Genomic DNA, 56943 nt, shown 5'->3' with positions numbered 1-56943 from the left:
TTCAGCGGAAGAAACAGGCTCGCCCTGCTCCGCAGGTGCTTCAATAGGCATCTCGGCAGGCATCTCGGCTGCCGGCTGCTGGTCCGACGCGAGGGTTACAGTTTCAGAGCTTTGCCCTTGGTCACTCACCGTAGGCGGCACTGAATCGGTCGGCTCGTCGATAGCAAGCTCAACCGGATCCTCGGCTCGATCCAGCAAATGAATCTCAGTGGTACCGTCGGCCGCCTCGACCTCGATCCGCTCCAGTGCCGTGACCGATGGGCCGGACTCGTTACGAGCCGATCGGTCCTGCCACCAGAAAAAAGCGCCGGCGCCAATTACAAGCGTCAGAAGAAACGTGAAGAAGCGCACCATGCTGCGCGACAAGCGCACGGGCTGATCAATGTGACCCAGGCTGTTGACGCTGCTACCACTCGCATCCGTACCAGTATGCTGATCGAACTGCTGCACTAACAGAGCCTGATCCAGCCCCAGGAGCTTGGCATATGCCCGAACGTAGCCGCGCGCAAAAGTATGGCCAGGCAGCTGACTGAAATCACCGGCCTCGATCTGGATGAGCGAGCGCTCCGACAGATTGAGCTGCTTCGCCACCGAAGAAAGCGACCAGTCCTTGCTTTCCCGCGCGGCGCGGAGCGTCTCGCCTGGGTTGGCCAGTGTCGGGGCAGCGGCTTCTGAATGTGGCGCTATCATCGTTGCTCCGAAAGAAACTGTTGATATTCAGGCGTACCTGGGTACAGGCGCTTGAGTTGCAGGCCGAGGCTTGCTGCCTGATCCCGGTCCTGATGAATCCTTGCCAGACGAATACCCAGCAGCAAACTGCGGGCGTTTTGCTCGGAAAGACTACTGAATCCGTCGTAATAACGTTTTGCCGGCACGTACTGCTGGGCCTCGTAGGCCAATAGTGCAAGTTCGAGAAGAGCCCGTGGCTGACGGCTGTCGAGGCGAAGAGCGCGGGTGAAATAGGCTTCGGCCTGCTCGCGCTGGCCGAGCTTCAGCGCAGTCATGCCCATGTTCTGGAAGACATGCGAGCGCTCGGGGTAGAGGTTATCCTCGGACGCTTTCGCAAAACGCTCCATGGCTTCTTGATAACGCTTCTGCTCGAACAGGAAACTGCCGTAGTTGTTCAGGATACGTGCATCGTTGCGGCTGGATAGTGCCTTACGGTAATGCTCGTCGGCCAACTGGTATTCCATCTCGTTCTGAAATACGAGAGCCAGCGCCGCATGGGCGTCCGCACTACCTGGATCCAGCTCGAGCGCCTTACGCAGCGGCGTCTTGGCACGCGAGCCTTCACCTTGCTGCAAATAGCCGATGCCAAGCTGAATATAGGCATCTCGCGCTTCGTTGCGCCCTTCAGAGGTTTGCAACGGATTACCCGTCCCGGAAGATACACAGCCAGCCATGAAGCCGGCAAAGACAAACAGCAGCGCAACGCGCACGGTCATCAGCAATATCCCCTCCTCAGGAACGGTTGGAAGCAACGGACGCCGTCACTGGCTCGGATTGCAACTCGCGCACCGCGATATAGCGCTCGCTACGACGCGTCCGATCCATCACCTGACCCACCAGCTGGCCGCAGGCTGCATCGATATCTTCGCCGCGAGTGGTACGCACCGTTACATTGTGCCCAGCTTTATGCAGGATGTCCTGGAAACGGCGGATGGCGTTGTTGCTCGGCCTCTCATATCCGGAATGCGGGAAGGGGTTGAAAGGGATCAAATTGATCTTGCAGGGGATTTTCGCCAGCAACGCGATCATTTGCTCGGCATGCTCGGGCTGATCGTTGACACCTTGCAAAAGCGTGTACTCGATGGTGAGCACGCGCTTCTCACCCAGATTCGAGATATAGCGCTGGCAAGCAGCAAGCAGCATCTCCAATGGGTACTTCTTGTTGATAGGCACCAACTGGTCACGCAGCGCATCGTTCGGCGCATGCAGCGACAGCGCCAGCGACACGTCGATGACTTTGGAGAGTTCATCGATCATCGGTACGACACCAGATGTCGAGAGCGTCACCTTGCGCTTGGAAATGCCATATCCCAGATCATCCATCATGATCTGCATGGCGGCGACGACGTTGTCGAAGTTCAGCAAAGGCTCGCCCATGCCCATCATCACCACGTTAGTGATGGCGCGATCGACTTTCGCCGGTATGGTGCCGAACGACTTGTTAGCAATCCACACCTGACCGATCACCTCGGCGGCCGTGAGGTTGCTGTTGAAACCTTGTTTGCCGGTAGAGCAGAAACTGCAGTCCAGCGCGCAGCCAGCCTGCGAAGAGACGCACAGCGTGCCCCGCCCGTTCTGCGGAATGTATACGGTTTCGACACAACTGCCCGAGGCGACGCGAACCACCCACTTGCGGGTGCCATCGCTGGAAATGTCCTCGCTGACGATTTCCGGGCCGCGTATCTCGGCAGAGGCCTTGAGCTTTTCGCGCAGGGCCTTGCCGATATTGCTCATGGCGTCGAAATCATCGACGCCAAAGTGGTGAATCCACTTCATGACCTGACCGGCACGGAAGCGCTTCTCCCCAATTGAATCGAAGAAGCTTTCCAACTGAGGCTGGGTCAGCCCCAGCAGGTTTACTTTACCGGTCGTAACAGTCATTTGAATTCACCTTCGCCTGATCAGCGAATGCGGGCACACACTTCGGTGGCGGAGAAGAAATAGGCGATTTCGCGAGCAGCGGACGCTTCGGAGTCAGAACCGTGAACGGCGTTCTCGTCGATGGAGACAGCGAAATCTGCGCGGATAGTGCCCGGAGCGGCTTCCTTCGGGTTGGTGGCACCCATCAGCTCACGGTTCTTGGCGATGGCGTCTTCACCTTCCAGCACCTGAACGATGACAGGGCCGGAAACCATGAAAGCAACCAAATCCTTGAAGAAGCCACGCTCGCTGTGCTCGGCATAGAAACCGCCAGCTTCACGCTCGGACAGTTGGACCATCTTCGAAGCGACGACGCGCAGACCAGCCTTCTCAAAACGGGAGGTGATTTCACCGATTACGTTCTTGGCGACAGCGTCAGGCTTGATGATGGAAAAAGTGCGTTGCAGGGCCATTTGAAAACTCCAGAAATCGACAGGTTAAAGCAAACGAGTAAACCCGCGAATTATACGCGGGTCGGGAAGGAAAATATAAGAGCGCTGGAGGAGCGGAAGACGATAACAGCGCTGGAAGCTTGAATGCCAAACGGACGCCTCAAGCACCGTAGGTTGGGCTTCAGCCCACCAGAGCCCTGTCGGTGTGGCTGGAGCCTACCTTACCCAAAAGCTTGCAACTGCTGCTGATCTAGATTTCTTCGATCCAGGCAGCCTGTATGGCTTCGAGCACCTTCTCGCCACCGCGATTCGGATCGTCCGAGAAATCCGGCAGCTCAACCACCCAACGATGCAGCTCGACGAAATTCACATAGCGAGGATCCACATCCGGTTTGCATTCGGCCAGTTCGATTGCGATGTCCAGCACATCGGCCCATTTAAGCGCCATGGTTCACCTCGCCTTCAATGGCCTTCGGAAACTTGATTGATGGTGTACTTCGGAATCTCGACCACCAGATCGGCATCCGCAACGGCGGCCTGACAGGACAGCCGAGAGTTGGGCTCGAGTCCCCAGGCCTTGTCCAGCATGTCGTCTTCCAGCTCATCGGAAGCTTCCAGAGAGGCAAATCCTTCACGGATCACAACGTGGCAGGTGGTACATGCACAGGATTTTTCACAGGCATGCTCAATATCGATACCGTTTCGCAGCGCGGCATCGAGCACCGTTTCACCGGGCTGCGCATCCACCACAGCCCCTTCCGGACAATGATCGGCATGGGGCAGGAAAACAATCTGCGGCATCTGGGTCATTCCTCGATATCGTTAAGCCGCCGTCCAGCCAGTGCAGCCTTGACGGTGGAATCTAGCCTGCGCGCGGCAAAGGCATCGGTAATCTGGCTCAGGCGCTTGATTTGGCGCTCGATGGCAATGCCGTCGTGACTATCAAGCAGCTCACGCAGCGCCTGCATCTGCGATTCGATCGCGACGCGCTCCTCATCGCTGAGCAGACGGTCGCCATCTGCAGCCAAGGCAGCGTCGACCGCCTCGAGCAGCCGCTGCGCATCGACCAGCTGTTCACGTAGCGCCCGAGCGGCCTTGTCTTCGCCGGCCTTGTTAAAAGAATCTTCCAGCATGCGGGTGATTTCGCCATCGGTCAGCCCATACGAGGGCTTCACCTGAATGCTCGACTCGACACCGGATGCCAATTCACGAGCCGATACGCTGAGCAGCCCGTCGGCATCGACCTGAAAGGTCACGCGAATCTTCGCCGCGCCCGCCACCATCGAAGGTATGCCACGCAACTCGAAGCGAGCCAGCGAGCGGCAGTCGGCGATCAGCTCGCGCTCCCCCTGCAGGACGTGAATCATCATGGCCGACTGACCATCCTTGTAGGTGGTGAATTCCTGCGCACGCGCAACCGGGATCGTGGTGTTGCGCGGGATAATCTTCTCCATCAGACCACCCATGGTCTCCAGCCCCAGAGACAACGGGATCACGTCGAGCAGCAGAAGCTCCTCGCCATCACGATTGTTGCCTGCAAGGGTTTCGGCCTGGATCGCCGCGCCGATGGCAACGACCTGATCGGGATCGATATCGGTCAGCGGATCTCGACCGAACATCTCGCCAACCCGTTCACGGACTCTCGGCACCCGAGTGGAGCCGCCGACCATGACTACAGCATGAACATCTTCCAACTCGACAGCCGAATCCCGTAACGCGCGCCGGCAGGACTTAAGGCTGCGAGCAATCATCGGATCGATGAGCTCGTTGAAGGTCGCGCGCGTCAGAACGCCCTGCCAACCGCCATAACGCACCTCGACGGACTCGGCATCGCTGAGCCGCTCCTTGGTGTCACAGGCGACTTTTAATAATGCGCGCTGCGCGCCTGGATCTAGATCCGCGGATGCCCCCGCCTGGGCGAGAATCCAGCCGGCGACCGCATGGTCGAAGTCATCACCGCCAAGCGCGGTATCACCCCCGGTCGCCAGCACCTCGAACACACCTTTCGTCAGGCGCAGAATAGAGATATCGAAGGTCCCGCCACCCAGATCATAGATAGCCACGACGCCCTCGGCCTCGCGATCAAGACCATAAGCAACGGCAGCGGCGGTCGGCTCGTTGAGTAAACGCAGCACATTGAGATTGGCCAGCCGCGCGGCGTCTTTAGTGGCTTGCCGTTGCGCATCATCGAAATACGCCGGAACCGTGACCACAGCGCCAACCAGCTCGCCACCCAGCACGGCTTCAGCGCGCTCGCGCAAGGCGCGAAGAATTTCGGCAGATACCTCAACCGGACTCTTAGCGCCCTGAACCGTCTCGATAAACGGCATCTGCGATTGCCCTTCGCTGAACCGATAAGGCAACTGCTCACCGAGCTGTTTCACATCGCCTATACCGCGGCCCAACAGACGCTTGACCGACACAATGGTATTCAACGGGTCACTGGCGGCCGCCCCCTTAGCTGCGCGCCCCACCTCAACGCGATCAGCGTGATAACGCACCGCGGAAGGCAGAATCACCTCGCCGTCGGCGTCGGCCAGTGGCGAAGTAACGCCACTGCGCAGGGCCGCCACGAGAGAATTGGTGGTTCCGAGATCGATGCCAACTGCCAGGCGGCGCTGGTGAGGCTGCGGGCTTTGTCCGGGTTCAGCTATCTGAAGTAAGGCCATGTCTGTCTGATATCGGGCGCAGCGCCTGGCGCTACGCGGGGTTAATCGTCGAGGCGCTCTTCCAACTGGCGCACTTCCTGCGACAGCTTGTCGAGAAACTGCATTCGGCGCACCAGCCGTTCCGCCTCCTCGCGCTGCGATTCATCGCGCCATATGTGGGCGAACGAATCATTGAGATGCTGCTGAGCGGCTTTCAGGCGAGCCTTGAAGGACACGACGCCATCGAGATCCCCATCGTCATACAACTCTTCGAGCTCTTCTCGCCACTGCATCTGCTGCATCAGAAAGGCGGAATCTTGGACGGTAGCCTCAAGCGGCATATCTCGCCCCTCCAGCGTCAGCAGATAACGGGCCCGGCGCGACGGGCTTTTCAACGTCTGATAGGCCTCGTTCAGATTCGCCGAGCGCTCTATGGCGTAACGCTGCTCTTTCTCTCCAGCATCAGCGAACCGATCCGGATGAACCTTGCGTGCAAGCTCGCGATAACGGGACGAGAGCGCCTCGACATCAATATCGAAAGCCGGCTGCAACTCGAACAGCGCGTAGTGACAGAGAGTTCCCACAGCGTCCTCAGATGTTGAAGCTCTCGCCGCAGCCGCATTCGCCGCGCACGTTGGGATTATTGAACTTGAAGCCTTCGTTCAGCCCTTCCCGAACGAAGTCGAGCTCTGTGCCGTCGAGGTACACGAGACTTTTCGGATCGATGATGACCTTCACGCCGTGACTGTCGAACACCGAGTCCTCTACTGCCGCCTCGTCAACGAACTCGAGCACATAGGCCAGACCGGAACACCCGGTGGTGCGCACACCCAATCGGACGCCCAACCCTTTGCCGCGCCCTTCGAGGGAGCGACGTACGTGATTGGCAGCAGCGGCTGTCATGCTGATAGCCATCGATACCTCCTTAGACCTGTGGCAACCCTTTTTTCTCGCGATAGTCGCGAACGGCGGCCTTGATGGCATCTTCCGCCAGTACCGAGCAGTGAATCTTCACCGGCGGCAGCGCCAGCTCTTCGGCCAACTGAGTGTTCTTGATGGTTTCTGCTTCTTCCAGCGTCTTGCCCTTCATCCACTCGGTAGCCAGCGAGCTGGAAGCGATGGCCGAACCACAGCCATAGGTCTTGAACTTGGCATCCTCGATGACGCCCTGCTCGTTGACTTTGATCTGCAGGCGCATCACGTCGCCGCATGCCGGAGCACCGACCATGCCGGTGCCGATGGATGGGTCCTCAGCGTCGAATTTGCCGACATTGCGAGGGTTTTCGTAATGGTCGATGACCTTGTCACTGTATGCCATGGTGCAATCCTCTTTGAATCAGGCTATGCGGAGCTCGGTGGATCAGTGGGCAGCCCACTCGACTTTCGAGATATCGACGCCGTCTTTGAACATGTCCCACAGGGGCGATAGCTCACGCAACTTGATAACCGCCTCGCTGACTTTCTGCGCGGCGTAGTCGACTTCTTCTTCAGTAGTGAAGCGGCCGAAAGTAAAACGGATCGAGCTGTGCGCAAGTTCGTCGTTGCGGCCCAGCGCGCGGAGCACATAGGACGGCTCCAGTGAGGCAGAGGTACAGGCAGAGCCGGAGGAAACCGCCAGATCCTTGAGCGCCATGATCAGCGACTCGCCCTCGACGTAGTTGAAACTCAGATTCAGGTTGTGCGGAACCCGCGCCGTCATGCTGCCGTTTACATACAACTCTTCCAGGTGCTCGACCTGCTTGAAGAAGCGGTCACGCAGCTGAGTGATGCGCTCGTTCTCGGTAGCCATTTCCTCTCTGGCAATGCGGAACGCCTCGCCCATGCCCACCGACTGGTGTGCTGCCAGTGTGCCCGAGCGCATGCCGCGCTCATGGCCACCACCATGCATCTGCGCTTCGAGGCGCACACGTGGCTTGCGGCGAACATAGAGCGCACCGACCCCTTTGGGGCCATAGGTCTTGTGTGCGGAGAAGGACATCAGGTCGACCTTCATCTTCTCCAGGTCTATTTCCACCTTGCCGGTGGACTGAGCGGCGTCGACATGGAACAGCACACCGCGCGAGCGGGTGAGTTCACCGATCGCAGCAATATCGTTGATCGTTCCGATCTCGTTGTTCACGTGCATGATGGAAACCAGCACGGTGTCATCACGCAGGGCAGCCTCGACCATTGCGGGGGTGATCACACCGTCTTCGCCTGGCTCGATGTAGGTCACTTCGAAGCCTTCACGCTCAAGCTGGCGGGTCGTATCCAAAACGGCCTTGTGCTCGATCTTGCTGGTGATGATGTGCTTGCCTTTAGAGGCATAGAAATGCGCGACGCCTTTGATCGCTAGGTTGTCAGATTCGGTGGCACCCGAGGTCCAGACGATTTCGCGAGGGTCCGCATTGACTAGCTCGGCGACTTGGCGGCGAGCGTTCTCCACAGCCTCCTCGGCTTTCCAGCCAAAGGCATGGGAGCGTGACGCCGGGTTGCCGAAGTTACCTTCAGCAGTGAGGCACTCGACCATTTTCTCAGCAACGCGAGGGTCGACCGGTGTGGTAGCGGAATAATCAAGGTAAATCGGCAACTTCATCAGGTATCTCCTATCAGGCAGTCGTCCTGCTCACTCGACGGCGGACGCTTCAATCTTATCCAGTTGCGAAATCTGGCCTTTGGCTCGCCGCATATCCTGGCGCAGAGCCACTTCCTGAACCTCGCGACGCATTACCAGATCCGCCAGACTGATGCCGCTCAGAAACTCGTGGATCTGCTGACTCAAATCGCACCACAGATGGTGGGTCAGGCAGGTATCACCCGAATGACAGTCACCCAGCCCCTGGCAGCGCGTGGCATCGACCGACTCGTTGACTGCGTCGATGACTTGCGCAACCTGAATACCGGCCATTTCGCGGGAAAGTTGATAACCGCCACCCGGCCCCCGAACGCTGGTAACCAGACTGCCACGGCGCAGTTTGGCGAATAGCTGTTCAAGGTAAGAGAGCGAGATGCCCTGCCGCTCGGATATATCGGCAAGAGACACCGGCCCATGTTGCGCATGCAGCGCCAGATCGAGCATCGCAGTGACGGCGTAACGGCCTTTGGTAGTCAATCGCATCGGTTTGCACCAAGCATCATGGTTTGGCGCAAGTATGCAATACCCGACTATTTAGATCAACTATAAGACCTATCAAACCACTCGGACTTTAGCTGCTGAGCAAAGCGAAGGCCGGAACGGAGTCCGCATCCGCAAAAGGCGCCCATCATAACAGGCGCGCCCCGCCTATCGCACCCAGCCCTCAGGGGCGAGCCTCATCGCCAGGATCTTTAACCTCAGCGAAATCCTCTTCACGCAGCTCGGGCATCTGCTTGGCGCAATAGTCGCTGCCTAGCGCAGTCAGCGCCTGACACATACCCTCCATCCGCTCTTCGACAGCCTGGACGTGATCGAGCAATTGGCCAATGGCGCGCGCCACCGGGTCTGGCATATCTTCGGTCACCCCGTAAGCATCGAAGCCGATTTTCTCGGCAATCGCCTTGCGCTTGGCTTCTTGCTTCTCATCCGACTTGACGATTACGCGCCCCGGAATGCCGACCGCGGTAGCACCCGCCGGAACCGCGCGGGTGACCACCGCGTTGGAGCCGACCTTGGCGCCAGCACCCACTGTGAACGGGCCGAGTATCTTCGCGCCTGCTCCAACAATCACACCGTCTTCGAGCGTAGGGTGGCGCTTACCCTTGTTCCAGCTAGTCCCACCCAACGTGACACCATGATAGAGCGTCACGTCATCACCGATCTGCGCCGTCTCGCCAATCACGATACCCATCCCATGATCGATAAAAAAACGCCGACCGATATGCGCCCCCGGATGAATCTCGATACCCGTCAGCCACCGCGCCAGGTTTGAGTTCACTCGCGCCAGCCACTTGCAATCCTTCATCCACAACCAATGCGAAACCCGATGAAACCAGACGGCGTGCAGCCCCGGATAACAAGTGACGACCTCGAATGCGTTACGCGCCGCCGGATCGCGATGAAAAACGCTCTGGATATCTTCGCGCATGCGTTCGAACATCAATCAGATCTCCGCTTGTGGGGCTCGCCGCGGACGGCTTTCTGCGTCTCGGTCAGAATTCCACGCAGGATGTTCATTTCGAGCTTGTTGATGTCGCTACGCCCGTAAAGCCTGCGCAGACGCGGCATAAGGTGACGAGGCTTCTGCGGGTCGAGAAAGCCGATATCGATCAAGGTCTGCTCGAGATGCCCGTAATAGCGCTCAAGCTCGTCAGCGGTCACGGGCTGCGCATTGAGCATCGAAGTGGTTTCGAGCTTCTCCTGCTTGCTTGGCTGGCCGTTCGCCGCGAGCCAGGCCATGCGCACCTCATACGCGAGAACCTGCACCGCCGCGGCCAAGTTCAACGAACTGAAATCCGGATCGGACGGGATATGCACATGGTACTGACAGCGCTGAAGCTCTTCGTTGGTGAGGCCGGCATATTCGCGCCCGAATACCAATGCGACCTCACCGCCGCGCTCGATCTGCTCCAGGCAAACTGAACCGGTTTCGCGCGGATCCAACAGCGGCCAGGGTATGCGGCGATCACGCGCACTGGTCCCCATTACCAAGCTGCAGCCCACTAACGCCTCTTCGAGCGTTGTCACGACCTGCGCCGAATCGAGGATATCCGTTGCGCCCGACGCCCGGGCAATAGCGCTCGGACTAGGAAAATCCACCGGGTCCACCAGAACCAATCGGGACAAGCCCATATTTTTTATGGCCCTGGCCGCGCCACCAATATTGCCGGCATGACTCGTATTGACCAGCACCACACGAATGTTTTGAAGCGACACTGTCATTCTCGACCAAAAAGCGAACCGAAAGCTTACAGGAAGGGATTACGCCTTCGCTATTACCGTCCCGACGGCGTCCTTCCTCATACACCCGAGCCAGCTTTCTGATAGAATTGCCGGCTTTCTTTAAACGACCAGGTATTTGATCGATGCAGCCCATGCTGAATATCGCGCTGCGCGCCGCCCGTAGCGCCGGCGAAATGATTGTTCGTTCCACCGAGCGCCTGGACGTGATCTCGGTTAGCGAAAAGGATGCGCGCGATTACGTCTCGGAAATCGACCGAACAGCCGAACAGCTGATCATTGCCGCGCTGCGCAAGGCTTATCCGAATCATGGCATTCTGGGTGAAGAAGGCGGACTGCTGGAAGGCAGCGGTGACGGCAAGGATTATCTCTGGGTGATCGACCCGCTGGATGGCACGACAAACTTCCTGCGGGGCGTCCCACATTATGCTGTCAGCATCGCCTGCAAATACCGTGGCCGTCTTGAGCATGCCGTCGTTCTCGACCCGGTTCGCCAGGAAGAATTCACCGCGAGCCGTGGTCGTGGCGCCGCACTCAATGGGCGCCGCCTGCGCGTCAGTACGCGCAAGAGCCTAGACGGCGCCCTGCTGGGTACCGGATTTCCGTTCCGCGACGGACAAATGGACAACATGGACAGCTACCTGAACATGTTCCGCAGCCTAGTGGGACAAACCGCCGGGCTACGTCGCGCCGGCGCCGCCAGTCTGGACCTGGCCTATGTCGCCGCCGGCCGCTATGACGCCTTCTGGGAGTTCGGACTTTCCGAATGGGATATGGCCGCCGGCGCACTACTGATCCAGGAAGCTGGCGGCCTTGTCAGTGATTTCAACGGTAGTCACAATTTCCTCGAGAAGGGCCAGATCGTCGCGGGCAACACCAAATGCTTCAAAGCGGTACTGACTGCTATCCAGCCGCACCTCACGCCGTCACTGAAACGCTGAGCTAGCGGCAGCACAAAAAAACGCCCCGCGGGGCGTTTTTTTATTCAAGCCAAAAACCACTCACTGCTGCGTCAGCATCAGCTGACCGTCCTGCACGGGGATACGATTACCGGGATCGCGATCCATCCGCACCGTACCGACCTTGCCATCCAGATCGTACTTGACCTCATAGCCAACCACCTTGTCATGAGTGTCGGTGACCGTATTGCAGCGGGTCTCGGTGGTGGTGTAAGTATCGTTGGCCTGCATCCGCTCCTGCACCTGATTACCGGCATAGCCACCTCCCACCGCCCCGGCGACCGTCGCGATCTTCTTGCCAGTGCCGCCGCCGACCTGATTGCCGAGCAAGCCGCCGACCACAGCTCCTACCGCCGTGCCAGCGATGCGATGCTGGTCCTGTACCGGCTTCTGCCGCGTAACCGTCACTTCCTTGCAGACTTCCCGAGGCGTCTTGATGGTTTCCGTGACAGGCTCCACGTTTAGGACCTCAGCGAACTCCGGCCCGCGATCGACAAGCGTGTAAGTGGCAAATGCGCCACCCGCGGTTACCACTACCGCTCCTAGTACCGCACCCACCAGCATCGACTTATTCATTGCGTCTTCCTTCTTCCGACGGGCAAGACCCCGTTGCGGCGGCTTGGGCAGCCGAACCCGTCAGAAGTTCGCTTCAGGGACGCTCGTCGACCTCTTCCACGACCGGAGGAATCAGATCGTCACGAGTAAGCTTCAGCCACACCAGCAACATGCCAGCCACGTAGACGGACGAGTAGGTACCCGCACCGACCCCGATGAGCAGCGCCAGCGAGAAGCCCCAGAGGTTTTCCCCACCGAAGAACATCAACGCACCTACCGCAAGCAGGGTGGACACCGAGGTGGCCAAGGTCCGCAGCAGCGTTTGCGTAGTAGATATATTGATGTTCTCGAGCAGCTCCGCCTTGCGCAACATGCGAAAGTTCTCGCGGATCCTATCGAAGATCACGATCGTATCGTTGAGCGAATAGCCGATCACCGCGAGCACCGCAGCCAGCACGGTCAGGTCGAACGAGATCTGAAAGAATGAAAAGACGCCCAGCACCACAATCACGTCGTGGAAAAGTGACAGCACTGCACCCAAACCGAACTTCCATTGAAAGCGGAACGCGACGTAGATCAGGATGCCACCAAGGGCAAGCAGCATGCCCAACCCACCTTGGTCGCGCAGCTCCTCACCTACCGCCGGCCCAACGAACTCGACGCGTTTGACGGTGACGGCGCGGGCAGCCTCATGGCCACGCAGCGCCTCGGCGATACGCTCGCCCAGCATAGGATCGTCGCCCGGCATTCTCACCAGCACGTCGGTCGTGGCCCCAAAGCTCTGAACCACGGCCTCACCGAAATCGGAGCGGGAAAGCTGCGCCCGCACTTCATCCAGCGCGACCGGTTGCTCGTAGGACAACTCGATCAACGTGCCGCCAGTAAAGTCCAGGCCGAAATTCAGCCCCTTTACCGCCAGGCTACCGAGAGAAGCAAGCGTGAGTATTACCGTCAGGGCGAAAGCCACATGACGTACACCCATGAAATTGATTACGCGTTTCATCGTGCTAGCCCCTTAAATCCACAACTTCTTAAGATCGCGGCCGCCGTAGATCACGTTGACCATGGCGCGGGTCACGAGTATTGCCGTGAACATTGACGTCAGGATTCCGAGCGAGAGCGTGACGGCGAAGCCCTTGATCGGACCAGTCCCCATCGCAAACAGAATGCCGCCAACCAGCAACGTAGTCAGGTTGCCGTCGATGATCGCCGAGAAAGCCCGATCGAAACCTTCGTGGATGGCGCGCTGCACCGACATGCCGTTCTGAATCTCCTCGCGAATTCGCGAGAAAATCAGCACGTTGGCATCCACCGCCATACCCATGGTCAGCACGATACCGGCGATGCCCGGCAGTGTCAGGGTCGCACCCAGCATCGACATCAGCGCGGTCAGTACCACCATGTTGAACAGCAGCGCGACGGTCGCCAGCACACCGAAAAACTTGTAGATCAGCACCATGAAGATCGCGACGAACAGGAAGCCCCACAGAGCCGCCTCGACGCCCAGCTTGATATTCTCGGCTCCCAGGCTTGGGCCGATGGTACGTTCTTCGGCAAAGTACATCGGTGCCGCCAGACCACCTGCGCGCAGCAGCAGCGCCAGTTCCGAAGACTCACCCTGCCCATCGAGGCCGGTAATGCGGAACTGGCTACCCAGCGGCGACTGGATGGTTGCCAGGCTGATGATTCTTTTCTCTTCCTGGAAGGTTTCGACGCGCACTTCCTGCTCGACGCCATCGACCATCTGCTTCACATAACGGGTCTGCGGCCGTTGCTCGATGAAGATCACCGCCATGCTGCGCCCGACGTTGTTGCGCGTGGCCCGGTTCATCAACTCACCACCATGCCCGTCCAGACGGATGTTGACCTGCGGACGACCATTCTCGTCATAGCTGGCCTGGGCATCGGTCACCTGATCGCCGGTGATGATTAGCGTCCGCTCCAATTGCGCCGGTGGACGGCCCTCCTGGCGGAACTCGAAGGTCTCGGTGGTGGCGCGAGGGGCATCCATCTCGGCTGCCAGGCGGAATTCCAGATTGGCGGTCTTGCCGAGGATTCGCTTGGCTTCCGCGGTGTCCTGTACGCCCGGCAATTCGACCACGATGCGGTTGGCACCCTGGCGCTGTACCAGCGGCTCGGAAACGCCCAGTTCGTTGACCCGGTTGCGAACCGTGGTGAGGTTCTGCTTGATGGAGTACTCGCGGATCTCCGCCAGCTTCGCCTCGGTAAGAGCCAGGCGCAGCACCTGCTGGCCGTTGCGCTCACTGGAGGTAATGTCGAAATCGTTGAAATTCTTGCGAATCAGGGCTTGCGCCGCTGACAGCGTAGCCTCGTCGGCAAAGCCCAGCTGCACAGCATCGCCTTGGGTAGGCAGGCTGCGGTAGCGGACACGCTCCTTGCGTAGCAGGCTCTTGACCTCCCCTTCATAGACGTTCAACCGAGTCTCGATGGCCTTGTCCATATCCACTTCGAGCAGGAAGTGCACGCCACCGGACAGGTCCAGGCCGAGCTTCATCGGGCTTGCGCCGAGACTGCGCAACCAGTCGGGCGTGGTCGGTGCCAGGTTGAGAGCAACAACATAGGCATCACCTAGAGCGCGGCGGATCACGTCCTTGGCCGGCAGCTGATCGTCCTGGTGCAGCAGGCGCAGCAGACCGCCGCGACCCTGTTCGTCCAGCGAGACGTCCTTGACTTCAATTCCAGCCTCTTCGAGCGCTGTACTGGCTCGGCTAAGGTCAGCCTCGGTCACGTTCAGCGAAGTGGTTGCGCCAGTGATCTGCACAGCTGGGTCGTCGGGATAAAGATTGGGGGCCGAATAAATGCAAGCAACCGCCAGCACCACCAGTATCAGCAGGTATTTCCAGAGGGGGAATCTATTGAGCATGACGCAGCCCGTCTAATGACGCGGGGCGCCTTGCGCGCCCCGTCGTGGTATTGAATTGAACTCGGCTCAGATGGCTTTCAGAGTACCCTTGGGCAGCGTCGCGGCAATCGCGACCTTCTGGAACTTCAGCTCAACGTTGTCGGAAACTTCGATAACGACAAAATCGTCAGCTACCTTAGTGACCTTGCCGGCGATGCCACCGGAAGTAACCACTTCATCACCCTTCTGCAGGCCACCGATCAGGTTCTTGTGGTCCTTGGCGCGCTTGGCCTGGGGACGCCAGATCATCAGGTAGAAGATGACCAGGAAGCCGACCAGGAACAACCACTCGAAACCGCTACCAGCGGGACCAGCAGCAGCCTCTTGTGCGTAGGCGGCGGGAATCAGAAAGCTCATGTAGCACTCCTGTTGCAGAGATAAGTTGGTATGAATTCGTCACGCAAGCGGCGGGGTTGGCAGACCGCGCTTGGCATAGAAGGCGTCGACAAAGGTCGCCAATGTACCCTGCTGGATAGCATCGCGTAAACCGGCCATCAGACGCTGGTAGTGACGCAGGTTGTGGATTGTATTCAACATGCTGCCCAGCATTTCGCCGCACTTGTCCAAATGGTGCAGATAGGCGCGGGAGAAGTGTTTGCAGGTGTAACAATCGCAGCCGGCATCCAGCGGTGAATCATCGTGCCGATGCACCGCATTGCGAATCTTGATCACGCCAGTGTCGGTGAATAAATGGCCGTTGCGGGCATTTCGGGTCGGCATTACGCAGTCGAACATGTCCACGCCGCGCCGCACGCCCTCGACCAGATCCTCGGGCTTGCCTACCCCCATTAGATAGCGGGGCTTGTCGGCCGGCATCCGCGACGGCAGGAAATCCAGCACCCGGATCATCTCTTCCTTCGGCTCGCCCACCGACAGCCCGCCGATCGCCAGACCGTCGAAACCAATCTCGCAGAGCCCTTCCAGCGAGCGCATGCGCAGCGACTCGTGCATACCGCCCTGAACGATGCCGAACAGCGCCGCAACGCTGTCGCCGTGCGCCTCCTTGGAGCGCTTGGCCCAGCGCAGCGACAACTCCATGGAACGCCGCGCCACCTCCTCGTCGGCCGGATAGGGCGTGCATTCATCGAAGATCATCACGATATCGGAGCCCAGGTCGCGCTGGACCTGCATTGACTCCTCCGGGCCCATGAACACTTTTGCGCCATCTACCGGAGAAGCGAAGTAGACACCCTCCTCCTTGATCTTGCGCATCGCCCCCAGGCTGAACACCTGGAAGCCACCCGAATCGGTCAGGATCGGCCCCTTCCATTGCATGAAATCGTGCAGATCGCCGTGAGCCTTGATCACTTCGGTACCGGGACGCAGCCACAGGTGGAAGGTATTGCCGAGAATGATCTCGGCACCGATTTCCTCGATATCGCGCGGCAACATACCCTTGACCGTGCCGTAGGTACCCACCGGCATGAACGCCGGCGTCTCTACCGTGCCGCGCGGAAAGGTCAGGCGTCCGCGGCGCGCCCTGCCATCGGTGGCGAGCAGTTCGAAGGACATATGGCAGGTACGACTCATGGGGTTTCCTCGGGGCCGCGCGGGGCCGGGTTGCGCGTGATGAACATGGCATCGCCGTAACTGAAGAAGCGATAACCCTCGGAGACGGCTTCAGCGTAGGCAGCCATGGTTTCCGGGTAGCCGGCGAACGCCGAGACCAGCATCAGCAGGGTCGATTCAGGCAGATGGAAGTTGGTCACCAGGGCGTCCACCACATGAAAGGGCCGGCCTGGATAGATGAAGATGTCGGTATCGCCACTGAAAGCCTTAAGCGTGCCGTCGCGCGCCGCGCTCTCCAGCGAACGCACGCTGGTGGTACCCACCGCGATGACACGACCACCGCGCTGACGGCAGGCCGCGACGGCATCGACCACATCCTGGCCGACCTCGAGCCACTCGCGATGCATATGGTGCTCTTCAATGCGCTCGACACGCACCGGCTGAAAGGTCCCAGCACCCACATGCAGCGTGACGAAAGCACGCTCTACACCTTTCTCTTCCAGTGCCGCCAGTAGCGGCGCATCGAAGTGCAATCCCGCCGTTGGCGCAGCAACAGCGCCTGCCCGCTGCGCATAAACCGTCTGATAGCGCTCGCGATCAGCGGTTTCGTCCGGTCGATCTATATAAGGAGGCAGCGGCATGTGTCCGACGCGGTCGAGCAAGGGCAGCACGTCTTCCGCGAATTCCAACTCGAACAGGGCGTCATGGCGCGCCAGCATCAGCGCTTCACCACCGCCCTCGATATGAATTTTTGTTCCCGGCTTCGGTGACTTGCTGGAGCGGATATGTGCCAGTACGCGACGACCATCGAGCACGCGCTCGACAAGCACCTCGACTTTGCCGCCCGTTTCCTTCTGGCCGAACAGACGCGCCGGAATCACCCGCGTGTCGTTGAAAACCATCAGATCGCCAGGCAACAGGTAGTCGAGCAGCTCGGCGAACCCACGATGCTCCAGCCGCCCGGTCATTCCATCGAGCACCAGCAGCCGGCTGGCCCGGCGCTCGGCCAGCGGGTGGCGAGCAATCAGCGAATCGGGGAGCTGAAAGGAGAAATCGGAAACTTGCATTGAAAATGATCAGCACGAGGCTTTGGGGGCGCAAAGCTTAGCGGAAACGCCTCAATCTGACCACGCCAGACGATTGACCGACTCGCATTGCATCCCTATACTGCGCCGCCACTGTGCCTCGATGGCGGAATCGGTAGACGCAGCGGATTCAAAATCCGCCGTTGGTAACAACGTGAGAGTTCGAGTCTCTCTCGAGGCACCATGAATCAGAAGCCACAGGCAACCGATCGCCTTTGGAACAGGGGAACCGCGCAGCAGTAGCGGCATCGCCCCAGCAGTATCGATGCGCCACGCGCATCAGCAAGCGCGACATGCTTTATCGGGCTATATCGCAGCACGCTCTGAAGCGCTCATCGAGAGCTTCGTAACGGCGCAGCGCATCTCGCTCCATGGCGACAGCATAAGAACGCAAGCAACGCTAAAGCGCGCCGAAATGGCGCCGTCTGTAGTGGGCAAACTCTATGACTCCGAGGGCTTGGCATTGGCCGGCGAGTTATCGTAGAGTGTGCCCACTGTGTTTGCATGGGTCGCCGTTGAATCGTGACCTGGTGCAGTAGATCTTCAGATCCGCTACATCCCGTTCGACTCTTTACTCCTTGCAACCAGTCTCCGCTTCCTGCCCTACGCAGGGGCGCTTCTACTATTGAGTTTCAAGGATACAAAGACATGTCGAATCGTCAGAACGGTACCGTCAAGTGGTTTAACGACGAGAAAGGTTTTGGTTTCATCACTCCCGAGAGCGGTCCGGATCTGTTCGTGCACTTCCGCGCGATCGAAGGCAACGGCTTCAAGAGCCTGAAAGAAGGCCAGAAAGTCAGCTTCATCGCTGTGCAAGGTCAAAAGGGCATGCAGGCGGACCAGGTTCAAATCCAGGAATAAGCCCTCGCTCCGAAAAGCCCCTGATGGCAACATCAGGGGCTTTTTTATGCGCGCGATTCCGTAGAATGCGCACTGCCATTTTTAGCGAGACACCCATGCGCAACCATCTGCTTAGCCCGCAGGGCCAGTTTCCTGCAGCCGGCCTACTTCGCCGACTCGCCGCAATCTTCTACGATTCGTTTCTTTCCATCGCACTGATGATGGTGGTCACACTGCTCTACCAACAGGGCGTGCTTCGCCTGATTTACGGCAGCGAAGGCCTGCAAACATTAGCTGAAGCTGGCGGGTTGGACATTGATCCGATCCTGTCCACGTTGCTGCTGTTCAGCCTGTTCGGCTTTTTCGCCAAGTTCTGGACCCACAATGGCCAGACGCTTGGTATGCAGGTCTGGGGCGTGCGCATCCAGAACGCCGACGGCAGCGCCATCGACCTGTGGCAGGCGCTGCTGCGCTTTCTGATTGCAATCATGTCCTTGCTGGCGCTGGGCCTGGGCTACTGGTGGATGCTTTGGGACAAGCAGCACCGCACCTGGCATGACATCTATTCGGAAAGCCAGGTCGTTCAGCTACCAAAGAATATTCATAAGAAATAGCTGCAAGCTGATCAGCGTGCGGGCGGATGCTAAATATTTGTCATGCATTGATACTTATGGCTTGAAGCTTGCCGCCACCCTACCCCGCCCGACGCAACAACCAGACGCCCGCTAGCGCGCAGATGCCTGCGGGCACCGCCACCGCCAGCAGCGGCGAGAAGCCGAACACCTGGCTCGCCGGGCCTAGCAGATCTTGCAGAATGCGGAACACGAAGCCGACGATCACACCGGTGAAGATGCGTTGCCCGAGGGTCACCGAGCGCAACGGCCCGAAGATGAACGAGATGGCCAGCAGCACCAGCGCCACCGTCACCATCGGTTGCAACACCTTGGTCCAGAACGCCAACCAGTAGCGCCCGTTATTCAACCCTTGGTCGCCAAGGTAATGGATATAGCGCCACAAACCGGTGATGGACAAGGCATCAGGCTCCATGACCACCGTACCGACCAACTGCGGCGTCAAGAGCACGTCCCAACGCTCCTCGGCGACCTTGACCACTTCGGTATGGTCGCCGCGGAAATGCGTGGTAGCGACGCCGCTGAGTTGCCAGTGATCGCCATCGTAGCGTGCCCGGCGGGCAAAACTTGCCGAGAGAAGCTGCCGCTGCTCATCGAAGCGGTAGCGCGTGACACCCAGCAGCAGACCGCTTGGCTGCACCGCATTGATGTGTACGAATTCGTCGCCCTGACGATGCCAGAGGCCGCGCTTGCTGCTTTGCGCCTCACCTGCCCCCTGCGCCGCCGCCCGGTTGGCTTGAGCAATATTCTCGCTCCACGGCGCCAGATATTCGCCAATCAGAATACCTACTAGCATCAGCAGCAGCATCGGCTTCATCACGGCAACCACGATACGCCCGAGCGATACGCCAGCGGCACGCATAATGGTCAGCTCGCTGCTGCTGGCAAGCGTGCCGAGGCCGATGAGACAACCGATCAGTGCCGCCATCGGCAGCATTTCGTAGATTCGCGACGGCGTTGTGAGCAGGACGTAAACAGCGGCATTCAACGTGCCGTAACTCCCCTTTACGTCCCCCAGCTCGTCGATGAAAGCGAACAGCAACGCCAGCCCGACGATAATGCCGAGCACCGTAAGAATCGCCAGCAATACATGGCTGCCGATATACCGATCGAGTTTACGCATGAGCGACCCCCGACCTGCTCCGACGCTTGCTGATGGCGAGCCTCAGCGGTTCCCAGTAAAGCATCAACATTCCTATCGCAAAGAAGATTGCATGTACCCACCAGAGCCCCAATGCAACGGGGATCCGTCCCTTATCAAGGGAACCACGCGCAGCGATCAGCAGCGCCAGATAGGTCATGTACAGGAGAATTGCAGGCAGTAGCTTGAGAAAGCGCCCCTGACGCGGATTCACCTTCGACAGCGGCACCGCAAGCAGGGTTACGATGAAGACCAGCAACGGCAGCGACAGACGCCATTGCAGCTCGGACTGCAAGCGAATGTCGTCGCTGCCGAGCAATTCGCTGGTAGGCATTGCCTCGCGCTCACTCAGCTCGACGCTGACCTCCGGCTTGGGCAGCAGCACGCCGTAAATGTCGTACTGGATCGCGCGGTAATTGGCCTGCCCCGGATTGCCGTCATAGCGGTAACCGTTTTCCAGAATCAGGTAACGGCTTCCATCGGGCTGGATCTCCTGCCGACCACTTTCAGCAACCAGCACGGATAGGCCACGCTTCTCACCGGTTGCGCTGGAAAGATTGGTCTCTGAAATGAACACGCCGGCCAGCTCAGTGCGATCATCGGTCAGCTCGCGGGTATAGGTCACACGGGTTCCGTCGCGCAAGGTCTGAAAACGTCCAGGCACCAGCGTATCGAACTCGGTCAGCGAGTCCTGTTCATTGAGGATTCGATCAACCTCAGCCACCCCCTGCGGTGCCAGGCCGAGGCTCAGCCAGCCAACCAGCGCGGCGATCAGCGCGGCCGGCGCCAGACTATAAACCAGCAGGCGACGCTGGCTCATGCCGGTGGCGGAAAGAACGGTCATCTCGCTATCGAGATAGAGCCGGCCGTAGGCAAGCAAAATGCCGAGAAACAGGCCCAGCGGCAGAATCAGTTGTAGAAACCCGGGCAGGCGGAATCCCATGATCATCAGCAGCACGCCCGGATCGAGAAGCCCCTGCGCAGCCTGCGCAAGGTATTTGATGAAGCGTCCACTCATGATGATCACCAGCAGCACGGCACTGACGGCGCTCAAGGTGACCAGAAGCTCACGGGACAGGTAACGAAAGACGATCAAACCGGACACTCCAGGGTTGTCAGGCTCCGGCGGCTACGCTCAAACTAGCCGCCGACAGCCGGTCCGCCCGCAACAGGACGTTGGATTCACGCAGACTCAACGCCCAGGTGGACGAACCACCGGAAAATAGGCCCGGCATTATCCTGCAAACCCGACTCTTTGTCTTGGGGACTCGACGCCATGGAATTCGTTGTTAAAACAACCAAAGCCGCTGCGGCCAAAACAGCCACCCTGGTTCTGCCAGTTGCCGAGGGGCAACTGCTCGGGGCTACTGCGCAGAGCGTGGATCAGGCCAGCGGCGGAGCCATCAGCACGGTACTCAAGCGCGGTGATCTGCAGGGCAAGCCGGGCCAGACCCTGCTGTTGCACAGCGTCCCGGGCCTCAAGGCCGAACGCGTGTTGCTGGTTGGCATCGGCAAGGGGGACGAACTCGACGCTCGTCAGTGGCGAAAAGCCGCAGGCGCAGCCCTCGGGGTTCTCAAGGGCCTCGGTGGCAACGACGCGACCCTCGCCGTGCAAGACGTTCAGGTCAAAGATCGCAATCTATACGAACGCACTCGCATGCTGGTCGAAGTGCTGGCTGATGGTCAGTACCGGTTCGATCAATTCAAGAGCAAGAAGAGCGACGCATCGGCGCTCAGCAAAATCACTCTTCTCGCCGACAAAGCAAGCCAGACTCAGACTGAGCAAGCCGCACGCCACGCCACCGCAATCGCCGCTGGAATGAGCTTCGCCCGTGATCTGGGCAACCTGCCGCCGAACATATGCCACCCCAGCTATATGGCCGAACAGGCCAGGCAGCTCGGCAGGGCATTCAAGGGGCTTAAAGTCGAGGTGCTGGACGAGAAGAAGCTACGCGAACTTGGTGCCGGCGCCTTCCTCGCCGTCTCCCAGGGCAGCGACCAGCCAGGCTGTATCGTGGTCATGCAGTACAACGGCGGCAAGAAAGGCGAGCAGCCCTACGCGCTCGTCGGCAAGGGTATTACCTTCGACACCGGCGGCATCAGCCTCAAGCCCGGCCTCGGCATGGATGAAATGAAATACGACATGTGCGGCGCGGCCAGCGTGCTCGGCACCTTCCGCGCGGCATTGGAACTGCAGCTGCCGATCAACCTGGTCGGTTTGCTGGCCTGTGCGGAAAACATGCCCAGCGGAAAGGCCACGCGCCCGGGCGACATCGTCACCACCATGAGCGGTCAGACGGTCGAGATACTCAACACCGATGCCGAAGGCCGTCTGGTCCTTTGCGACACCCTGACGTATGCCGAGCGCTTCAAGCCGCGCGCCGTGATAGACGTCGCCACGCTGACCGGCGCATGCATCGTTGCCCTGGGCAGCAACACCTCGGGCCTGCTGGGCAATGACGACGCGCTGCTGCAGCAGGTGCTGGGCGCCGGCCAGAAAGCCGATGACCGCGCCTGGCAACTGCCGCTGTTCGACGAATACCAGGAGCAACTGGACAGCCCCTTCGCCGACATTGCCAACATTGGCGGTCCCAAGGCCGGCACGATTACCGCCGCCTGCTTCCTCTCGCGCTTCACCAAGGCTTACCCCTGGGCGCACCTGGACGTCGCCGGCACCGCCTGGATCAGTGGCGGCAAGGAAAAAGGCGCCAGCGGCCGTCCCGTCCCCCTACTGACCCAGTACCTGCTGGACCGAGCCGAGCAGGCATGAGACAGGCGAGCGGGAACAGGACATGACACGGGTCGAGTTCTACGTGTTGCCCGATAGCGAACCGGCAGGCCGTGCCAGGGCGGCCTGCCTGCTGGCGAGCAAGGGCTGGCAGCACGGAATGCCGGTGTTCATTCGTTGCGACGACAGCCAGCAGTGCGGCGAGCTGGACGAGTTGCTCTGGAGCTTTCGCGCCGAACGCTTCATACCGCACGAGCTGCATGAGGACGATCCGCATGCGCCGGTGGTGGTCGGTACGGAGCAACCACCCGCCACCGCGCAAGGTCTGCTGATCAATCTGGCACCGACGCTGTCGCCACATACTGATCAATTCAGCCGTGTGATCGAGATCGTCAACCAGCAACCGGAGCTACTAGAGCTTTGCCGGGACAATTTCCGCCTCTATCGGCAACGTGGCTATGAACCGAAGCGAGTCGAACTGTAGCGCCAGTGCCGCTGGGTTCGGCGAACTCATCGCCTTATCGACGAGTCAACAACGATAGGCATCGGGCTCATCCAGTTTAAGGAGCGCCACGATCACCTGGGCGCTTAATCTCCGGAAACCACCGTACATGACGCAAACGCCGAAACCCACCCATCTACTCGACGACCTGGAGTCCATCCGTGCGCTGCTAGGAGATCAGGACCCGCCCGTGTTGAGCGAGACACTGGATCCGGACAGCATCCCTGTGCTCTCGGAAATAGTCCAACCCGCAGCTTCCGCGACAAGCCAGCCAGAGCCGGAGCCCCGCGAACCCGCCGTCCGTACGGCGTTTCGTACCCTGGCCGAGCGCCATCTCGATCTCGAATTGCGCACCGCTGCACAATTGATCTTGCAAGAAGTGATCGACGACTTCGTTCCGCAGATCGAAGCCGAGCTGCGACATCGACTGGAAGCTCGAGCCGAGCAACTGATCAAGACCCACCGCTCCTGAGCTGCCGATACGACAACTCAGGTCGCCTTTCGATAGCACCCTTCCAACCCAGCCCAGACCAGCTGTCACCTCGATCGCGGCGCGATAAAAGTGCCATTGCGGTTCTGCCGCTCGCGTACTTACCTTTATACTCTCCGGTTTTTCCGACCAGCCGTTCTAAGGGTCCCGCCGAATGGACAAGACCTACCAGCCCCACGCCATCGAGACTTCCTGGTACCAGACCTGGGAATCGAACAACTATTTCGCACCCCAGGGTTCGGGCGAGCCCTACACCATCATGATCCCGCCGCCGAACGTCACCGGCAGCCTGCACATGGGCCATGGCTTCAACAACGCCATCATGGACGCGCTGATCCGCTTCCGCCGCATGCAGGGCCGCAATACCCTGTGGCAGCCGGGCACCGACCACGCGGGCATCGCTACGCAGATGGTGGTCGAACGCCAGCTGGGCGCCCAAGGCGTCAACCGCCACGACCTGGGCCGCGCCAAGTTTCTCGAGAAGGTCTGGGAGTGGAAGCACGAGTCCGGTGGCAACATCACCCGGCAGATTCGCCGCCTGGGCTCCTCGGTGGACTGGTCGCGCGAACGCTTCACCATGGACGAGGGCCTGTCCGAAGCGGTCAAGGAAGCCTTTGTGCGCCTGCACGAGGACGGCCTGATCTATCGCGGCAAGCGCCTGGTCAACTGGGACACCAAGCTGCACACCGCCATTTCCGACCTCGAAGTGGAGAACCACGACGAGAAAGGCCATCTCTGGCACATGCGCTATCCGCTGGCCGACGACGCGCGCACCGCCGACGGCAAGGACTATCTGGTGGTCGCCACCACTCGCCCGGAAACCATGCTCGGTGACGCCGCCGTCGCGGTACATCCCGAGGATGAGCGTTACAAGAACCTGATCGGTCGCCACATCATGCTGCCGCTGGTCAACCGCCTGATCCCCATCGTCGCCGACGAGTACGTCGATCTGGAGTTCGGCACCGGCTGCGTGAAGATCACCCCGGCCCACGACTTCAACGACTACGAAGTCGGCAAGCGCCACCACCTGCCGCTGATCAATATCTTCGACGAAAACGCCTGCGTTCTCGCACGCGCCCAGGTATTCAACCTCGACGGCACGCCGAACGACCGGGTCGACGCGATCCTGCCGGATGGCTACGCACACATGGATCGCTTCGACGCGCGCAAGGCCATCGTCGCAGCCTTCGAGGCCATGAGCCTGCTGGAAAAGATCGACGACCATGCCCTAAAGGTCCCACGCGGCGACCGTTCCGGCACCGTGATCGAGCCCTGGCTGACAGACCAGTGGTACGTATCCACCAAGCCGCTGGCCGAAAAAGCCATCGCCGCGGTGGAAAGCGGCGAGATCCAGTTCGTGCCCAAGCAGTACGAGAACATGTACTTCAGCTGGATGCGTGACATCCAGGACTGGTGCATCAGCCGTCAGCTCTGGTGGGGCCACCGCATTCCGGCCTGGTACGACGAAGCCGGCAACGTCTACGTTGGGCGCGACGAAGCGGAGGTGCGCAACAAGTACAACCTCTGCAACAACGTCGAACTGCGTCAGGACGAGGACGTGCTGGACACCTGGTTCAGCTCCGGCCTGTGGACCTTCTCCACTCTCGGCTGGCCCGAGCAGACCGACTTCCTCAAGACCTTCCACCCCACCGACGTGCTCGTCACCGGCTTCGACATCATCTTCTTCTGGGTCGCGCGGATGATCATGCTGTCGACCCACCTGACCGGGCAGATCCCGTTCAAGACCGTCTACGTGCACGGCCTGGTCCGCGATGGCCAAGGCCAGAAGATGTCCAAGTCCAAGGGCAACGTGCTCGACCCGCTGGACATCGTCGACGGCATCACCCTGGACGAGCTGCTGCAAAAGCGCACCAGCGGCATGATGCAGCCCAAGCTGGCCGAGAAGATCGCCAAGCAGACGAAAGCGGAATTCCCCGAAGGCATCGCCAGCTACGGTACCGACGCCCTGCGCTTCACCTTCTGCTCGCTGGCCTCCACCGGCCGCGACGTGAAGTTCGACATGGGCCGCGTCGAGGGCTACCGCAACTTCTGCAATAAGCTGTGGAACGCTGCCAACTTCGTCTTCGAGAATACCGAGGGCAAGGACACCGGCGTCAATGGCGAGGCTGTCGAGCTGTCCTCCGTGGACCGCTGGATCATCTCCGCACTGCAGCGCACCGAAGCCGAAGTGACCCGCCAGCTGGAAAACTTCCGTTTCGACCTGGCTGCGCAAGCCCTGTACGAATTCGTCTGGGACGAGTACTGCGCCTGGTATCTGGAACTGGTCAAGCCAGTACTCTGGGACGAAACCGCAAGCGCCGAACGCCAGCGCGGTACCCGCCGCACCCTGGTACGCGTGTTGGAAACCGCACTGCGCCTGGCGCATCCGTTCATGCCCTTCATCACCGAAGAGATCTGGCAGCGCGTCGCGCCGCTGGCGGGCAAGACCGGTCCGACCCTGATGCTGCAACCCTGGCCGGAATACAACCCCGAGCGCTTCGATGATGCAGCGGAAGGCGATATCGAGTGGGTCAAGGCGTTCATGCTTGGCATTCGCCAGATTCGTGGCGAGATGAATATCTCCATGGCCAAGCGCATCGACGTGGTGCTGGGCAATGCCTCGGAAACGGACCTGCGCCGCCTCGGCGAGAACGAGCCGCTGTTGAAGAAGCTGGCCAAGCTCGAAAGCGTCCGTGTGCTTAGCGAAGGCGAAGAGGCACCGCTGTCTGCCACCGCCCTGGTCGGCGACCTGCAGGTACTGGTGCCCATGGCTGGCCTGATCGACAAGGACGCCGAACTGGCTCGCCTGGACAAGGAAATCGGCCGCCTCGACGGCGAAGTCAAGCGCGTCGGCGGCAAGCTCTCCAACGCCGGCTTCGTCGACAAGGCGCCGGCCGAGGTGATCGACAAGGAACGCGCCAAACTGGCCGAAGCCGAGCAAGCAAAAGCCCGACTGGTGGAACAGCGCGAGCGCATCGCCGGGCTGTGATGGATAGCTGATCGCAGCGGCTCGCCGTTGCGATCAGTAGCAAAACGGAGTGCGCTGGCACCTGCTAGCGCTCTTCGTCTTGAGCGCCACTTTCATCTTCAGCCTTACCGTAAACCGAACGCCAGCCGGTTGAATCGCGCTTGATCAGTGACAAGTTATAACCGGCACCGCCGGTACAATATGTCTCACAACAAAATCCCGAATAACAACTGGCAGGCCGAGCCAACGCAGAAGCTCTACGACATGAACTAAGCCCGCAGCACAGCCAGCCCCTACCGGGCAGCCGTACGCGACCGTCAAACGCAGGTAACTACCTTTCCGTATACGGTTTCTAACTTACTTCACTCGCTAAAGCCCATCGCCATTTTGAGCCTGCCAGTGACCGAGCCATTCGGCATTCCGAACCGCCGGTCCGGTTTCTCAAAGGTGGAGCCCCTCCGATGTATGCACTCATGGCTGTTGTGTTTGTTCTGGGCTATCTCTGTATAGCCTTCGAACACCCACTCAAGATCGACAAAGCCGCCGCCGCGCTGCTCACCGCAGTGCTGACCTGGACCGTACTGATATTGGGCGCGGACAGCATTCTGCCGCTGCTGCAACCAGGCAGTCATGATCCAGGCGACTCATCGGCCGTGGTGGTCGAATCGTTGCGCCACCACCTCGGCGAAATCTCGGAAATCCTTTTCTTTCTACTTGGCGCGATGACCATCGTTGAGTTGATCGACTCCCACGAGGGCTTCAAGGCGATCACCGATCGCATCCAGACGCGCAAGCGTGTGCATCTGCTGTGGATTGTCGGCTTCCTGACCTTCTTCCTGTCTGCGGCGCTGGACAACCTGACCACTACGATCGTTATGGTGTCGCTGCTACGCAAACTGATCCGCGGCCGCCCCGAGCGCTGGCTCTATGTAGGTATCGTGGTGATCGCTGCCAATGCCGGAGGCGCCTGGTCGCCGATTGGCGACGTGACCACCACCATGCTCTGGATCGGCGGCCAGATCACCGCCTCCAGCGTCATCACGGGCCTGTTCCTGCCGAGTCTAGTCTGCCTGTTGGTGCCATTGATCATCCTCAGCTTCCGCTTGCGTGGCGAGGCGCCGCGGCCACGTGCGCGCGCCCACCTGGCCGAGAAGGTTCCGCCCGCTACCACTCCCTTCGAGCGCAACTTGGTGCTGGCGCTCGGCCTCGGTGCCCTGCTATTCGTCCCAATCTTCAAGACCGTGACACACCTGCCGCCCTATATGGGCATCCTCTTCGGCCTGGGCGTGCTCTGGATCATCACGGAGTTCATCCATCGCCATAAGAACGATGAGGACAAACATCCGCTCTCGGTCGTCGGCGTGCTGCGCAAGGTCGATACCCCCAGCGTGCTGTTCTTCCTCGGTATTCTCCTGGCGGTCGCGGCACTGGCGACTGCCGGTCACCTGACCCAGGTCGCTACGGCGCTACGCGAAACGATGGGCCACATCTACCCCATCAACTACGCCATCGGCCTGCTATCGGCTGTAGTCGACAACGTGCCGCTGGTTGCCGGCTCGATGAAAATGTACCCGCTTGTCAGCCCGGCTATGCTTGCAGAAGCCGCGGCTGACGAAACGGCATGGCTCTCGCAATTTGTTGTCGATGGCAACTTCTGGGAAATGCTCGCCTACTGCGCCGGCACCGGCGGTAGCACGCTTATCATCGGCTCAGCGGCGGGTGTTGCAGCGATGGGCATGGAGAAGATCAGCTTCACCTGGTATATCAGGCGGGTCAGCCTGCTGGCCTTCATCGGCTATACGGCCGGCGCCGTTACCTACATCGGGATGCTCGCGCTGCGTTAACAGGCCGTTGAAAACTACCTGCGTTGGCAAGACTGCGTTAAAAATAGGCTCGGCAAGCCGCTTGCGGCTAACGCGCTTCAGCGCGGCCCGAAGGGCGAACGAAGTGAGTAATGCTCATTTAGAACACCTAAGCTCGTACGCGAGCCCGGTCCGCTTCCTCGCCTGTTTTTGCCTTGTCTTGCCTGCCTAGCTAACGTTCTTCAACGGCCTGTTAATCGATACGCCTCGTTCTGTGCCGTTGAAGCCTTCGCACAGGCTCAACAGCACAGAACTACTGTCATGGAACCGTGATGACTGTCAGCAAAACCAGAAGCAGTTTCTACCGTCGACTCTACGTCGCCTGGCTGATCGATACCGGTGCAGCCACCAGCGTGCCCGCGCTGGTCGCCGCTACCGGGATGCCGAGGCGCACAGCCCAAGACACCCTGACCGCACTGGCCGATCTCGATATCGACTGCCGCTTCGCCCAGGAGGACGGCGAGCGGCATAACGCCGGTCAATACCGCATCCATGACTGGGGCGCGATCGACCGCCATTGGATCGAGCGCAACCTGCACCAGCTCAAATCAGTTCTCGGCTACCCCTGACCGCCGTTCAGCATGAATGTCGATCTGTTGCTGGTCTTGGCGTTGCTGGCCACCTGCGTCGGACTGTTCCTCCTCAACCGGCCGCGGATGGATGTCGTCGCGCTGCTGGCCATGATCGCCCTTCCGCTGACCGGAATCCTTAGCGTTTCCGAAGCACTGGCCGGTTTCAGCGATCCAAGCATCGTACTGATCGCCGCGCTGTTCGTGATCGGCAACGGTCTGGTCCGCACCGGCATCGCTTATCGCCTGGGCGAGTGGCTGATGCGCTCGGCAGGGAGCAGCGAGACACGCCTGTTGGTACTGCTGATGCTTGCCGTTGCCGGACTGGGCTCGGTGATGAGCTCGACCGGCGTGGTCGCATCTTCATTCCGGTGGTGCTGAGCATCGCTGCAAAGATGAATGTATCGCCGCGCCGCCTGATGATGCCGTTGGCGTTCGCCGGATTGATGAGCGGCATGCTTACGCTGGTCGCCACACCGCCGAACATGGTGGTGCACAGTGAGCTACGACGCGCCGGCCTGGATGGCTTCGCCTTTTTCAGCTTTGCGCCCATCGGGCTGGCCATCCTGCTGCTAGGCATCGCCTACATGCTGCTGGCGCGGCGCTGGCTTGGGCAGTCGAGCGATCCTGACAGCACTGTCGAACCCCGCGACACGCTCGCGGCCCTGGCCCAACGCTACCGGCTACCCGAACGAGAACGCCGTCTTCGCGTACTGCCCGCATCGCCGCTGGCCAACCAGGCACTCGACGAGCTGCGACTTCGCTCCCAGTACGGCATCAATGTTATTGGCATCGAACGCCAACAGCGTTTCCGCCGCCTGTTGCTGATCGCCACTGGCAATACCCAATTGCTTGTGGGGGACGTATTGCTGGTTGACCTGGCGAGCCCGGCGATCGGGCTGCTTGGCGCTTACGACGAACTGGGGCTCGAGCCGCTGCAGCTCAACACTTCCTACTATGGCGATCATTCCCGCGAGCTGGGCCTGGCGGAGGTGGCGCTGCCGCCGGACTCGCGTCTGCCCGGCAAGACCATTCAGGAGCTGGGCTTCCGCTCAAAGCACAAGCTCAACGTAGTCGGTCTGCGGCGCAACCACGAGGCGCTGCAAGGCTTGCTGGTCGATGAAAAACTCAAACCCGCCGACACCCTGCTGGTTGCCGGCGGCTGGAAACACATACATCGCCTGCAAGGCATGCGCCGTGATTTCCTGGTCCTGAGCCTGCCCGCCGAGATTGATGACGTAGCGCCCGCCGCTAATCAGGCGCCCTTCGCGTTGCTGGGGCTTGCCGTGATGGTGGTGCTGATGGTCAGCGGCGTGGTCCCTAACGTGCTCGCCGCGCTGATCGGCTGCCTGGTCATGGGACTGTTCCGCTGCATCGACATGGACAGCGCCTACAAGGCCATCCACTGGCAAAGCCTGGTGCTGATCGTCGGCATGCTGCCGTTCGCCCTTGCGCTGGAAAAGGCAGGAGGGATAGCACTGGCGGTATCGGCGCTGATCGGCCTGTTTGGCGACTCCGGCCCTCAGGCGTTGCTGGCCTGCCTGTTTCTGCTCACGGCCATCATCGGCCTGTTCATCTCCAACACCGCAACCGCGGTATTGATGGCGCCGGTGGCGATTTCTACGGCCGAGCAGATTGGCGCATCGCCCTACCCCTTTGCCATGATCATCGCACTGGCCGCCTCAGCCGCGTTCATGACGCCGATTTCTTCGCCCGTGAATACCCTGGTGATTGGCCCAGGCAACTATCGTTTCGCGGATTTTGTGCGCATCGGTGTGCCCTTCACCTTGTTGGTCATGCTGACATCGGTGTTAATGGTGCCGCTGCTCTTCCCGCTTTGAAATTTCTATCAGCCATCCGTAGCGTGGTCGCCTGACCAATGCTGCCGTTAAGCTGACGCCCTCCACGCTCGCCTGGTCCGAATCAATGACCCAACGCCCCGCCCTATTCCCTGTCCTGCTGGCCGGAGCCACGCTGTTGCTCGTCGTTCACGGCCTCGGTCGTTTCGTCTATACGCCGCTACTGCCGTGGCTGGTGGAAGACGGGCTGTTAACCGTGCAACAAGGCGCGAGCATCGCCAGTTGGAACTACCTCGGCTACCTGATCGGCGCGCTGCTGGCGTTGCGCTGGCATCGGGTGACGCAGATCCGCCGAAGCCTGCCTTGGGCGTTGATAGTGCACGGGCTGACCACCCTGGCACAGACCCAGGCCGAGTCAGCGGAGTCGCTTTCGGCGCTGCGTCTGCTCAATGGCATCAGCAACGGGTTAGTGTTCGTTCAGGCCCCTTCGCTGGTTCTGGAATGGCTTGCGCGGCATCGGCGCGTGTCATCCAGCGGTCTGGTGTATCTGGGGGTTTGCGTTGGGCTGATCCTTTCCAGTCTGCTGGTAAGCCTGAGCAACGGCGTGCTGGCAGGTGCCGATCGTTGGTGGCCGGCGGCGTTGCTTTCAATTCCGCTGGCTTGGTGGGGCTGGCGCCAACTGGCGCGGCTGGACATACCCGAGGACACAACGACGGAAGACGCCGCGCATACCCGCAGCGGACGGCTGCTGGATCGCGCCAGCATACCGCTGTTTTTGGCCTATGCCGGCGCTGGCATGGGCTATATCCTGCCGATGACCTTTCTGCCGATGGTGGCGCGGCTGCAGGTGGAGCCCGGCGACTTCCTCATCGAAAGCAGTTGGCTGGTGGTGGCGCTCGCAACGCTTCCCTCACCCTGGTTGTGGAATCGGTTGGGCGCCCTGCTTGGCGATGTCCGGGCGCTGCGTTTGAGCTATGTCACCCAACTGATCGGCGTGCTGGCAGCGCTGCTGCTGCCGGGGGCACCGGGCATTTTGCTCTGCGCCGTGCTGGTCGGCGGTACGTTTCTCGGCACGGTGCTGCTGACCCAGCGGCTGGCGCGCACGCTGCATCCACATCAGGGCCCGCGCCTATCTGCCGCGCTGATCGCCTTTTACGGCCTGACGCAACTCGCCGCTCCCTGGCTGACCAGCGTCTGGATGGGCATGGGCGGCAGCCTGCACAGCGCCTTTTGGCTTGGCGCCGGCGCGCTGCTATGGGGGTTGATCTGGATGCTGCTGGTCCCACGCCGCGCCTGAAAGCTGTGGGACAATGCCGACTTCATCGTTACAGCAGCCGAACATGAACACCCCCAAAGCCAATAGCCAATCACGCATCGCCAAGCTGGCCAGTGGCAAAGCCACCCTGCATCCACGCAATCGCCACATCGGGCGCTACGATTTTCCTGCGCTGATTGCTGCCAGTCCGGAGCTGGCCGAGTACGTGATTCTCAACCCATACGGCAAACAGAGCATTGATTTTGCCAGCCCGGATGCGGTGCGCGTGTTCAACCGAGCCTTGCTCAAGCAGTTCTACGGCATCGTCCATTGGGACATTCCGGCGGGCTACCTGTGCCCGCCAATTCCCGGTCGGGCCGACTACCTGCATGGCCTGGCCGATCTGCTGGCCGCTCAGAACGCTGGTGACCTCCCCCGCGGCGATAGAATCCACGCACTGGATATCGGCACTGGCGCCAACTGTATCTATCCGCTGATCGGTCTACGCGAATACGGCTGGCGCTTCACCGGCTCGGATATCGACGCGATCGCCCTGGCTTCGGCGCGCACCATCGTCGCAGCGAACGGGCTCGGCAAAAGCGTCACGTTGCGCCAACAGATGGACTCGCGACACATCTTCGAAAACCTCGTGCAGCCTGACGACCGATTCGACATCACGCTCTGCAACCCGCCTTTCCATGCCTCGCAGGCCGAAGCCAACAGCGGCAGCCAGCGCAAGTGGCGCAACCTCGGCAAGCTCGACCCGAAGCGCAAGCTTCCGGCACTGAACTTCGGCGGCCAGGCAGCGGAGCTCTGGTGTGAAGGCGGGGAAGCGGCTTTTATCGCTCGAATGGCGGACGAAAGCCGTGGCGTGGCAGAGCAAGTCTGCTGGTTCAGTACGTTGGTATCCAAGGCGGGTAATGTGCAACCGCTGCAGGCACGGCTGAAAAAACTCGGCGCCCAACAGATACAGGTCTCTGACATGTCTCAAGGACAGAAGCGCAGCCGCTTTGTCGCCTGGACTTTCCTGAACGAAGCGCAGCAGAACGAGTGGCGCTCGAAACGTTGGAAACGCCAGCCAGGCTGATTCGATTTAGCGAACAGCTAAAGTACCAGGCGCATCTTCATAATCCAGTCGTGCATAGAAGCGATGGGCCGCGTCGCGCCGAACATTGCATTCAAGTTCCATGCAACCACAACCGCGGGCTCGGGCACGCTGCTCGGCTGCCTGCACCAGCAGTTCACCGATCCGCGCGTCATCGAGCCAACATAGAGATAGCTGAACCGGCGGAAATCGCCCTCAAGGGTCAACTGCGCTCATCGCTTGCCGGGTAACCAAGCTGACCCAGCAGGCGAGTCGTTACAGCGTCGTCGCGGCGCGCCTTGCGCACGCAAGGTATGGCTCAGACCGCCATGTCCCACAGCTGCTTGTTTTTCAAGACCATGGTCTGAATGTAACGCGGCTCGCCATTGATCTCTTCCAGCTCAGTCATGCCAGCGAGCTCGCCGACTACGCGGTAGCGCTTGCCGACGCGCTTGTCCTGCAAAGGATAGAGTTGGGCGATCTGTTGGGCGAGTTCGGTAAGAGTGGACATGTTCGGTAGCTCCAATAACTGCATGCCGCAGCTTTTTACAGGGCTTTGGTTACGGTTCTGCGACAGCTTTCAATCGTCTCGCTTGTTGGAGCCATCTACCGTGAATTGATTCCGTAACACCCGTAAAAACTCCATTTGGCGCAGCAACGCGGCTCGCGACGAAACGTCAACAGACCCTAGATCAGCAAATGCCTACGCCCAGCTGCAGCAGGGCCAGCCCGCCCTGCTGCCAGCCCCACCAAGCCATAACCAGGAGCAGCGCCAGAACAACGCTGCCTGCCCACAACCAGCCCCTGCGCATTACGCAACGCCCCCGGCCAGACGCACCCGCTCGACCGGTTGTTCACGAATTGGCCAATTCAGCGCCGCGGCCATCAGACTGAGAGCGATGGATATTTGCCAGACCAGATCATAGCTGCCGGTCTGGTCGTAAACCCACCCGCCCAGCCAGCCGCCGAAGAATGAGCCGATTTGATGAAACAGAAAGACGATGCCGCCAAGCATCGACAGGTTGCGCACACCGAACAACGTCGCCACCGTTCCATTGGTCAGCGGCACCGTGGACAGCCATAGCAGACCCATCGCGATGCCGAAGGCATAGGCTGTCCAGAGCGTAAGCGGGGCGAAAAAGAACGCGCTGATCACAACAGCCCGAAGCAGATAGAGCGCCGTCAGTAACTTGGGTTTCGAGTAACAGCCGCCCAACCAACCAGCGGTATAAGTACCCACCACATTGAACAGGCCGACCAGCGCAAGCACCGTGGTGCCCGCCATCGCCGGCAATTGCTGATCCACCAGATACGCCGGCAGATGCACGCCAATGAATACGACCTGGAACCCGCAGACGAAGAAGCCCAGCGCCAACAGGCGGAAGCCGGAGTGACCAACAGCCTCACGCAGCGCCTCGACCAAGGACTGCTGCGGGCCGGTCACGGGAGCCGGCGGACCGCTGCGCAACATCAACGCCAGCGGCATGATCAGCGCAACCAATAGTCCCAGCGCCAGCAAGGCTGATGACCAACCCAACCAGCCAATCAGACCGAGCGTCCCCGGCAGCATGGCGAACTGGCCGAAAGAGCCCGCGGCACTGGCGATGCCCATCGCCATGCTGCGCTTCTCGGCCGGAACGGCGCGTCCGACCGCGCCCAGAATCACCGAAAATGAGGTACCGGACAGCCCCAACCCGATCAGCAGGCCGGCGCTCAGCGAAAGCGAGACCGGCGAATCCGCGCCAGCCATGAGTAATAGGCCGACCGCGTAGAGCACTCCGCCAAGCAATACCGCTCGGGCAACGCCAAAGCGATCTGCCAGCGCGCCAGTAATCGGCTGCGCCAACCCCCAGATCAGATTCTGCAAGGCAATGGCGAAGGCGAAGACCTCACGTCCCCAGCCGAACTCCGCGCTCATCGGCGGCAAAAACAGACCAAACCCGTGCCGTGTCCCCAGGGAAACGGCCAGGATCAGAGAGCCACCCAACAGGATCCAAGCACTGTTGCGCCATATCGCATTCATCGCCGACACACTTAGTAAAACAAGGGGAAGCCATCTTACCCGCATACCTCCATCTAACCACATCCACTTTTTGCCCTGCGACGGGCACGGTTGCTCGGGTAAACTGCGGCCTGTCCGCCTCACCCGCCGCGAGTAAACCATGCCGATTCGCCACTGCATCGTTCATCTGATTGAGAAAAAGCCCGACGGCACCCCTGCCGTGCTTCACGCCCGCGATTCGGAGCTTGGCGAATCACAGGCCATCGAGAATCTGCTGGCTGATCTCAACGAAAGCTACAACGCCAAGCAGGGCAAGGCCTGGGGCTATTTCCACGAAGAGTCGGGGGCCTACCCTTTCAGTGGCTGGCTGGGTCAGTACATGGAAGGCAACCAGGATTTCACCGCATTCAGTCGCCAAGCCGTCGAGCATTTGCAGAAGTTGATGGAGGAATCCAATCTCTCCACTGGTGGCCATGTGCTCTTCGCTCACTATCAACAAGGCATGACCAACTACCTGGCCATCGCCCTGCTCCACCACAGCAACGGCGTGACCGTCACCGACTCGCTGGACGTCGCGCCAGCCAAACACCTTGACCTCGGCCAACTGCACCTGGCCACCCGGATCAATCTGTCCGAATGGAAGAATAACCAGCAGTCCAAACAGTACATTTCCTTCATCAAGGGCAAGAACGGCAAGAAGGTCTCGGAGTATTTCCGCGACTTCATCGGCTGCCAGGAAGGTGTCGACGGACCTGGCGAGACGCGCACGCTGCTCAAGGCTTTCAGCGATTACGTCGAAAGCGAAGACCTGCCGGAAGAAAAGGCCCGCGAGAAAACCAGCGCGCTGGTCGGTTACGCCAGCAGCCAGGCGAAGATCGGCGAACCCATGTCGCTGGAAGAACTGTCCGGCGTAATTGACGAGGAGCACCCACGAGCCTTCTACGAGCACATCCGCAACAAGGATTACGGCCTTTCGCCGGAGATCCCGGCGGACAAGCGCACCCTCAACCAGTTTCAGCGCTTCACCGGCCGCGCCGAAGGGCTGTCGATCAGCTTCGAATCGCACCTGCTGGGCTCGAAGATCGAATATGACGAAGCCCGCAACATGTTGATCATCCGCCAACTCCCGACGCAGCTGACCGACCAGCTCAAGCGCCGCAAGGACTGATCACCGGCTGGCCCGACGCAGCTAACGACAGCGTCTTCGTCTTAGCGGCTGTAGCGCTGCGCTGAAGGTGTCGGATGTTCATCAACTCAGCGCATATTCGATCAGGGCGGCTTGCTCCGCCCAGCTGAGGTCGCCCGCTACTCATGAGCGGAACGAATCCAACTGGCGCTGAATGAAATGCCCGTTTGTCAGTCACATGGCTGCTCGATTGGAGCCGCAACTTCGTACGACCCGTTCTGGTAAGGATTCGCAATGGATTGGTTTCACCTGATTATTCTGTCCCTGGTGCAAGGCATCACCGAATTTCTCCCGATTTCCTCGTCCGCTCACTTGATCCTACCGTCCCAGGTGCTCGGCTGGCCGGACCAGGGCCAGGCGTTCGACGTCGCGGTTCATGTCGGCACGCTGCTAGCCGTATTGATCTGTTTCCGTCACGAAGTGATTGCCACCAGCCGCGGCTGGCTGGCTCACGTATTCAGACGACAGGTCAGCGCGGAGAGCCGTCTGGGCTGGGCGATCATCATTGGTACCCTGCCGGCGGCAATCATCGGATTGTTGCTGGAGGACTTTATCGAGCAGTACACCCGGTCGATGCTGTTGATTGCCGCCACCACCATCATCTTCGGTTTGCTGCTGTGGTACGCAGACATCAAGGGCCGACGGGTCGCTGAAATCGATCACCTGACCTGGAAAAGCGCGCTGATTATCGGATTCGCCCAGGCGCTGGCGCTGATTCCGGGCACTTCCCGCTCGGGCATCACCATGACCGCCGCGCTGCTGCTCGGTTTTACCCGGCAGACCGCCGCACGCTTCTCCTTCCTGCTGTCGATACCGCTGATTCTTGCCGCGGGTGGGCTGAAAGCGGTCGAGCTGGCCCAGTCCGGCGAAGCTGCGCAATGGAACGACATTTTCATCGGTGCGGCCCTGTCCTTCATCGCAGCCTTCCTCTGCATCAAGCTGTTCCTCAAGGCCCTGGATGCGCTGGGCATGCTGCCCTTCGTGATCTATCGTTTGTTGCTGGGCGTCGCGCTGCTGTTCATCGCGCTCTGACGCTCGGAACACGAACGGCCCGCGGAACGGCGTTGCGCAGTTTCGCGGGCCTGAGGCATCAACGGGCGTCGATGCGGTAGCCGATGCGGGGGAAATGCACATGGACCACGCCGGCGCGTTCATCTTCACGGCGCAGAATCAACTCCTCGACACCGGCGAACACCAGCTCGCCAGCAACCGGATCCGTGCCGTAGTCCACCGCGGAGATGGTCACCGACTGGCCGGCCTGGAAGCCGTTGGGCTCGAAGAAGGCCTCGTCTGGCAACGCAGCCGGAGTGGAGCTGCGGGCGATAGACACGGCCTCTTCGGCAGACAGCTCGGAAAGCGAGCCATGACCGACAGCCAGTACCTTACCAAGCCAGGCGGCAACATCCGGATAATTGTCCACCAGTGGCGCAGTGACCGGTGTGCCCTTGAGAAACCACAGACAATGCGCAACCGCAATGTCAGCCACGCAAGGAGCATTGCCCAGCAGGAACCCACCGCTTTCGCGCGACAACTGTTGCTGCAGACGCGCCATCAGGACCGGCCAATGACTCTTGGCCTGTTCTAACGGAATGCGTGTCACGGAGCCGCTGCTGAACAGCTCGGCGCGATCCTTGCTGAAAATCTGGACGAACTCCTTGGGGACCTGAGCGAAGCGCAGCGCCATGGATTCGGGTTGGAACACCAGGCTCACCGCATGCAGGAACAGCACTGAATCGGCCCACTGCGCCAAGGTCGCAGCCACGAACTCCCGACCTTCCGGAAACAGTGCCGGCGTGCTTTTCTCGGCGTCCAGACGGCGCGCCATCAATGCCGTATCGCAATACACATCGGCGCCGATCTGCAGCACCGGCGTACGCCGGTAGCCACCGGTCAATGCGGTGAGATCCGGCTTGGGCATCACCGGCGGAATCGTCACCGAACGCCAGGAGAGTTGCTTGAAACCCAGCATCAGCCGCGCCTTTTCGGCGAACGGCGAGGTGGGATAGTGGTGCAGGATGATTTCGTGCATTGCAGGCTCCGCCAGTCTTGTAGGTAGACCGGCAGCTTACTCGCGACGGAGAAAGCAGCCTACCCGCTCAGCTGATTGCCGGGGCATTCACCGGGTCACTGATACGGTACGTGGCGACCAGCGCCTCCTTGGCCGGTTTTTTCAGCGATTTGATGGCACGCTCGCGGCGCAATGCGTCCCCTTTGCTTTCGCAGGCTTCGACATAAACCAGCGCCACCGCTGGGCTCGAATGAAAGAAGCGCGCCCCTCGCCCGCTCTGGTGCACGGTGAAGCGACGCTGTGCATCGTCACTGATTCCGCAGTACAACGAGCCGTTCGCCGCCCTTACCAGATAGACGAACCAGGGCTTTGTAGCAGCGGTGCTCATGCGACCAAATCTCGCGGCAAGAGGGAATGTGGCATGCAAAAATGCGCTCGGAAATGAGCGCTGGATTGTCCCGGTCAGCCACCATCAGGGCAAGCATGCACGGTCGGTCCGCGCGGAGCGGCATCAAGACAATGATGGCCTCCGGCGCTTGATCGGACAGACTCACGGCATCCCGGTAAGCCATGCGCTAGCCGCTTCGCTTAGCAAAGTCCGTCGATCCTGTCGAGATATGGTGGCGGTTCGCCTTTGCGTATACTGCGCCGATGTTTGCCCAAACCGCGTTCCGCAAGCGCTGCACCGCCTGGTTGCTGGCGACCGGACTCTTCCTGATGCTCAGCAGCTGCGCTGAACCGCCCAGCGCACTTGAGCGTATTAAGGAGGAAGGTGTACTGCGCGTGATCACCCGCAACAGCCCCTCCACATATTTTCAGGATCGCAACGGTGAGGCCGGCTTCGAATACGAACTGGTCAAGCGCTTCGCCAGCCACTTGGGCGTCGAACTTCAGCTTGAAACCGCCGACAGCATCGATGAGATTTTCACCCGCCTGAATCGTCCCGGCGGCCCCGACCTCGCCGCAGCCGGGCTGGTTGCCAGTGAAGGACGCCAGAACCTGGCGCGCTTCACCGACTCCTACCTGGACGTCACGACTCAGGTGGTCTATCGCAGAGGGCAACGTCGACCGACCCAACCCGAAGACCTGATAGGCAAGCGCATCCTTGTGCTCAAGGGCAGCAGCCAGGCGGAAACGCTCAAGGCGCTGCAAACCGGGTTGCCCGAACTGCGCTATGAGGAATCCGACGCGGTAGAAGTCGTCGACTTGCTGCGCATGGTGGATGAAGGCCAGGTCGATCTGACGCTGGTGGAATCGAACGAACTGGCGCTCAACCAGGTTTATTTCACCAACGCTCGCGTTGCGTTCGACCTGGGCGAGCAAAACAGCCTTTCGTGGATCGTGGGCAAAGGCGAAGACGACAGCCTGCTCGTAGCGGCCAACCAGTTCCTCGGCCAGGCCAAGGAGAACGGCACGCTGCAGCGGCTGCGCGAACGTTATTACGGCCATGTCGACGTGCTCGGTTATGTCGGTGCCTATGCCTTCGCCAAACATCTCCAACAGCGCCTGCCGCGCTATGAAAAGCACTTCCGCGAAACGGCCAAGGCGCATGGCGTCGACTGGCGTTTGCTCGCTGCGATCGGCTATCAGGAGTCCCATTGGCAACCGGAAGCCACGTCGAAAACCGGCGTGCGCGGCCTGATGATGCTGACGCTCAATACCGCGAAAGCCATGGGCGTTACCAATCGCCTCGACCCGGTACAGAGCATTCAGGGCGGTGGCAAATACATCGCGTTGGTCCATGCCAATCTGCCCGACAGCATCAAGGAGCCGGACCGCACCTGGTTCGCCCTCGCCGCCTACAACGTCGGCGGCGGCCATCTGGAAGACGCGCGCAAGTTGGCCGAAGGCGAAGGACTGGACCCGAACAAATGGCTGGACGTGAAGCAGATGCTGCCACGTCTGTCGCAGAAACAGTGGTATACCAAGACGCGCTATGGCTATGCGCGCGGAGGCGAGCCGGTGCACTTCGTCGCCAACATCCGCCGCTATTACGACATCCTGACCTGGGTGACCCAGCCGCAGATGGAAGGCCAGCAACTGGTGCAGAACGAGATTCACATCCCCGGCATCAATGCCACCGAGCTCGGCGAGATTCTGCCGCCGCTTTAGGGCTGTTCACGTAGGGCCGATTCATTCGGCCATTAGGGTCCAAAGCGAGATCCACATCCCCGGCATCAATGCCACCGACCTCGGCGAGATACTGCCGCCGCTAGGGCTGTTCACAGGGCCGAATTTATTCGGCCTTAGGGTGGCGAAGGCCGAATGAATTCGGCCCTACGAGATCGCAGCCAAAGGGGAAAATGGCGGTTCATCACAATCGTGCGATCTGAGCGAAGGTGCCGGCGGTATGCTCGGCCAGCACCTGCGCTGTCAACTCCACCTCCAGACCTCGCCGTCCCGCACTGACATGCAGGCTCGGCAGAGCTAGGGCGGAGCTGTCGATAAAGGTGCGCAGCCGCTTTTTCTGGCCCAGCGGGCTGATCCCACCGACCAGATAACCCGTCGCCCGTTGCGCAGCCATGGGATCGGCCATATCGACCTTTTTCACCTTGGCCGCCTGCGCCAGCGCTTTCAGATCAAGCGTGCCGGCGACCGGCACCACGGCGACCAGCAGTTCGTTCTTCTCGCTACAGGCCAGCAGTGTCTTGAATACGCACGCGGGCTCCAGGCCGAGCTTCTCAGCCGCTTCGAGCCCATAAGATGCGGATTTCGGATCGTGTTCGTAGCTGTGAACACGGTGTTCGGCCTTGGCCTTTTTCAGCAGATCGATGGCAGGAGTCATGACGGGGAGCAAGTCGGATGGAGCCGATACATTAGCTGAAAATAACAACCCGCACGTGGTGAGACACGACAGTCGTCTCTGTGCTGGCCCGCAGTGAGCTGTTGGCGATGCAGCGCACCGAGGCACATTCGCGAGCAAGCTCGCTCCCACAAAAACGTCAGCTTATGCTTCGTAGGAGCGAGCTTGCTCGCGAACAATGGCAGACGCTCCCACCGAGAGGCCTTAGGCCACCCTGCCCTGCTGGGCGACGCGTAATTGCCGCGCCGCCGCGACCATGTTCACCAACGCCGCCTCGGTTTCCGGCCAGCCGCGGGTCTTCAGGCCGCAATCAGGATTAACCCAGAGCCGCTCGACCGGAATCCGCTCACTGGCCTTCTGGAGCAACTGCACCATTTCCTGGGTATCCGGCACCCGTGGCGAGTGAATGTCGTAGACGCCCGGACCAATGTCGTTGGGATAGTCGAAGGCACGGAAGGCTTCGAGCAGCTCCATCTGCGAGCGCGAGGTCTCGATGGTGATGACGTCGGCATCCATCGCGGCGATCGACTCGATCACATCGTTGAATTCGCTGTAGCACATATGCGTATGGATCTGCGTTTCATCTCGTACGCCGCTGGCGCACAGACGGAAGGCGTCCACCGCCCAGTCCAGATAACCCTGCCACTGCGCGCGACGCAACGGCAGGCCCTCGCGAAACGCGGCCTCGTCGATCTGCACGATCCTGATGCCCGCCGCCTCCAGATCGCAGACTTCATCGCGAATCGCCAACGCGAGCTGACGCGCCTGCTGCTCGCGGCTGATATCGTCGCGCGTGAAGGACCACATCAGCATGGTCACCGGACCGGTCAGCATGCCTTTCATGATCTTGCTGGTCTGCTGTTGCGCGTAACGAATCCACTCCACCGTCATTGGCGCCGGACGGCTAAGATCGCCATAGATCACCGCCGGTTTGACGCAACGCGAGCCGTAGCTCTGCACCCAGCCGAAACGGGTAAAAGCGTAGCCGTCGAGCTGCTCGGCAAAGTACTCGACCATGTCGTTACGCTCGGCCTCGCCATGCACGAGCACATCCAGGCCCAGCTGTTCCTGCACCGCTACTGCATGACGGATTTCGGCCTGCATCGCCTCGGTGTAATCAGTCAGTGCCAATTTGCCCTGTTTGAACGCCTGACGCGCAATACGGATGGCTGGCGTTTGCGGAAACGAGCCGATGGTAGTGGTGGGGAATGCCGGCAGATTCAGCCGTGCACGCTGCTTATCGATCCGCTCGGCAAAGGGCGACGAGCGCTGGCTATCCTGTGGCGCGATGGCCGCCAGGCGCGCCTGCACCTCTTGTTTGTGAATACGCGGTGATTGCCCGCGGCTGGCCTGGACCGCACGGCTGTGTTGCAGCGCGGCTCGTACCTGAGCATCTTCAGGTGCGCTCACAGCACGTGCCAGCACCGCCACTTCGGCGCATTTCTGCACCGCGAAGGCGAGCCAGCTCTTCAACTCGGCGTCCAACTGATCCTCCCGCGCCAGATCGACTGGCGCGTGCAGCAGCGAGCAGGACGGCGCGACCCACAAGCGCTCGCCGAGCCGCTCGGCAGCGTGCTGCAACACACTCAGCGCCTTGTCCAGATCGCAGCGCCAGACATTTCGCCCGTTAACCAGCCCGAGGGAGAGGATCTTGTAGGCCGGCAGCCGATCGAGGATCACCGGGTACTGATCCGGTGCGCGCACCAGGTCGATATGCAAACCGTCCACCGGCAGCGCAGCGGCCAGGCCCAGATTGTCTTCCAGACCACCAAAGTAGGTCGCGACCAGCTTTTTCAGCGGAGCCCGCTGCAACAGGTTGTAAGCGCGTTCGAAGGCATTCTTCCAGTCCTGCGACAGGTCCAGCACCAGAATCGGCTCGTCGATCTGCACCCACTCGACGCCCTGCTCGGCCAGCCGATCCAATATTTCGCCATAAACAGGCAGCAGCCGTTCCAACAGGTCCAGCTTGTCGAACGCCTCGCCCTTGGCCTTGCCCAGCCAGAGATAAGTCAGCGGACCGATCAGCACCGGCTTGATCGCATGCCCCAGCGCCTTGGCTTCTTCGACCTCCTCGAACAACTGCGTCCAGGACAGCTTAAATTGCTGGTCCGCCGCGAATTCAGGCACTAGGTAGTGGTAGTTGGTATCAAACCACTTGGTCATCTCCTGCGCCTGTCCCGCACCGCAGCAAGTCTTGGCAACGCCCCTCGCCATCGCGAACAGCGTATCCAGAGTCGGCGCGCCATCAGCCGGGCGAAACCGCTCCGGCACCACGCCGAACATCAGCGAATGCGACAGCACTTGGTCGTACCAGGCGAAATCGCCCACCGGTAACAACTCGATGCCAGCGTCCGCCTGCAGCTGCCAATGCGCGGCGCGCAGCTTGCGACCCACACGGCGCAGCTCACCCTCGTCGAGATCGCCTTTCCAGTAGGCTTCAAGGGCCTTCTTCAGTTCGCGGTCCGCGCCGATGCGGGGAAAGCCCAGGGAATGCGCCACAGCCATAACAATCTCCGATTCGTCTCGTTTTTTCGATGAAGAGATTGTGGCCATGATGAGTGAATGAGACAAACTCAAGGAGTTAAAGTTAAAGATTAGAAATACTCATCTAGCTCCGATCAAACCACTGCGGCACGCTTCGCCAACCCCTGGCTCGACAGCGCTTTCATGCTGAGACACACTTCGCCATCACGATGAGCAGTGCTCACTTCAAACACTCGACCACATGGCGAGCGCCGGCGTTGGGCAGCACACAGCAAGGAACCGCAACATGCTGGAAATCCGTCACCTGAAAACGCTTCATGCGCTGCGCGAAACGGACAGCCTCGTCGAAGCGGCCGAGCGCCTGCACCTGACCCAATCGGCTCTGTCGCATCAGTTCAAAGAGCTGGAAGAGCGCCTGGGCCTGCAGCTCTTCGTGCGCAAGACCCGCCCTGTGCGCTTCACCAGCGCTGGTTTGCGCCTGTTGCAACTGGCCGACAGCCTGCTGCCGCAGCTGCGCAGTGCCGAACGCGATCTGGCACGCCTGGCTGGTGGCACCGCTGGACGTCTGCATATGGCTATCGAATGCCACAGCTGTTTCCAATGGCTGATGCCGACCATCGACCAGTTCCGTGATGCCTGGCCGGAAGTGGAACTGGATCTGGCGTCGGGGTTTTCCTTCGCGCCGCTGCCGGCGCTGGCGCGCGGCGACCTGGATTTGGTGGTGACTTCCGACCCCATCGAGCTGCCGGGGATCACCTATGTTCCGCTGTTCACCTACGAGGCCCTGCTGGCGGTGGCCAACCAGCATGCGCTGGCGACGCGGCCCTACGTACGCCCTGAAGATCTGACCAGCGAGACCCTGATCACCTATCCGGTGGAGCGCGACCGGCTGGACATCTTTACCCGCTTTCTCGAACCGGCCGATGTCGAGCCGGCACAGGTCCGCACCTCAGAATTAACGGTGATGATGATGCAGCTGGTGGCCTCGGGCCGTGGTGTCTGCTGCGTGCCGAACTGGGCACTGCATGAGTACAGCACGCGCGGCTACGTCACTGCCAAGCGCCTGGGCGAGAAAGGCCTGTTCGCCACGCTGTTCGCCGGTATCCGCGCCGACATGCTCGATTCACCCTTCATGCGCGATTTCCTGCTGACCGCCAAGGACACCTCCTTCGCTACGCTCGAAGGCGTCAGCGCAGCGCCGAAAGGGAGATAAACATGTGCCAGCAGGCCTTGAAAAAACTTAGTCGAGGCAGGCAAGACGAGGCGCAACGGGAGTAACAGCCGCAGGCTGGCCCGAAGGATGAGCGCAGCGAATCCAAACAGCCGAGGAAGCGGACCAGGCTCGCGTACGAGTTTAATTTTCTAAATGAGCATTCTGCCTGGGCTCGCAACCGAGGCTGTTTTTAACGCTGTCTTGCTAACGCAGGTAGTTTTTCAACGGTCTGCCGATAGGGCAGCGCGTCACGTGCCGCCTCGGCATAGCGCAAAACGCCCAGGCGTTCTTGAGCAAGAAAGTCGCTCACCGCCGCGCGCAGGCCGGGATGCACAAGGTAATGCCAGGAGCGTGTGATCACCGGCTCGAAGCCGCGAATAAGCTTGTGCTCGCCCTGCGCACCGGCATCGAAACGAGACAGACCGGCGGCGATCGCCTGATCGATGCCCTGATAGAAACAGGTCTCGAAGTGCAGCCGATCGAATTCGGCCAGGCAGCCCCAGTAACGGCCATAGAGCCCACCCGCGTCGATCAGGCTGAAGGCCATGGCCACCGGGCGCGCGCCCTGCCTGGCCAGCACCACGCGGATCGCCTCGGGCATGCGCTCGGCCAGCAGGCTGAAGAACGCACGGGTCAGGTACGGTGCCTGTCCCCGCACATGATAGGTGTTGGCATAACACGCATAGACGAAATCCCACTCGGCCTCGTCAAGCTGGTGGCCCTCGCGCCAGTCGAACGCAATCCCCTGCCCCGACACTTGTTCTCGCTCCTTGCGCAACTGTTTGCGCTTGCGCGAGGTAAGCGCGTCGAGAAAGTCCTGAAAATCTCGATAACCACGATTGTGCCAGTGGAATTGGCAGCCGATGCGCTCCAGCCAGCCATCGCGGTCGCGTAATACCGCATCTGCATCCGGCTCGGTGAAATTAACATGTAGGCTGGACTGTCCCTGCTCCTCAAGCCCACTGGTGAGCTCATCGAGCAGTTGCCCGGCTGCATCGCGTTCGCCTAGCAGGCGCGCGCCCGTCACTGGCGAGAAAGGCACGGCACAGAGCAACTTGGGGTAATACTCGATGCCCGCCCGATGACAGGCATCGGCCCAGGCCCAGTCGAATACGTATTCGCCGTTGGAGTTGGTCTTCCGGTATAGCGGTAGTGCTGCCTGCACGAGCCCCGTGGCGTCGAGTAGCAGCTGATGCTCCGGCTGCCAGCCCGTCGATCCGCCAACACTGCCGCTGTCTTCGAGACTCGCGAGAAAGGCGTGACGTAGGAATGGCTGGTTATCCGGCAGCAAAGCGTCCCATTGCTGCGGGGCAAGCTCGGCGAGGCGGGTAATTGTCTGGATAGGCATGCCGGCCAGTCTGGCGCGTCAGGCACAACAAGGAAAGGGTGAGCAGGCGCAGCTTGCTGGCAAAATTTCTACAGATCGCCAGCAAGTTGCAAGGTCGATGCAGATTACTGCTGGGCCCACTTGAGGAAGGCCGAGCGGCTTTCCGGCGTCAGCAGGTTCCACATCTGCTGCAGCGTCGTCAGGGTCGCATCGCTGTGCGGCAGGGTTGCCATGGCGGCAGGAGCCGGATTCAGCGAGACGGCCTGGGGTGCTGCGGTTGCGCTGCCCAACGGGGTGACACTGGTGGCTTCTGGGGCCACTTCGCTGGAACCCAGCATCGCGCTCAAAACCGAGGTATTGCGATTGCCAGCCTGGGCCTCGATGCGCTCGCCGCTGCGGGTGTTCAGCGCCCAGGCGGGAAAGTCGGTTTCAAACGCCTTAGCTTCGGCCAGGTTCTGCGGGCGGTCGAACTCCAGGCGCCAGGTTTCACCGGCCTTCCCTTCGAAATTGAAGATGGCCGTGCGGCTGCGCACCACTTCGTGGCTGATGCCACCGTCGATGTCGAAACCGTTCTTGTAAAAGGCATGCACCTGATAGGCGCCGGGTTGCAGATGCAGACGCTTGTCCGAAGCACCGAACATGGAGTTGGCGGCCGAATGCGGCTGGCCATTGATGCTGCGGATTTCCAGTTCACTGGGGACTACCAGCGTTAGTACCTGGCTTTCAGGCAAGGGCGCACCGGAATACAGCTGAACGTGAGGTTGCTGGGCACAGGCGGCCAACAGACACGCCATGGCGATAACGAACAAACTGCGCATGAAAACTCCTAGTGCAAGATTTCGCCAACTATTGGCGTAAGGGTCAGATGACACTCTGGAAACGATAATAAGACTGAAAAATTTCATTTAAATGACAAACCGGGCTGTCCCTGGAGGAGCAGCCCGGTTTGTTTTTACTAATTGCGCGAAGCGTAATTAGAAGTCGTAGCGCAGACCTACAGAGAGGCCCGAAGCCTTTTCACCCGCTGCAGCCACGCCAAGCGCTGCGTCACTACGCACATTTGCCGAACGGGCCTGTTCCCATGGAACTTGTCCGGAGTTGTCGTCGTTATCGATTACCGCATAGTTGGCATAAACACGAACAGCCTTGTCCAGTTTGTGCTCGACACCCACGACCCACATATCGGCATCAGCATCATCAGCGTCGGAATCGCGGGTCATCCACATGGCCTTCAGAGCCGTGTTCTTGGCAACCGCGAATTCGCCACCCAGACCATAGACGTCGGAAGACCACGCATCGCGGCTGGCTTCAATCGGGGAGTCGTGATCAACGGTTTGATAGAAGCCCACCAGTTTGAAGGCATCGGTCAGCTTGTAGGCAGCAGCGGCACGGATACCGTCACGCTCGCCACGGGATGCATCTTCTTCCACTTTCTCGTATGCCAGGGCAGCCTCCAGCGGGCCGCCGGCGTAGTTCAGCGACATACTGATGGCATCGCTGTCTGTATCTTCTACAGCCCACTGGCCTTCATACATCGAGTAGGCCAGCTTGGCGTTGAAACCGCCCATGGTCGGCGTGGTGTACTGGATGGTGTTGTCATAACGCTCGTCGAAGCGGCCATTGCCGAAACGAGTCAGGTTGCGCATGTCACCGACCTGGTCACCGAACAGGTTGGCAGGACCACGGGCGACCTTGAACGGGCTGTCGAAACGACCGAGCTGTACCGCACCGAAGTTGCCGCCAAGACCGACAAAGGTGTCGCGGGTAGCGAAACTTGTACTGCCGCTATCGCTGCTGCCGGTAGTGAAGTTGATTTGCTGTTCAATCTGGAAGAAAGCATTCAGATCCGGGTTGATCTGATGATCGCCCTTGAAACCCAGGCGCGAAGAGTTGCTCGACAAGTTGGTTTCGGAATAATCGGCGCCATCATCTAGGTAATCCACCGATACATGCGCACGGCCATAAAAATTAACATCGGCCATTGCTACAACAGGCACCGCCATCGCAGCACCAACAGCAATCGCAATCAACTTCTTCTTCATCGGAAAAGCTCCTTCGGTTATGAAACGTCGTCCTGCGAGTGACATGACGTCGTCTTGTTCGACGGAGGCGATTATGGGAAGCCGATGTGACAGAAGATTTGCCGCAATATGACAGTTCAAAGTCGTGGGAACTTTCTGCAATGTACATTGCAGAGCGGTTCAAGCGGACCGCTGAAAGCAGACGAGAAGGGAAATGCTGCCCGCCGCCTCCCGGATTGAGAGGCAGCGGACGCGGGATCAGCGCTTACGCAGGATCACGCTACCAATGGAATAACCAGCACCGAAAGAGCTGAGCACACCAAGGCTGCCAGCCGGGAGGTCGTCCTGGTGCTTGTGAAAGGCAATCACCGAGCCGGCCGAACTGGTGTTGGCGTAGGTGTCGAGAATCACAGGCGCCTCTTCGGCGCTGGCGTCGCGACCCAGCAACTTGCGCACGATGAGGTGGTTCATGTTGAGGTTGGCCTGATGCAGCCAGAAGCGCTTGACCGAGCCGACCTCAATATCGTTTTCCTTAAGGTGCTCGCCAATCAGCTCGGCCACCATCGGGCAGACTTCCTTGAACACCTTGCGACCTTCCTGGACGAACAGCTTGTCCGGGTTGGTCATGTATTCCTCGGCGGTGCGGTTGAGGAAGCCGAAGTTGTTGCGGATGTTGTTGGAGAATTCCGTCACCAGTTTGGTGCTGATGACATCCCACTGATGGTTGGAGGTCGCCAGGTCGGCGCGCTCGACGATCACTGCGGTGCAGGCGTCGCCAAAGATGAAGTGGCTGTCGCGATCGCGGAAGTTCATGTGACCAGTGCAGATTTCGGGATTGACCATCAACACCGCCCGCGCCTGGCCCAGTTGCACCGCGTTTGCGGCGTTCTGGATACCGAAGGTGGCCGAGGAGCAGGCCACGTTCATGTCGAAGCCGAAGCCCTTGATGCCCAGTGCCGCCTGCACTTCGATGGCTACCGCCGGGTAGGCACGCTGCAGGTTGGAGCACGCCACTATCACCCCATCGATGTCCGCGGCGGTTTTGCCCGCTCTGGCTAACGACTCTTCGGCAGCTTTCACCGACATTTCGCAAAGAATCGACCACTCGTCATTGCTGCGCTCGGGAATGCGCGGAACCATGCGGTCGGGATCGAGGATGCCGGCCTTGTCGGTCACGAAACGGCTCTTGATACCGGACGCCTTCTCGATGAAGGCCGAGCTGGATTCGGGCATCGGCTGCACTTCACCAGCTTCGATGGCAGCGGCATGCTGGGTATTGAAGCGGAGCGAGTAGGTATTGAAGGATTCCACCAGCTCGTCGTTGGAAATGCTCTGGGCAGGGGTATAAAGGCCGGTACCGCTGATGACGACGTTATGCACAGTCGTTCCTCTTGAATATTGGCTGATCGTTGTCTGGCGTCGGAACAGAGCGATGCCGGCAGCGCCGATCGCTAGCCTCATCCCGCATCTGTTTTATATGGCGGCTATTGTGCACGAAAACCTGACAGAAGCTGCAGCCGCGCGTTGAAAAGCGGACAAGCAGATCACAGGTCGGCAATCGTAGCGCCGGCCACGCTGTCGGCCTCCGGTGCCGCTCCATATCGCTCATCAGGGCGGTTGCTGCCGGCCGCAACCGGCTTACGTTATTCTTGCGCGCCCAACGAGCCAGGACTGTCCGATGAAAGACCCACTCGCCGAATTGATCCGCCTGATCAGTTCCGGCTGCATGAGCGATGAGGAAATCAACCGCGTCGCCGACGAAGCCGCGCAGGCCTATGCCGATCCCCAGGGCTTTCTGCAGGCCAATCCGGATATCAACTACGACGACGACTTCCCCATACCACTGGGCGAATGGGTCGTCGTAGGCAGCCTGCCGGACACGGTGCTGTTCCAGGCCGACGACTATCAGACGTTGTTCGAACAGATTCGCGCCTCGTTCGGCGAGAGCGTCAACTTCGTGCTGCAACCCAAACAGCTAGCCAAGACCGAGCCTCTAAAGGCGCTCAACCGCATCCAGACGCAACTCGGCGCGCTCTACCCCGAGAAGGGCGGCTACGTACTGGTGGACTTCAGCGAACCGCTGGATGACGAGTTGCAAGCGGTGCTCGTGTACACCAGCGATGTCGAACGGGTAATGGCGCTGGCCGTGGAAGTCGGCCTCTACGCCACGCCTGCGTTGGCTGCGCTGCAGGCGGAACTCAGCGAATAACTCACAACACCGTAGGCCGAACTTGTTCGGCCTTGGTGGAACGTGATGCCGCTTTTATCAATCGGCCCTCAGCAGAACCGGCCGAATAAATTCGGCTCTACGGGTTCAGCGTCGGCGTAGCGGATCGAGCAGGGGCGACAGGCCGTTGTGATCGATCTCTTGCATCAGCGCCAGCAACTGGCCGATTTCTCCTGGCGGGAAACCCACCCTGGCGAACCAGTTGAGGTAGTTGCCCGGCAGGTCGGCGATCAATCGCCCCTTGTACTTGCCGTAGGGCATGGTCTGGGTCACCAGGCGTTCGAGGTCTTCGGGTTTCATGTGCGGCGTTCGATTCAGCGGGAGCGGAATATTGCCACAGCCACCCGGCTTCGACAGATCCGTTACGGCACCTGTGGCTTGGATCGCTTCTACATAAAAGCAGCGATTTTCCTTAATCCGGCTATAAGGCAATGCGCTATCGAAAATGCGCTTGTTCAGGGCAGACGTGCGCTGCGCGCGTACATGACCGCTATATAGCGAAGAGACTATCGCCGCGATAGCCTGAGCCTATTTTCCCACATTGCGATTCGCTTCTAGGCCTTTAGTACCTACCAGCCCGTGAGGAAAATAATAATGAAAACCTGCAGAGTCCCCTGGCGCCTGGCCGTTGCACTCGGCGCCACCCTCGTCTTGCCATGCGTACATGGGGCCGACGGAGAAAAGCCATCCAGCTATAACCCGGTGAGAATCACCGAGCACTTCGACTCGATCATGCAGCGCATGAAAGAGGAAAAACCGGCCATCCGCGAAACCCACATGAGCCTGCTCGAGCAGCGCTACGACCTCAGCGACACGCCCGACGATGAGATCACCATGGCTCGCGGCAAGCCGATACAGACTGGCGTGCGGGTCAAGCTGGCAGACGGCAACTGGGAGGAACTGGCCAAGCTCAGCCCCGAGCAGATTCGCCAGCAGAAACGCTTTCCGGCCGGTTTCATGCCTCTGCCGCATCCCAACCATCCCGAAGGCGGCATGGTTTTCCCGCAGTTCCATATCGATGAGGTCAACGCAATAGAAGGCCGAGACCTCACCCGTTTCGATCTGGATTTCGATCTCCCGGATCATTTCCTGCCGGAGTTCCCGGCACCGATCTACCTCACTACTCGACCAGATTTGGGAGATGTATCCCAGGGCAAGCTGGTGAACATCCGCAACTACTTCGAGATGTTCAACGGAGTTCTCAATCCCAAACAGCTAGAAGGCCTGCGGCTGCTGGTCACGACCTTTCCGCAACAGCAATTCAACGCCACCGACGACCGTCGCAGCGAGCATCCGCACACGGGCGTCGCCTGCTTCGATTGCCATGCCAACGGTCACACCAACGCCTCCACTCACCTGGCGGGCGATGTTCGGCCACAGGAATTCCGCCACCGCATCGACACCCCGACCCTGCGCGGCGTGAACGTCCAGCAAATCTTCGGCTCGCAGCGGGCGCTGAAGACCGTGGAGGATTTCACCGAGTTCGAGCAGCGCGCGGCCTACTTCGACGGCGATATCGTTATGGCCGCAAAGAAAGGCGTGAACGTGCTCGAACGCGGCAGCCAGGTGCATTTCATGGGCGAGTTTCAGGCCCTGCTCGACTTCCCACCGGCACCTAAACTCAACGTCGAAGGCCGTCTCGATCCTGCCAAGGCCAGCGAGCAGGAACTGCGTGGCGAGCAGATATTTCATGGCAAGGGCGCCTGCGCCGGCTGTCATGTGCCGCCCTACTACACCGACCATCTGATGCATAACCTGCAGACCGAGCGATTTTACGAACCGCAGGAATACAACGGGGTAATGGCGGTGGGCGACGGACCGATCAAGACCTTCCCGCTGCGCGGCATCAAGGATTCGCCGCCGTACCTGCACGATGGGCGCCTGCTGACGCTGGAAGATACGGTGGAGTTTTTCAACCTGGTGCTGCAGCGCGGTCTGAACCAAGACGAGAAGGCCGATCTGGTGGCCTTTCTGCGCACCCTTTGAACACCAACCGATAAAACCGGTCTATGCGCCGGATAGCCGATGCAAGCACGCCAACCGGCGCAGCGCTTGGCACAATGGCGACCGCTGGCCAATCGAGGCCAGCGGTAGTGCATATCGAGGAGCCAGCATGAGCCAAGCCGACAAACCCAAGCCCCAATTGGACGACGCCGCCCTCGCCTTTGCCGAGCAGGTGTTCGACAGCACCCGTCAAGGAGACGCCGCGCGCCTCGCCGACCTCCTTGGCCGCGGTCTGCCACCGAATATCCGCAACCACAACGGCGACAGTCTGTTGATGCTCGCCGCCTACCATGGGCATCGTGATGCGGCGCGCGTGCTGCTGGAAAACGGAGCCGACCCTCAATTGCGCAACGACAAGGGCCAGACACCCTTGGCAGGAGCAGCCTTCAAAGGCGACCTGGCGATGATCAAGCTGTTACTCGAACATGGCGCTGACGTCGAGGGCGCATCGCCCGATGGCAAGACCGCCCTGATGATTGCCGCGATGTTCAACCGCACCGAGATCGTCGAGCACCTGATTGCCCAGGGCGCGAACCCTCAGGCTGCCGACAATAACGGCGCCACGCCACTCGCCGCCGCGGCGCTGATGGGTGCCGCCGATACCCACGCGCTGCTGAGCAAGATCGGCAGCTGACGACACGGGCATTCCTGCTCTCTACGGGTCGCCGGGAACGACGATCCGTGGCGCGCCGTTGAACCATCGCGCCGCCGTTCGATCTCTGTGTTCTGAATCGATCATCGGCGGCCCTCCCCTTCCGGGCGCCTTATCGGGATAATCCCGCGCTTTTCCAATACCATCCGAGGCCAACCATGACGGCGCACGCCAATCCGTCGACGCAGCGCTTTTCGCCGCGCGCCATCCTGTTGATCGAACTAGCACTGGCCATGGGCGGATTCGCCATCGGCACCGGCGAGTTCGCCATCATGGGGTTGATGCCTAACGTCGCGCTGGGCCTAGGCATCAGCGAGCCGCAGGTAGGGCATGTGATCAGCACCTATGCGCTGGGCGTGGTGGTCGGGGCGCCGTTGCTGGCGATTCTCGGCGCGCGGCTGTTTCGCCGGCATTTGCTGCTGTTGCTGATGGGCTTCTTCGCCTTAGGCAATTTCGCCAGCGCCATGGCGCCGGACTATCACTCACTGATGCTGTTCCGCTTCATTGCCGGTCTGCCTCATGGGGCCTACTTCGGCGTGGCGATGCTGGTGGCCGCCTCGATGGTGGCGCCGGATCAGCGCGCCAAGGCGGTCAGCCGTGTACTGGCCGGGCTGACCATCGCCATGCTGATCGGCAACCCCATCGCCACCTGGCTCGGACAATGGCTCAGCTGGCGCTGGGCATTCGGGCTGGTGGGACTGATCGCACTGCTGACGGTGCTGCTGGTGGCGATATTCCTGCCGCTCGACCGCAACGAACCACGCACCAACCCGATGCGCGAGCTGCGTGACTTCAACCGCAAACAGGTCTGGCTGGCGCTGGCGATCAGCTCCGTCGGGTTTGCCGGGATGTTCTGTGTTTTCGCCTATCTGGCGCCGACGCTGCTGGAGGTCACCGGCGTCAGCGAAAGCTGGATTCCCGTAGGCCTGGCCGCCTTTGGCCTGGGCGGCATCATCGGCAACCTGTTTGGCGGCTGGCTGTTCGATCGGTTGCGCTTCAAGGCGATTCCCTTGTTGCTGCTCTGGAGCATCGCAGTGCTGCTGGTCTTCCCCTTCGCCGCGCACTCGCTATGGACCATCCTGCCGGCGGCCTTCGCGGTGGGCACCATGGTTTCTCTGTCGCCAGCGCTGCAGACGCATCTGATGGACGTCGCCGCCGATGCGCAAACGCTCGCGGCGGCCTCCAACCATGCCGCATTCAATATCGCCAACGCACTCGGTCCCTGGCTTGGCGGGTTGGCCATCAGCGCTGGTCTCGGCTGGACCTCGACTGGCTACATCGGCGCGGCGACCGGAGCGGCCGGTTTGCTGGTGTTCTGGTGGGCCTGGACGGCACGGAACGAACCCGCGCATGGCGCTAGCGTTGCGGCGGCCTGTGACTGAGCAGCCAAGCTGGCAAGACGATCAACCCGAACGGCGCCGTAATCTACGGTAAAGACTTCTTCTCACCCACCGCTTGCGTAGCCGGCAGACCGCACGCTCAATGCCGGCTCAGCAGGAGGAACCTGAGCCGTCATGTCGAAATTCCCGTTGTTTCGCACCCGAACCCGAATGTTCGCCTCGTTGGTCATGGCAGCGCTGCTGGCCCTGCTGCCAGTCGGCTGTTCCATGCTCGAACAGAAGGAGCGCGAGCTAGTGTTTCGCATCGAGCCCGGCACCGCCAGCTGGTACCGCGGGTTGCCGAATGGCGTCGAGGAGCTGGAGCTGACCACGCCGGCGTTCGGTGACAGTCAGAACATCCACGCCTGGTGGTGGCCGGCGGCGCAGGCCGACGCGCCCGCAGTGCTCTATCTGCATGGCTCGCGCTGGAATCTCACCGGTCATCTGTTTCGCCTCGAGCAGCTTCGTGCGCTGGGCTTTTCGATACTGGCCATCGATTACCGCGGCTTCGGCCAAAGCCTCGGCGAGCTGCCGTCCGAAGCGAGTGTTTACCAGGATGCGCGCATCGCCTGGGATCACTTGAAAACGCTTCAGCCCGACGCTGACAAACGCCTGATCTATGGCCATTCGTTGGGCGGAGCGGTAGCCGTGGATCTGGCCGCCGAGCTTGGCCGCGAGGCCGAGCGTCGCGGCGAGGCGCCGGATGCGCGGGCGCTGATCATCGAGTCCACCTTTACCAACCTGGCCGACATCGCCACCGAAGTGGCCGACACGTCCTGGCCAATCCGCTGGCTCCTGTCGCAGAAATTCGATTCCATCGACAAGATCCACCAGGTCGGTATGCCTCTGCTGGTGGTGCACGGCACGGCCGATCAATACGTGCCGGCACGCTTCAGCGAAGCACTCTATGACGCCGCACGGCCGCCCAAACGCCTGTTGCTGATCGAAGGCGGCACCCACAACAACAGCATGCGGCTTGGGCGACAGGCCTATCGCAGCGCACTGGACGAACTGCTCGACGATCGTGGTAGTCAGCTAGGCGACGCACCGATGGACGAGAAAGACGCGGCGGGCTAAGCGCAGCATTATCGTCAATCGGGAGTCGGCGCGTTCTCTTCGATCAACCCGGCCTGCTTGGCTGCCGACCAGAACTCGCTCGGCACCTGGACGGACATGGAGGCAACGTTCTCGCGCACGTGCTCGGGCTTGCTGGCGCCGGGAATGATCGCCGAGACCACTGAAGGTGCATTGGCAAATTGCAACGCCGCAGTCCGAAGATCTACCTGATGCTCTTGGGCCAGCTGGCGATAGCGTTCTCGCTTCTGTTGAATCTCGGGCGGCACGTCCTGGCTGTAATTGAAATAGTCGTTACCGGCCAGATACCCGGAATTGAGCGGCGCTCCGGCGACTATCGAAACCCCTCGTTTTTCCGCCGCCGGAAACAGCTGATTCAGCGCATCCTTATGCTTGAGCAACGAATATTGAGTGGCTGAAAGAATGATGTCCGGGTCCGACCGTTCAATGGCGCCGAGCGCGGGCGGCAACGTATTGACCCCCATGCCCCAGGCCTTGATCAGTCCCTCTTCGCGCATTTTCACCAGCTCGGGCATCGCACCTTTGACCGCCACCTCGAAGTGCTCTTTCCAGCCCTCACCCATGTCGACGTTATCCGGCGACAGGTCGTGTATGAACACCACATCCAAGCTGGGCACGCCCATGCGCTGCAGACTGTCTTCAATGGAGCGACGGGTACCCGCCGCGGTGTAGTCATATTCGTAGTTGAAGTTGTTCACGCCCTTCCAGTTGTCGTGAGAATAGCCAGGCTCGGGCTTCAGCAGACGACCAATTTTGGTCGACAGTATGTAGGCGTCATGCTCGCGCGCCGAGAGCAGCATGGCGTGGCGCCGCTCGCTGAGCCCGAGGCCGTACCATGGCGAGGTGTCGTAGTAGCGAACCCCAAGTTTCCAAGCCTCCTGCAACAACATCAGCGCCTGCTGCTCGGACATTTCACGACGCATGTCACCCAGCCCGACCGCACCGCCGAGACCGAAGCGATACAAAGGCCGGTACCGCTCATGATTGCCGCTGTTCATCGGCAGGCTGTTGGCCGACTGGCTTGCCCCTGTGCTGTCGGTCCGCGTCTGGGCATGTGCCAGCATAGGCGACAAGGCGAGCCCAATTCCGCCTAGCGC

The 56943-nt window shown here is 60.4% G+C and carries 55 protein-coding genes, 1 tRNA gene and 1 pseudogene (2 of these 57 only partly in view); 22 read left to right on the top strand and 35 right to left on the bottom strand.

Annotation, left to right across the window (positions count from 1 at the left end):
• The 14 genes from NA647_RS10020 to trmJ all read right to left on the bottom strand — a co-directional run.
• Nucleotides 1–690 carry the 5' portion of a RodZ domain-containing protein gene (locus NA647_RS10020; protein ID WP_256057544.1) on the bottom strand. Its footprint begins 315 nt before the window's first position, so the window shows 690 of its 1005 coding nt (coding positions 1–690); the start codon lies at nucleotides 688–690; its stop codon lies off the left edge, out of view.
• Nucleotides 687–1445, bottom strand: coding sequence for a type IV pilus biogenesis/stability protein PilW (gene pilW, locus NA647_RS10015; protein WP_256057543.1), 759 nt, complete (start codon nucleotides 1443–1445; stop codon nucleotides 687–689). The genes NA647_RS10020 and pilW overlap by 4 nt, the downstream gene beginning before the upstream one ends.
• Before the next feature lie 16 nt (nucleotides 1446–1461).
• Nucleotides 1462–2610 carry a 23S rRNA (adenine(2503)-C(2))-methyltransferase RlmN gene (rlmN, locus tag NA647_RS10010; RefSeq protein ID WP_131651199.1) on the bottom strand — a complete coding sequence of 383 codons (1149 nt, stop codon included), beginning with the start codon at nucleotides 2608–2610 and terminating at the stop codon, nucleotides 1462–1464.
• A 20-nt stretch (nucleotides 2611–2630) separates the two neighbouring features.
• Nucleotides 2631–3062, bottom strand: coding sequence for a nucleoside-diphosphate kinase (gene ndk, locus NA647_RS10005; RefSeq protein ID WP_021209485.1), 432 nt, complete (start codon nucleotides 3060–3062; stop codon nucleotides 2631–2633).
• A 229-nt stretch (nucleotides 3063–3291) separates the two neighbouring features.
• Entirely contained in the window at nucleotides 3292–3489 is a 198-nt protein-coding gene (gene iscX / locus NA647_RS10000) for a Fe-S cluster assembly protein IscX (protein WP_131651198.1), read from the bottom strand.
• A 14-nt stretch (nucleotides 3490–3503) separates the two neighbouring features.
• Nucleotides 3504–3842 carry an ISC system 2Fe-2S type ferredoxin gene (fdx, locus tag NA647_RS09995; protein WP_256057542.1) on the bottom strand — a complete coding sequence of 113 codons (339 nt, stop codon included), beginning with the start codon at nucleotides 3840–3842 and terminating at the stop codon, nucleotides 3504–3506.
• A 5-nt stretch (nucleotides 3843–3847) separates the two neighbouring features.
• On the bottom strand, nucleotides 3848–5710 hold the full coding sequence (hscA, locus tag NA647_RS09990) for a Fe-S protein assembly chaperone HscA (protein ID WP_256057541.1): 1863 nt from the start codon (nucleotides 5708–5710) through the stop codon (nucleotides 3848–3850).
• 41 nt (nucleotides 5711–5751) lie between these two features.
• Complete coding sequence (hscB, locus tag NA647_RS09985; protein ID WP_256057540.1) at nucleotides 5752–6273, bottom strand: co-chaperone HscB; 522 nt, start codon at nucleotides 6271–6273, stop codon at nucleotides 5752–5754.
• A gap of 7 nt (nucleotides 6274–6280) precedes the next feature.
• Nucleotides 6281–6604: an iron-sulfur cluster assembly protein IscA gene (gene iscA, locus NA647_RS09980; protein WP_131651195.1), complete on the bottom strand. Its 324-nt coding sequence runs from the start codon at nucleotides 6602–6604 to the stop codon at nucleotides 6281–6283.
• A 10-nt stretch (nucleotides 6605–6614) separates the two neighbouring features.
• Nucleotides 6615–7007, bottom strand: coding sequence for a Fe-S cluster assembly scaffold IscU (gene iscU, locus NA647_RS09975; RefSeq protein ID WP_256048062.1), 393 nt, complete (start codon nucleotides 7005–7007; stop codon nucleotides 6615–6617).
• A 42-nt stretch (nucleotides 7008–7049) separates the two neighbouring features.
• Entirely contained in the window at nucleotides 7050–8264 is a 1215-nt protein-coding gene (locus NA647_RS09970; protein WP_256048063.1) for an IscS subfamily cysteine desulfurase, read from the bottom strand.
• A gap of 30 nt (nucleotides 8265–8294) precedes the next feature.
• On the bottom strand, nucleotides 8295–8786 hold the full coding sequence (gene iscR / locus NA647_RS09965; protein WP_256057539.1) for a Fe-S cluster assembly transcriptional regulator IscR: 492 nt from the start codon (nucleotides 8784–8786) through the stop codon (nucleotides 8295–8297).
• Between the two features lie 181 nt (nucleotides 8787–8967).
• Complete coding sequence (gene cysE / locus NA647_RS09960; RefSeq protein ID WP_256057538.1) at nucleotides 8968–9744, bottom strand: serine O-acetyltransferase; 777 nt, start codon at nucleotides 9742–9744, stop codon at nucleotides 8968–8970.
• On the bottom strand, nucleotides 9744–10526 hold the full coding sequence (gene trmJ, locus NA647_RS09955) for a tRNA (cytosine(32)/uridine(32)-2'-O)-methyltransferase TrmJ (RefSeq protein WP_256057537.1): 783 nt from the start codon (nucleotides 10524–10526) through the stop codon (nucleotides 9744–9746). Before trmJ ends, cysE begins: the two co-directional genes overlap by 1 nt.
• 143 nt (nucleotides 10527–10669) lie before the next feature.
• Between trmJ and suhB the strand changes: the two genes are divergently transcribed.
• Nucleotides 10670–11485 carry an inositol-phosphate phosphatase gene (gene suhB, locus NA647_RS09950; protein WP_256057536.1) on the top strand — a complete coding sequence of 272 codons (816 nt, stop codon included), beginning with the start codon at nucleotides 10670–10672 and terminating at the stop codon, nucleotides 11483–11485.
• 60 nt (nucleotides 11486–11545) lie between these two features.
• On the opposite strand, the gene NA647_RS09945 is transcribed toward suhB, so the two are convergent.
• The 6 genes from NA647_RS09945 to queA all read right to left on the bottom strand — a co-directional run bounded on the left by NA647_RS09945 (nucleotide 11546) and on the right by queA (nucleotide 17557).
• Nucleotides 11546–12079, bottom strand: coding sequence for a glycine zipper 2TM domain-containing protein (locus NA647_RS09945; RefSeq protein WP_256057535.1), 534 nt, complete (start codon nucleotides 12077–12079; stop codon nucleotides 11546–11548).
• Nucleotides 12080–12152: 73 nt separating this feature from the next.
• Complete coding sequence (gene secF, locus NA647_RS09940; RefSeq protein WP_256057534.1) at nucleotides 12153–13061, bottom strand: protein translocase subunit SecF; 909 nt, start codon at nucleotides 13059–13061, stop codon at nucleotides 12153–12155.
• Nucleotides 13062–13073: 12 nt separating this feature from the next.
• The gene (gene secD, locus NA647_RS09935; protein ID WP_256057533.1) at nucleotides 13074–14942 is read right to left on the bottom strand and encodes a protein translocase subunit SecD; all 1869 of its coding nucleotides are present in this window, start codon (nucleotides 14940–14942) and stop codon (nucleotides 13074–13076) included.
• 66 nt (nucleotides 14943–15008) lie between these two features.
• Nucleotides 15009–15338 (bottom strand): preprotein translocase subunit YajC, encoded by a 330-nt coding sequence (gene yajC, locus NA647_RS09930; protein ID WP_131651186.1) that lies wholly within the window; start codon nucleotides 15336–15338, stop codon nucleotides 15009–15011.
• A 39-nt stretch (nucleotides 15339–15377) separates the two neighbouring features.
• Nucleotides 15378–16493, bottom strand: coding sequence for a tRNA guanosine(34) transglycosylase Tgt (tgt, locus tag NA647_RS09925; RefSeq protein ID WP_256057597.1), 1116 nt, complete (start codon nucleotides 16491–16493; stop codon nucleotides 15378–15380).
• 14 nt (nucleotides 16494–16507) lie between these two features.
• On the bottom strand, nucleotides 16508–17557 hold the full coding sequence (gene queA / locus NA647_RS09920; RefSeq protein WP_256057532.1) for a tRNA preQ1(34) S-adenosylmethionine ribosyltransferase-isomerase QueA: 1050 nt from the start codon (nucleotides 17555–17557) through the stop codon (nucleotides 16508–16510).
• A 115-nt stretch (nucleotides 17558–17672) separates the two neighbouring features.
• Here queA and NA647_RS09915 point away from each other — a divergent pair.
• From NA647_RS09915 to NA647_RS09905, 3 genes are all read left to right on the top strand, one after another.
• Nucleotides 17673–17759 (top strand) — tRNA-Leu (locus NA647_RS09915).
• Nucleotides 17760–18223: 464 nt separating this feature from the next.
• Entirely contained in the window at nucleotides 18224–18436 is a 213-nt protein-coding gene (locus NA647_RS09910; protein WP_014853413.1) for a cold-shock protein, read from the top strand.
• Between the two features lie 95 nt (nucleotides 18437–18531).
• Entirely contained in the window at nucleotides 18532–19029 is a 498-nt protein-coding gene (locus tag NA647_RS09905; RefSeq protein WP_256057531.1) for an RDD family protein, read from the top strand.
• Between the two features lie 79 nt (nucleotides 19030–19108).
• Here NA647_RS09905 and lptG read toward each other — a convergent pair whose 3' ends face one another.
• Together lptG and lptF are read right to left on the bottom strand one after the other, a co-directional pair.
• Nucleotides 19109–20170, bottom strand: coding sequence for an LPS export ABC transporter permease LptG (gene lptG / locus NA647_RS09900; protein WP_256057530.1), 1062 nt, complete (start codon nucleotides 20168–20170; stop codon nucleotides 19109–19111).
• On the bottom strand, nucleotides 20163–21284 hold the full coding sequence (gene lptF, locus NA647_RS09895) for an LPS export ABC transporter permease LptF (protein ID WP_256057529.1): 1122 nt from the start codon (nucleotides 21282–21284) through the stop codon (nucleotides 20163–20165). The genes lptG and lptF overlap by 8 nt, the downstream gene beginning before the upstream one ends.
• A 180-nt stretch (nucleotides 21285–21464) precedes the next feature.
• On the opposite strand from lptF, the gene NA647_RS09890 reads away from it, so the two are divergent.
• From NA647_RS09890 to rlmF, 9 genes and pseudogenes are all read left to right on the top strand, one after another.
• Complete coding sequence (locus NA647_RS09890) at nucleotides 21465–22958, top strand: leucyl aminopeptidase (protein WP_256057528.1); 1494 nt, start codon at nucleotides 21465–21467, stop codon at nucleotides 22956–22958.
• Nucleotides 22959–22980: 22 nt separating this feature from the next.
• Nucleotides 22981–23400, top strand: a complete 420-nt coding sequence (locus tag NA647_RS09885) for a DNA polymerase III subunit chi (RefSeq protein ID WP_256057527.1) — start codon at nucleotides 22981–22983, stop codon at nucleotides 23398–23400.
• Nucleotides 23401–23527: 127 nt separating this feature from the next.
• Nucleotides 23528–23890 (top strand): DNA polymerase III subunit chi, encoded by a 363-nt coding sequence (locus NA647_RS09880; protein ID WP_256057526.1) that lies wholly within the window; start codon nucleotides 23528–23530, stop codon nucleotides 23888–23890.
• A gap of 172 nt (nucleotides 23891–24062) precedes the next feature.
• Nucleotides 24063–26897, top strand: a complete 2835-nt coding sequence (locus tag NA647_RS09875) for a valine--tRNA ligase (RefSeq protein ID WP_256057525.1) — start codon at nucleotides 24063–24065, stop codon at nucleotides 26895–26897.
• A gap of 440 nt (nucleotides 26898–27337) precedes the next feature.
• Nucleotides 27338–28720: a sodium:proton antiporter NhaD gene (nhaD, locus tag NA647_RS09870; protein WP_256057524.1), complete on the top strand. Its 1383-nt coding sequence runs from the start codon at nucleotides 27338–27340 to the stop codon at nucleotides 28718–28720.
• Between the two features lie 290 nt (nucleotides 28721–29010).
• Complete coding sequence (locus tag NA647_RS09865) at nucleotides 29011–29307, top strand: winged helix-turn-helix domain-containing protein (protein WP_256057523.1); 297 nt, start codon at nucleotides 29011–29013, stop codon at nucleotides 29305–29307.
• 12 nt (nucleotides 29308–29319) lie between these two features.
• Nucleotides 29320–31148: pseudogene (locus NA647_RS09860) on the top strand (SLC13 family permease).
• 85 nt (nucleotides 31149–31233) lie between these two features.
• A complete protein-coding gene (locus NA647_RS09855) occupies nucleotides 31234–32403 on the top strand; it encodes a YbfB/YjiJ family MFS transporter (protein ID WP_256057522.1) in 1170 nt (389 codons plus the stop codon).
• A gap of 43 nt (nucleotides 32404–32446) precedes the next feature.
• A complete protein-coding gene (rlmF, locus tag NA647_RS09850) occupies nucleotides 32447–33448 on the top strand; it encodes a 23S rRNA (adenine(1618)-N(6))-methyltransferase RlmF (RefSeq protein WP_256057521.1) in 1002 nt (333 codons plus the stop codon).
• A 6-nt stretch (nucleotides 33449–33454) separates the two neighbouring features.
• On the opposite strand, the gene NA647_RS19690 is transcribed toward rlmF, so the two are convergent.
• The 3 genes from NA647_RS19690 to NA647_RS09840 all read right to left on the bottom strand — a co-directional run bounded on the left by NA647_RS19690 (nucleotide 33455) and on the right by NA647_RS09840 (nucleotide 35468).
• Nucleotides 33455–33598, bottom strand: coding sequence for a GNAT family N-acetyltransferase (locus tag NA647_RS19690; protein WP_423836465.1), 144 nt, complete (start codon nucleotides 33596–33598; stop codon nucleotides 33455–33457).
• Nucleotides 33599–33764: 166 nt separating this feature from the next.
• Complete coding sequence (locus NA647_RS09845) at nucleotides 33765–33956, bottom strand: hypothetical protein (protein WP_256057520.1); 192 nt, start codon at nucleotides 33954–33956, stop codon at nucleotides 33765–33767.
• A gap of 300 nt (nucleotides 33957–34256) precedes the next feature.
• The gene (locus NA647_RS09840) at nucleotides 34257–35468 is read right to left on the bottom strand and encodes an MFS transporter (protein WP_272889628.1); all 1212 of its coding nucleotides are present in this window, start codon (nucleotides 35466–35468) and stop codon (nucleotides 34257–34259) included.
• Nucleotides 35469–35607: 139 nt separating this feature from the next.
• Between NA647_RS09840 and yejK the strand changes: the two genes are divergently transcribed.
• Together yejK and NA647_RS09830 are read left to right on the top strand one after the other, a co-directional pair.
• Entirely contained in the window at nucleotides 35608–36615 is a 1008-nt protein-coding gene (gene yejK / locus NA647_RS09835) for a nucleoid-associated protein YejK (protein WP_256057519.1), read from the top strand.
• A gap of 252 nt (nucleotides 36616–36867) precedes the next feature.
• Nucleotides 36868–37665, top strand: coding sequence for an undecaprenyl-diphosphate phosphatase (locus tag NA647_RS09830; RefSeq protein WP_256057518.1), 798 nt, complete (start codon nucleotides 36868–36870; stop codon nucleotides 37663–37665).
• Nucleotides 37666–37723: 58 nt separating this feature from the next.
• Here the strand turns inward: NA647_RS09830 and NA647_RS09825 are convergent, their stop codons facing one another.
• A complete protein-coding gene (locus NA647_RS09825; protein WP_256057517.1) occupies nucleotides 37724–38662 on the bottom strand; it encodes a glutathione S-transferase family protein in 939 nt (312 codons plus the stop codon).
• A 67-nt stretch (nucleotides 38663–38729) separates the two neighbouring features.
• Nucleotides 38730–39029 (bottom strand): GIY-YIG nuclease family protein, encoded by a 300-nt coding sequence (locus NA647_RS09820; RefSeq protein ID WP_256057516.1) that lies wholly within the window; start codon nucleotides 39027–39029, stop codon nucleotides 38730–38732.
• A gap of 263 nt (nucleotides 39030–39292) precedes the next feature.
• Here NA647_RS09820 and mltF point away from each other — a divergent pair, with 263 nt between their 5' ends.
• Nucleotides 39293–40753 carry a membrane-bound lytic murein transglycosylase MltF gene (gene mltF / locus NA647_RS09815; RefSeq protein ID WP_256057515.1) on the top strand — a complete coding sequence of 487 codons (1461 nt, stop codon included), beginning with the start codon at nucleotides 39293–39295 and terminating at the stop codon, nucleotides 40751–40753.
• Between the two features lie 202 nt (nucleotides 40754–40955).
• Here mltF and ybaK read toward each other — a convergent pair whose 3' ends face one another.
• Nucleotides 40956–41426, bottom strand: coding sequence for a Cys-tRNA(Pro) deacylase (ybaK, locus tag NA647_RS09810; RefSeq protein ID WP_256057514.1), 471 nt, complete (start codon nucleotides 41424–41426; stop codon nucleotides 40956–40958).
• Between the two features lie 222 nt (nucleotides 41427–41648).
• A complete protein-coding gene (gene metE / locus NA647_RS09805) occupies nucleotides 41649–43949 on the bottom strand; it encodes a 5-methyltetrahydropteroyltriglutamate--homocysteine S-methyltransferase (RefSeq protein WP_256057513.1) in 2301 nt (766 codons plus the stop codon).
• A gap of 265 nt (nucleotides 43950–44214) precedes the next feature.
• Here metE and metR point away from each other — a divergent pair, with 265 nt between their 5' ends.
• Nucleotides 44215–45141, top strand: coding sequence for a transcriptional regulator MetR (gene metR / locus NA647_RS09800; RefSeq protein ID WP_256057512.1), 927 nt, complete (start codon nucleotides 44215–44217; stop codon nucleotides 45139–45141).
• Nucleotides 45142–45331: 190 nt separating this feature from the next.
• Here the strand turns inward: metR and NA647_RS09795 are convergent, their stop codons facing one another.
• The 4 genes from NA647_RS09795 to NA647_RS09780 all read right to left on the bottom strand — a co-directional run bounded on the left by NA647_RS09795 (nucleotide 45332) and on the right by NA647_RS09780 (nucleotide 49869).
• Entirely contained in the window at nucleotides 45332–46489 is a 1158-nt protein-coding gene (locus NA647_RS09795) for a GNAT family N-acetyltransferase (protein ID WP_256057511.1), read from the bottom strand.
• A gap of 104 nt (nucleotides 46490–46593) precedes the next feature.
• Complete coding sequence (locus tag NA647_RS09790) at nucleotides 46594–47286, bottom strand: DUF2057 family protein (RefSeq protein ID WP_256057510.1); 693 nt, start codon at nucleotides 47284–47286, stop codon at nucleotides 46594–46596.
• Nucleotides 47287–47442: 156 nt separating this feature from the next.
• Nucleotides 47443–48651 carry a porin gene (locus NA647_RS09785; RefSeq protein ID WP_256057509.1) on the bottom strand — a complete coding sequence of 403 codons (1209 nt, stop codon included), beginning with the start codon at nucleotides 48649–48651 and terminating at the stop codon, nucleotides 47443–47445.
• 96 nt (nucleotides 48652–48747) lie between these two features.
• Nucleotides 48748–49869 carry a beta-ketoacyl-ACP synthase III gene (locus NA647_RS09780; RefSeq protein ID WP_256057508.1) on the bottom strand — a complete coding sequence of 374 codons (1122 nt, stop codon included), beginning with the start codon at nucleotides 49867–49869 and terminating at the stop codon, nucleotides 48748–48750.
• A gap of 298 nt (nucleotides 49870–50167) precedes the next feature.
• On the opposite strand from NA647_RS09780, the gene NA647_RS09775 reads away from it, so the two are divergent.
• Nucleotides 50168–50698, top strand: a complete 531-nt coding sequence (locus NA647_RS09775) for a hypothetical protein (protein ID WP_256057507.1) — start codon at nucleotides 50168–50170, stop codon at nucleotides 50696–50698.
• A 105-nt stretch (nucleotides 50699–50803) separates the two neighbouring features.
• On the opposite strand, the gene NA647_RS09770 is transcribed toward NA647_RS09775, so the two are convergent.
• Entirely contained in the window at nucleotides 50804–51016 is a 213-nt protein-coding gene (locus NA647_RS09770; protein ID WP_131651155.1) for a DUF3820 family protein, read from the bottom strand.
• Nucleotides 51017–51310: 294 nt separating this feature from the next.
• Between NA647_RS09770 and NA647_RS09765 the strand changes: the two genes are divergently transcribed.
• The 4 genes from NA647_RS09765 to NA647_RS09750 all read left to right on the top strand — a co-directional run bounded on the left by NA647_RS09765 (nucleotide 51311) and on the right by NA647_RS09750 (nucleotide 55828).
• A complete protein-coding gene (locus tag NA647_RS09765; protein ID WP_256057506.1) occupies nucleotides 51311–52702 on the top strand; it encodes a cytochrome B6 in 1392 nt (463 codons plus the stop codon).
• 127 nt (nucleotides 52703–52829) lie between these two features.
• A complete protein-coding gene (locus tag NA647_RS09760) occupies nucleotides 52830–53354 on the top strand; it encodes an ankyrin repeat domain-containing protein (RefSeq protein WP_256057504.1) in 525 nt (174 codons plus the stop codon).
• A 176-nt stretch (nucleotides 53355–53530) separates the two neighbouring features.
• Nucleotides 53531–54754, top strand: coding sequence for an MFS transporter (locus NA647_RS09755; protein ID WP_256057503.1), 1224 nt, complete (start codon nucleotides 53531–53533; stop codon nucleotides 54752–54754).
• Nucleotides 54755–54886: 132 nt separating this feature from the next.
• The gene (locus NA647_RS09750) at nucleotides 54887–55828 is read left to right on the top strand and encodes an alpha/beta hydrolase (protein WP_256057502.1); all 942 of its coding nucleotides are present in this window, start codon (nucleotides 54887–54889) and stop codon (nucleotides 55826–55828) included.
• Nucleotides 55829–55842: 14 nt separating this feature from the next.
• Here the strand turns inward: NA647_RS09750 and NA647_RS09745 are convergent, their stop codons facing one another.
• Nucleotides 55843–56943, bottom strand: the 3' portion of a protein-coding gene (locus NA647_RS09745; RefSeq protein WP_256057501.1) for an aldo/keto reductase. 30 nt of this gene lie beyond the right edge of the window; 1101 of the gene's 1131 nt are visible here — the last part of the coding sequence; its start codon lies beyond the right edge, outside the window; it ends in the stop codon at nucleotides 55843–55845.

This window comes from Stutzerimonas stutzeri, from assembly GCF_024448985.1.
Lineage (GTDB): Bacteria > Pseudomonadota > Gammaproteobacteria > Pseudomonadales > Pseudomonadaceae > Stutzerimonas > Stutzerimonas stutzeri_AP.
This window is presented reverse-complemented; position numbering and strand designations above follow the sequence as displayed.

Coding starts and splice junctions, on each gene's coding strand:
- pilW (WP_256057543.1), bottom strand. CDS start 1,445: ATGACCGTGCGCGTTGCGCTGCTGTTTGTCTTTGCCGGCTTCATGGCT.
- rlmN (WP_131651199.1), bottom strand. CDS start 2,610: ATGACTGTTACGACCGGTAAAGTAAACCTGCTGGGGCTGACCCAGCCT.
- ndk (WP_021209485.1), bottom strand. CDS start 3,062: ATGGCCCTGCAACGCACTTTTTCCATCATCAAGCCTGACGCTGTCGCC.
- iscX (WP_131651198.1), bottom strand. CDS start 3,489: ATGGCGCTTAAATGGGCCGATGTGCTGGACATCGCAATCGAACTGGCC.
- fdx (WP_256057542.1), bottom strand. CDS start 3,842: ATGCCGCAGATTGTTTTCCTGCCCCATGCCGATCATTGTCCGGAAGGG.
- hscA (WP_256057541.1), bottom strand. CDS start 5,710: ATGGCCTTACTTCAGATAGCTGAACCCGGACAAAGCCCGCAGCCTCAC.
- iscA (WP_131651195.1), bottom strand. CDS start 6,604: ATGGCTATCAGCATGACAGCCGCTGCTGCCAATCACGTACGTCGCTCC.
- iscU (WP_256048062.1), bottom strand. CDS start 7,007: ATGGCATACAGTGACAAGGTCATCGACCATTACGAAAACCCTCGCAAT.
- NA647_RS09970 (WP_256048063.1), bottom strand. CDS start 8,264: ATGAAGTTGCCGATTTACCTTGATTATTCCGCTACCACACCGGTCGAC.
- iscR (WP_256057539.1), bottom strand. CDS start 8,786: ATGCGATTGACTACCAAAGGCCGTTACGCCGTCACTGCGATGCTCGAT.
- cysE (WP_256057538.1), bottom strand. CDS start 9,744: ATGTTCGAACGCATGCGCGAAGATATCCAGAGCGTTTTTCATCGCGAT.
- trmJ (WP_256057537.1), bottom strand. CDS start 10,526: ATGACAGTGTCGCTTCAAAACATTCGTGTGGTGCTGGTCAATACGAGT.
- suhB (WP_256057536.1), top strand. CDS start 10,670: ATGCAGCCCATGCTGAATATCGCGCTGCGCGCCGCCCGTAGCGCCGGC.
- NA647_RS09945 (WP_256057535.1), bottom strand. CDS start 12,079: ATGAATAAGTCGATGCTGGTGGGTGCGGTACTAGGAGCGGTAGTGGTA.
- secF (WP_256057534.1), bottom strand. CDS start 13,061: ATGAAACGCGTAATCAATTTCATGGGTGTACGTCATGTGGCTTTCGCC.
- secD (WP_256057533.1), bottom strand. CDS start 14,942: ATGCTCAATAGATTCCCCCTCTGGAAATACCTGCTGATACTGGTGGTG.
- yajC (WP_131651186.1), bottom strand. CDS start 15,338: ATGAGCTTTCTGATTCCCGCCGCCTACGCACAAGAGGCTGCTGCTGGT.
- tgt (WP_256057597.1), bottom strand. CDS start 16,493: ATGTCCTTCGAACTGCTCGCCACCGATGGCAGGGCGCGCCGCGGACGC.
- queA (WP_256057532.1), bottom strand. CDS start 17,557: ATGCAAGTTTCCGATTTCTCCTTTCAGCTCCCCGATTCGCTGATTGCT.
- NA647_RS09910 (WP_014853413.1), top strand. CDS start 18,224: ATGTCGAATCGTCAGAACGGTACCGTCAAGTGGTTTAACGACGAGAAA.
- NA647_RS09905 (WP_256057531.1), top strand. CDS start 18,532: ATGCGCAACCATCTGCTTAGCCCGCAGGGCCAGTTTCCTGCAGCCGGC.
- lptG (WP_256057530.1), bottom strand. CDS start 20,170: ATGCGTAAACTCGATCGGTATATCGGCAGCCATGTATTGCTGGCGATT.
- NA647_RS09890 (WP_256057528.1), top strand. CDS start 21,465: ATGGAATTCGTTGTTAAAACAACCAAAGCCGCTGCGGCCAAAACAGCC.
- NA647_RS09885 (WP_256057527.1), top strand. CDS start 22,981: ATGACACGGGTCGAGTTCTACGTGTTGCCCGATAGCGAACCGGCAGGC.
- NA647_RS09880 (WP_256057526.1), top strand. CDS start 23,528: ATGACGCAAACGCCGAAACCCACCCATCTACTCGACGACCTGGAGTCC.
- NA647_RS09875 (WP_256057525.1), top strand. CDS start 24,063: ATGGACAAGACCTACCAGCCCCACGCCATCGAGACTTCCTGGTACCAG.
- nhaD (WP_256057524.1), top strand. CDS start 27,338: ATGTATGCACTCATGGCTGTTGTGTTTGTTCTGGGCTATCTCTGTATA.
- NA647_RS09865 (WP_256057523.1), top strand. CDS start 29,011: ATGACTGTCAGCAAAACCAGAAGCAGTTTCTACCGTCGACTCTACGTC.
- NA647_RS09855 (WP_256057522.1), top strand. CDS start 31,234: ATGACCCAACGCCCCGCCCTATTCCCTGTCCTGCTGGCCGGAGCCACG.
- rlmF (WP_256057521.1), top strand. CDS start 32,447: ATGAACACCCCCAAAGCCAATAGCCAATCACGCATCGCCAAGCTGGCC.
- NA647_RS09845 (WP_256057520.1), bottom strand. CDS start 33,956: ATGTCCACTCTTACCGAACTCGCCCAACAGATCGCCCAACTCTATCCT.
- NA647_RS09840 (WP_272889628.1), bottom strand. CDS start 35,468: ATGAATGCGATATGGCGCAACAGTGCTTGGATCCTGTTGGGTGGCTCT.
- yejK (WP_256057519.1), top strand. CDS start 35,608: ATGCCGATTCGCCACTGCATCGTTCATCTGATTGAGAAAAAGCCCGAC.
- NA647_RS09830 (WP_256057518.1), top strand. CDS start 36,868: ATGGATTGGTTTCACCTGATTATTCTGTCCCTGGTGCAAGGCATCACC.
- NA647_RS09825 (WP_256057517.1), bottom strand. CDS start 38,662: ATGCACGAAATCATCCTGCACCACTATCCCACCTCGCCGTTCGCCGAA.
- NA647_RS09820 (WP_256057516.1), bottom strand. CDS start 39,029: ATGAGCACCGCTGCTACAAAGCCCTGGTTCGTCTATCTGGTAAGGGCG.
- mltF (WP_256057515.1), top strand. CDS start 39,293: ATGTTTGCCCAAACCGCGTTCCGCAAGCGCTGCACCGCCTGGTTGCTG.
- ybaK (WP_256057514.1), bottom strand. CDS start 41,426: ATGACTCCTGCCATCGATCTGCTGAAAAAGGCCAAGGCCGAACACCGT.
- metE (WP_256057513.1), bottom strand. CDS start 43,949: ATGGCTGTGGCGCATTCCCTGGGCTTTCCCCGCATCGGCGCGGACCGC.
- metR (WP_256057512.1), top strand. CDS start 44,215: ATGCTGGAAATCCGTCACCTGAAAACGCTTCATGCGCTGCGCGAAACG.
- NA647_RS09795 (WP_256057511.1), bottom strand. CDS start 46,489: ATGCCTATCCAGACAATTACCCGCCTCGCCGAGCTTGCCCCGCAGCAA.
- NA647_RS09790 (WP_256057510.1), bottom strand. CDS start 47,286: ATGCGCAGTTTGTTCGTTATCGCCATGGCGTGTCTGTTGGCCGCCTGT.
- NA647_RS09775 (WP_256057507.1), top strand. CDS start 50,168: ATGAAAGACCCACTCGCCGAATTGATCCGCCTGATCAGTTCCGGCTGC.
- NA647_RS09770 (WP_131651155.1), bottom strand. CDS start 51,016: ATGAAACCCGAAGACCTCGAACGCCTGGTGACCCAGACCATGCCCTAC.
- NA647_RS09765 (WP_256057506.1), top strand. CDS start 51,311: ATGAAAACCTGCAGAGTCCCCTGGCGCCTGGCCGTTGCACTCGGCGCC.
- NA647_RS09760 (WP_256057504.1), top strand. CDS start 52,830: ATGAGCCAAGCCGACAAACCCAAGCCCCAATTGGACGACGCCGCCCTC.
- NA647_RS09755 (WP_256057503.1), top strand. CDS start 53,531: ATGACGGCGCACGCCAATCCGTCGACGCAGCGCTTTTCGCCGCGCGCC.
- NA647_RS09750 (WP_256057502.1), top strand. CDS start 54,887: ATGTCGAAATTCCCGTTGTTTCGCACCCGAACCCGAATGTTCGCCTCG.